Below are 57,671 nucleotides of genomic sequence, written 5' to 3'. Positions count from 1 at the left end.
GGAGCAAGCACCAGACAATTTTGATTAAATTTCAATGTGAACATTGGCACTGAGCTTAATTAACCTTTTTTAATATATTCTTAATTGGCAAGCTAGATGTTGAAAAGATTAATGTTTTAAACGTGAGAGTTATGATGCAGACTATCTAATGGGCTGATTTTGGTGTGAGTGAGTGGTTTATAGCTGAGGCGATCGCAAACTAAGCCCATGTTAGCGTTAGAAATCTGTCTAAATTAACCATTTTCGTTGTCTGTGTGAGGTTGGGGAAATGGGAAGAAAGCTATATCTATTCCTCCCGTGTCTCCCTCGTTTTTTAATATTCACTGTTTTCCATAGCAGTTTTAGATTTTGCCTTTGCTTTGTTGGCACTGCGTTTGAGGGCAGAAAGCCGTGCTTCGTATCTAGAACGTTGGCGCTTACTGGGAGTTATATCAATTAAGGTTTTCAAGGCGCTTCCTAAACTTTTGTAGGCGTTAGGAAGACTGTAACCAAAACGAGTTGCTAAGGCGATCGCTTTTTCGTCTGCTTCTACTAATTCTCTTAACTGCTTTTCCCCGTTATTTTTTTGATAAAGTCGCCAACCAGAAACTCCGCACAGCGCTAAGGCAAGAAATAGCAGTAATACATCCTGTACCCACAATTCACCAACAGCACCACCCAAACCAATCGCTAAGGCTGCCATTTCCCAACCATCTTTGGGAATAGTATCATTTTGAATGCGAGCAACTTCGTGCCAGAACAGCAAATTACGCTGATCCATCGCTAGCGAATCCCATTTCACCAAGTCTATTTGAATTTCTACCTGGTCTTTACCTATTTCTTCAGAGCGGATCAGGGGTGGATTTACCTCTGTTGTACCTTCAACCATGACCCAGCTCTGCAATTCTGGCGGTAATAAGCCTTTTAACCGCCGGAGTTCACTCATTTCTGCTTTAGCAGAGGAGGTAGCATACGATGTCATATTTATCCAGCCCTAGTAAAACTTTCAGTATATCGAGGGTAACACTTTGGAGTATAGCTATTTCACTAAACATTTAAACTCATTCACTAGGAAAACTTCCTCGTTTTTTACGAGCTTCCATAGCCTTTTCTAGTAGTTCTAGCAATCCCGGAGCCTGCTCTTGGATACTTAGTAAGATTCTCTCACCTAGTTCTACGTTTCCCGGATCTTGACCTGTTTCCATCACGGCTTGCAAGCGAGGCAATGCCACATTATCAACTAACTGAACCAGCCCACTCAAACAACGATTGAATTGTTTCTCTGTAAGAGTCGAGTCTTCTAAAGGAAACTCTATGATGGCACGAATTTCGCCGTCGGAAGGGTCATATTCCCATTGCAGCATTTTGGTTTCCCAAGAAATTGCCAGCATTGTCTGAAGGATTGCTGCTTTGTGAGGATGATCTTGCACTCCTGCCAAGACTTGGGGCGCAAATAATCGAAAAAATTTTCCCTCCTCATCAAGCTGAACTACAATCAAAAAATCTTCTATACTTTCACTTTCTACACCTGTAATAATCCGGTCTTCTTCTTCATCCAAACGGTAGTCCCAACCGAGATTATCCAAGTAATGAGCAATCTGTTCCAGATTTGCAGCCATAAAGCCTCATCATAAAAAAACTGGAGCGGCTATTTCCAGACCTAGTTTAACCTGCTACGGGTACTTTATTAGGTTGATTTAGATACTTCTCCTTACCGAGCAATGTGCAATGGACTATTGCTGCTGTTGAAGCTAACTATAGGTTCAATACTTATTCTGTTAAGAATAATTCACAAAATCTGCTCTTTTGTAGTTAACTTTAATTTTAGATATTGCTTTTTTAAGAGCACATAAACTTATTAAATATAAAAATAACATAGTATATGAATCTATTCAAATACTTTTATTTATAAGTAAGTCAAAGTAAATAAACTAAAAACAAAGAACCCCGACTTTTTAGATAAGTCAGGGTTCTTATTGGACATATTTTAGGTTATGTTAATTAGTAATTTTTGAGTATCAATGATATTTATGGATAAAAAAACTTTAATTTTAGCGATCGCACCCTTAATTTTGAGCCTGACTGCTTGTACTCCAGAGGTAGCAAACACAGGAGATACAGGGGCAAAACAAGCTACTCAAAGCCGTTTGGATACGATTAAAAGTCGCGGACAGTTGATTTGTGGTGTTAGCGGTGAACTACCAGGATTTAGCTTTGTGGGAACTGATGGTAAATACTCTGGATTAGATGTAGATGTATGTCGTGCCATAGCATCTGCTTTATTTGATAACCCAGATGCAGTAGAGTACCGCAATCTTAATGCTAAAGAACGATTTACAGCCGTACAAACCGCAGAAGTAGATGTTCTCAGCCGTAACACTACATATACGCTCAGTCGGGATACCTCAGTGGGTTTGGAGTTTGCACCGATAATCTTTTATGATGGTCAAGGTATCATGGTTCGCAAAAGTAGCGGCAGCAAGACTTTAGCAGATCTCAAAGACAAAGCAATCTGCACTCAAACTGGTACTACCAACGAGCAGAACTTGGCAGATCAAATGCGAAAACGGGGCATACCTTACAAACCTCTTGTCTTTGAAGATGTGAATACAGCATATGCCACTTATGCCCAAGGACGTTGTGACGCTGTTACCTCTGATAAATCCCAATTAATTTCCCGGCGCAGTATTTTACCCAACCCAGAAGATAATGTAATTCTTGATGAAAATTTATCTAGCGAGCCATTTGCTCCAGCTGTCGCCGATGGAGACAGTAAGTGGGCTAATACTGTTAAATGGGTAGTTTATTCCCTAATTAAAGCCGAAGAATTGGGTATTAATTCTCAAAATGTTGCAAAGTTTGCTAATAGTAACGATCCAGAAATTCGACGTTTTTTAGGAACTGAAGGTAACCTTGGGCAAGGAATGGGTTTGCCAAATGACTTTGCTGTCAGAATTATTAAGCACGTAGGCAACTACGGTGAAATTTATGATCGCAATTTGGGAGCAAAGACAAAGCTAAATTTTCCTCGTGGTCAAAATCAACTCTGGACAAAGGGTGGACTTTTGTTTTCTCCTCCTTTTAGATAATCAGTTATAGCTCATGCATAATTTCAAATCTCCCTTGTGGCGCGATCGGCGTTACTGGCAAATTATTGTTCAATTAATAGCTGCATTTTTAGTAGCATTTGTCGTAGCTATACTGTGGATAAATCTCAATCGCAATTTGCAGCAATTGGGAATTAAATTTGGATTTGATTTTCTCAAGCAACAAGCTTCATTTGATATTAGTGAAACGCCCATTTCTTACAATCCATCTGATACTTATAGTCGCGCCTTATGGGTAGGCTTAATTAACTCTTTACGAGTGGCGATCGCAGGGATTATTTTCACTACGATTGTTGGTATATTCGCAGGAATATCACGGCTGTCTGACAATTGGTTATTACGAAATATTGCTGGAGTTTATGTAGAGATTTTTCGGAATACGCCTCTACTTTTACAATTATTATTTTGGTACTTTGCTGTTTTTCTAAGTTTACCTAAGATAGAAAACCAAATTTCTGTTTTGAATTTAGTTTCTATCAGTCAAAGTGGTGTGCAATTCCCGTGGTTTAGGCTCTCTTCAGAATTTTTTGCTTTGCTAATGGGATTAACTTTTTATACAGGTGCGTTTGTTGCTGAAATTGTTCGAGGCGGTATCCAATCTGTACCAAAGGGACAATGGGAAGCAGCCCGTTCCTTGGGTTTAAAGCCTGGTTTGGTGATGCGACTGGTGATTTTTCCTCAGGCTTTGCGGGTGATCGTGCCACCACTGACAAGTCAATATCTGAATTTAACTAAAAACTCTAGTTTGGCGATCGCGGTTGGTTATCCTGATGTATATTTTGTTGCTTCTACTACTTTTAACCAAACGGGGAGAGCGGTAGAAGCTATGTTGTTGATTATGCTTACTTATCTGACATTGAGTTTAACAATTTCTCTTGGAATGAACTTTTTTAATAGGATGGTGACGATAAAAGAAAGATAAGAATATGTAAAAGGGAACAGGGAACGGGGAATAGGGGAACAAGGAGACAAGGGGAGAACAACTAATGACAAATGACTATTGACCAATGACTAACTTTTAGAATATGAATTGGCTGCATAAAAATTTGTTTAATACTTGGTACAACAGCATATTAACTGTTGTTTGTTTGTTTTTACTGTTCTGGATAGGTTGGGGTGTTTTGAGTTGGGCAATTACTCAAGCACAATGGGAAGTAATTTGGGTAAATTTGCGTTTATTTTTTGTTGGTCGTTTCCCCTCAACATTATACTGGCGAGTTTGGATTGTGCTGACAATAGCTTCCATATTATTAGCTCTGACTTGGGGAGTTTTCTTTAGCAAACAAAGTGTGAATAGTCTGAGAATTAACCTTGCTGGTTTGATTCTCTGCGGAGTCTTGTTTTTTTTGCCTTTAGATTTAAATATCCGTCTTTGGTTACAGTTAATTGTTATTTTAATATTTACAGGCTTTTGGCTGGGGAGAAGATGGAGTAGTGCGATCGCGCCTTGGCTTTCACTTGCATGGTTGCTATCTTTCCCTGTGATATTTTGGTTAATTGGTGGTGGATTTGGTTTAAGACCAGTACCAACAAGTTTATGGAACGGTTTGCTGCTTACTCTTCTGATGGCAGCAGTTAGTATTGTGCTTTCCTTTCCTATTGGCGTGCTGCTAGCTTTAGGACGTACTAGCAACCTGCCTATAGTACGTTGGCTATGTATTTTGTACATTGAAATTATTCGGGGGCTGCCACTCATCGGGATTTTATTCTTTGCTCAGGTGATGTTTCCCTTATTTCTGCCAGGAGGAATTCGTTTGGATCGGGTTTTGCGTGCCATTGCTGGATTGGTTTTTTTTAGTGCTGCTTATATGGCAGAAAACGTGCGCGGCGGACTCCAGGCTATTCCTCGCGGACAAGTTGAAGCTGCCAAAGCCCTTGGATTCAATGCTTCCTTGGTTATGCTATTAATTGTCCTACCTCAAGCCTTGCGTGTTGCAATTCCGGCAATTGTTGGTCAATTTATCGGGTTATTTAAAGACACTTCACTTTTATCTTTGGTGGGATTAGTAGAACTTACAGGAATTGCCCGTTCTATTTTGGCACAGCCACAATTTCTTGGTCGTTATGCAGAAGTTTATCTATTTATTGGCTTAATTTACTGGCTATTTTGTTATGCTATGTCGCTGGCTGCTCGGCGATTAGAGAAGCAGTTAGTAAATGAAAAATAGAAAATTAGGAGTTAATTTTTGTGTCAGAACAAACACCAATAATTATTGCTGATAATGTTCACAAATGGTATGGTAAATTTCATGCTCTGCGAGGTGTAAGTCTAACAGTAAATCGTGGAGAAGTAGTAGTCTTGATGGGGCCTTCTGGTTCAGGTAAATCAACCTTCATCCGCACATTTAATGCTTTAGAAGATTACCAAAAAGGCAAAATTGAAATAGATGGCATTATCCTCAGCCATGATTTACGAAATATTGAAGCAATTCGCCGAGAAGTAGGAATGGTATTTCAACAATTCAATTTGTTTCCTCATTTAACGGTGATTCAAAATATTACTTTGGCACCAATTTGGGTGCGTCATTTACCGAAGGTAAAAGCCGAAGAATTGGCAATGCAATTACTAGAGCGAGTAGGCATTTTAGAACAGGCACATAAATACCCAGGACAGTTGTCTGGAGGACAGCAGCAGAGAGTAGCGATCGCTCGTGCTTTAGCTATGCAACCTAAAATTATGCTCTTTGATGAACCAACCTCTGCCTTAGATCCAGAAATGGTGCGAGAAGTTTTAGAGGTGATGCGAAGTCTTGCCCGTGATGGCATGACTATGGTAGTTGTTACCCACGAAGTTGGATTTGCTCGTGAAGTAGCTGATCGAGTAATTCTGATGGATAACGGCAATCTAGTGGAATCAGCTACTCCAGATAGCTTTTTTACTAACCCCCAAGAAGAACGTACCCGCCAATTTTTATCACAAATTCTTTAGCTAATTAGAAATTACACGTAGATTATAATACCTGCAATTCTAGTTAGATACTTTTCTATCTAAAAGGTGATGCAAAATTAACATAATCACTTTTTAAAATAAAATAATTTACTCAATATTTAATATGCCCGATTATTCCACCATTACAGCAGAAATAATTCAGCAAGCGAAAACTATAGAGGATGTTCTTCCAATCAAAAATGAAGCTTGCCGCTCAAAATTCTTTTTTCACCCTCATCCTACTCCAAAAGTTTGTTTATTTTTTCACGGATTTACTGCTGGCCCTTACCAATTTGAACCACTGGGAAAAGCTCTTTTTGAATCAGGTTACAATGTTTTGATTCCTTTACAGCCTGGTCATGGAATAGCGGGGAATTGGAATGGTGATAACCCTCCTCCTTTGCCTACAGAACAACAAGTATATCAAGAGTTTGCATCCTCCTGGCTGCAAATAGCACGAAATTTAGGAGAGCAGGTAATCATTGGTGGATTATCGACAGGTGGAAACTTAGCAGCTTGGTTAGCACTAGAAGATCCTCCAGAAATAGAGAAAGCCATACTGTTTGCTCCCTATGTGAGTGGTAATAATCCAATCGTTAATTTTCTCGTAGAAATACTTCCTTTTTATTACGAATGGTTGAATAAAGATAATCCTGGAAATTTTGGTTATCACGGTTTTCGTATTCCAGCACTGCGATTATTTTTAGATATGGGTCAAGAAGTACTGGAACGAGTAGAAAAAGAGAGCGCAGTACCAATGTTTGTCATTTCTAGTGAAAGTGACCCTACAATTGACCATAAAGAACTACGAGCTTTATTTTTAGCTTTAATCAAGCATCAGCATCAATCTTGGTATTTTAACTTCGAGAAAGTTTTTGACATTCCCCACACTATGATGACGAAAGCTGAAGGTAATAAATATCAAGACTTATTGATTACCATAGCTAAAGCTTATATTGAAAGTAATGTTACTTGGAATGAATTACTAAACATTGGTTATCAAATCTTGCAAGGAAAAACTTTTGAGTCTGCCGTATCACAATTTAATCTATGTAATAAAGTTTCTCCAGACATGGCAGTTTTACTAGCTGTTATGGAGAAGCAAATAATTATTGAGGCTAGCGAATAAAAAAGATACAAATAATAAAAAATAAAAGAACCCTGCCCTTGCAAAGAGGGCTAGGGAACTATTTACAGCTTCAAAAACAACTAATTAGTACTTTGTGGCGATGAATAAATACCTTCGACAATTAGCACCGGTCTTGTTTTATATTCGTTCTCTAACTGTCCTCGTAACTGTTGATTCCAGGCAAATTTATAATCTCTCTCCAATTCGCTAGCTATAAATGGACGGAGTGTACCAGTAGCAACAATCCTTTCGCCTTCTTTAATAGGAACTTTATCCTTGACTTGCTCTGTAACTAAAACTAACAATGGATTATCGCCAAGGAGTGTTTTGTCTTCAAGGACAAATGCATTAGGACTGTAAATTCTTTCTACCTCGGCAGGTACGGCAATAACCTTGTTGTAATAAGCTTGGGGATTTTCACCGATTTCTCCTGGTATTGGTGCTAGTGCAATTGACCGTGCAATAATCGTAGGTCTACCTTCATACTCTCGATAGGAATCTTGACCTAAATCTAAGCCATACTTTTGTCTAATTGCATTGGGATCAAACTTAGTAACTGTACCTGTTACTTGCAATCTTGCAGACTCAACTTCAGGAACTTGAACAGGTTGACCAGTATTATTTACAACTACAATTCTTTCACCACTAAAAACTTGCTCGTCAGTAATTGTAAATACTCTATCATCCACTCTATTAATTGGTTGGCTTCTGACAGTTACGAGTTGACCCATGAGGGCTTCTGTTCTCTCACTAACTCCAGGTGCAGTTTCTGCCACAGGTTCAGAAGTATTAGGAGCTTCTGCTGCTGGGGATTGAGGAGTAGTCGCTTGTTGTTGATTGTTAGCACATGCAGGAAGGACTATCGCCGCTAACGCAATAGCTAAAGCACCTATGCGATTATTCCAACCTCCTTTTTGATATTTATTTAGAGTTTTCATTTTTCCTCCTTATTCTTAAGCTTAATTGGGACAACTTCATAACTACTACTCTTTTTCATATTGATTAGAAATTACCTAAAAGATATTAGTAGTTACTTTTGACCCTATTATTTTTTACTTGAAAAAATATTAACGATACTAATCTAGTCTAAAAATTTGAATAGGCTTAACCTTCTATCTAAAGAAGGAAAGCCAAAGATAGATTATTTTTTTCTGAAAATTTTAATTGTTAGTCAATCCATGATTTTGAAAAATTTAAGCTGTAAATTACAGATCCCCAACTTTTAATAAGAAGTCGGGGATCTTATGTTCCGCAAATGATTTAAGACTGCTGTATTCTGCCTTATTTTCACTGAAAATATCTGTATCAAAAAAAATACTGAATACCGTAAAATTATCATTAGACTTATGTTTATCCTGTTGCTAAAATTTGTTCATTTATCACTGTAATATAAAGCACTTACATAATTAGTCAATATCAACAGTGTTTTTTTCAGAAGCATTAATATATCTGCTGTTACACAGTAGCCGAGATTATAAAAGATGTTAATTAATAACTTAGATGAAAAGCCCAGTTTAGAAAACAAGTTTAAAAAAAAAGCCGATCGCTTCTTTGTTTTCTTGGAAATCTTTGAGTGTGAAGGAGGAATTCAATCCTACATAAAAGATATTTTTCGTGCCTATCTAGGTTTCACTGAAGCCTGTCATGGTCATGTATTTTTGCTACGAGATAGCTCCTGCTGCTCAAATATTTACGATTGTGAGCGTTTACAGTTTCATTACTTTAAAAGCCATTCTCCTCAAATCGGCAGAGTCAAAATGACAGCAGCTTTGCTAAAATATCTACTGCAACAACGCCCTCAACACGTTTTTTGTGGTCATATAAAATTAGCAGTATTGGTACAAACTCTTTGTCAGCCCTTAGGAATTCCCTACACTGTTCTAACTTATGGTAAAGAAGTGTGGGAAGTGCTTCCACCTCAGCAGCAACGTGCTCTTGCCAGTGCAACGAGGATTTTGACAATTAGTCGTTATAGTCGCGATCGCCTTTGTAGTGCAAATAGTATCGATCCCAACAAGATACACCTGCTTCCTTGTGCCATTGACGAAAATAAATTTACTCCAGGTATCAAACAGCCAGAATTAATCGATAAATATGATTTGACGGGGGCAAAGGTATTAATGACCGTAGCACGACTGTGGTCAGGAGATATCTACAAAGGTGTAGATGTGACGATTAGAGCTTTACCGCAAATATCTCAGGCTTTTCCAGAAGTAAAATACTTGGTAATTGGCCGTGGCGACGATCACCCCAGATTAGCCCAACTAGCAAAAGATTTAGGTGTAGCAGAACGTGTAGTATTTGCTGGCTTCATCCCTATAGAAGAACTAGTAACACACTATCGCCTTGCTGATGCCTACATTATGCCTTCTCAAGAAGGGTTTGGCATTGTTTATTTAGAGGCAATGGCTTGTGGTGTACCTGTACTTGCTGGTGATGCCGATGGTTCAGCTGAACCGTTGCAAGATGGGAAATTGGGATGGCGAGTACCGCACCGCGATCCTGATGCTGTAGCAAAGGCTTGCATCGAAATACTTAAAGGACAAGATCGGCGTTGTGATGGACAGTGGTTGCGAGAAGAGGCGATCGCTTCTTTTGGTATGGAGGCTTTTGAGGAGCGATTACGAGAAGAATTGTTGTTCGTTGAACCTACACCGCCATCCTGTTGTTAAAATCTGCTTCAGAATATGCGTCATGCCTGAGATGAGTGATACAAAAGGTATCATTAACTTCTGTTTGCTGATTTTGGGTGCGATCGCAAATCAGTTAACAGATCACTGACAACTGATAACTGAATTACTGCCACCACCCGCACCAAAGCCCCACAATTTCTTACACTGGATCTGCAAGACACTCACCAACGCCTAACGAAGATGAAAGCATCTGCAAAATTCGACTTTGAGGACGAGAAGTTTAACGCACCCCCTTCTCAAATCATCCCTTGGTGTCAGATGATTAATCCTCGGTATGGCAACAATGGCATACAAAATTACGGTTTGGCAATTAAACTAGATAATGCTCATGCCGTGGGCTTTCAGCCAGATGACAATTGGCAGCAGGTAGAACACGAATTTAGTTCCGGACTAGAAACGGTATATATAACTACTACTCCCCGCATTGTGATCGTCAGAAGGGGGCCTTTGTCTGTAAAAGATAGGGAAACTGGTATTAAGCTCGGTACACTTAGAGATAATTACGATGCTTTTTTAGCAGATAAGCTTAAATTTAAAACTTTTACACGTTACTTAATTTTTCTAGTCGCAGAAAATAAAAAGTTTTTACATGAATTACCTTTGCAATTAACCCTGAACGGTGCAGCAGGAGCAAGTTTTAGCAAAGCTTATTGCGAATATCAACAAGGTAGAGTTGCAGGAGGATTCGTCGCCGAACTAGAAAGGGCATATTCTGGATATCGCAAACAACCCTTAACGCCAAAAGGACAGTTATTTCATGCCCACGGAATTTTTTGTCCCATGATTGATTGCGAAGAAAGAGGCATTGAACCAAATACGGTTCTGGTTGCTTCAACTGTAGACTATAAACATCCTACGAGTGGGACGTTAACACAGTATTTGATTGCTTCCGATTCTCCGGAGTCAGAAATCATTATCAAGACTTTTGAAGAACATAAAGAGTTTGGTCGGGATACTGTAAAAACAGAAACATCGAAGATGGTAGCGGCAGGTGTTTCTAGTTCCTATATTTACCCAGATGAAGATGATTTTGGTTATCCGCCTTACTAAGCGATTAGACGTTGAAATTCATCAATGTTACATTTGATGAATTCTTTATCTATATAGTACACACGTACTATATAGTGATTGAGGGAAACTTACTTGCATATCTGCGAGGAAAAAGGCAATGACAGAGTTTCGTACAATCACTCCACACTTGACGGTTCGTGAGGCCAAAGCGGCAATAGAGTTTTATAAAGCAGCCTTTGGTGCGATTGAGAAATACATTATGCCTTCTCCAGAAGATGACAAAATCATGCATGCCGAGTTAGAGATTGGCAACTCAGAAATTTATTTAAATGATGAATTTCCAAATTGTGGTTCCCAGTCGCCGATCGCCTTAAATGGTTCGCCCATTACAATTCATTTGCAAGTTGATGATGCAGATACTTGGTTTGCTCGTGCCGTGAGTGCGGGAGCAACGGTAATAATGCCTTTGGAGGATATGTTTTGGGGCGATCGCTATGGCAAGCTAGTTGATCCCTTTGGTCATCATTGGTCAATTGCCAGTCACATTGAAGAAGTGCCACCAGAAGAAATCATGCAACGGGCAACAGTCCAACTGTCTAGTTGATGCCTGAGGATTGCAGTTTGACGCTAGTTGAATAATAAAGTAAAATGGCAGATTGTCTGTCTAATTCCTGCTCGGATCAGGTAGACATACTAAAAAAGCTGGCAACAGCTATTTATTAAAGACGCGCTCTCGCGTTTGTCAACAAGAAAGAGCCAGCTACCTGTACGGCAACTTTTAAGGACAATTAAATGACCTACGCAATTATTGAAACTGGCGGCAAACAATTACGAGTTGAAGCAGGCCGCTTTTATGATATCGAACTGCTTCATAGCCCACCAGATGAAAAAGTTACTATAGAATCAGTGCTGTTAGTACAGCATGATGGCGAAACCACCATTGGACAGCCGTTAGTGGCAGGGGCGAAAGTAGAAGGGACAGTGATGCGCCATCTTCGCGATCGCAAAGTCCTAGTGTACAAAATGAAACCGAAAAAGAAAACTCGCAAAAAGCGGGGACATCGGCAAGAAATCACCAGGTTAATGATTAACTCTATTAGTGTGAATGGTTCTGTACTTGCCTCGGAAGAAACAGCAGCCACAACTACTAGCGAGTCAACAGAAGAACCTGCCCAAACAGCTGCCGAATAATCAAGATGGTAGGGGCGGGTTTTAACAACAATACCTCTGAATAGGCGAAATATCTTCTGTATAGTAGTTAGTGGTTCGTTGGTTACTACTAACTACTAATGTACAGAGGCGAGGAACATCACGCCTCTATCTACTAACCACTGTAAGGGCGGGTTTAAAAGAGAAATTATCGGTTTAACTGAAAAATAATCAGTGAAACCCGCACGGCAGTCGCTACAACCGGGGGAACCCGACGCCAGGTGCTACAACGCGCTTAACCCGCAAGGGCGCACTGGCTCCGCAAGGGCGCACTGGCTCCGCAACGCACTGCCTCCCCTACTAACTACTAACTATTCACATGAATGTAAAAAGAGGAAATTATGGCTCATAAGAAAGGAACAGGTAGTACACGCAACGGTCGTGATTCTAATGCTCAACGATTGGGTGTGAAGCGTTACGGTGGGCAAGTTGTCCGCGCGGGCAATATTCTAGTTAGACAACGGGGTACTAAATTTCACCCTGGCAACAACGTCGGTATTGGTAGCGATGACACTTTGTTCGCTTTAGTTGACGGTGTAGTAACTTTTGAACGCAAGGGCAAAACCCGTAAAAAAGTTAGCGTTTATCCAGTTGCTGCTGAAGTTGCTGCTTCTTAAAATACCAGAATCTTCAGTAGGGTAGGCATTACTGCCGCCCTGCTTGATGATTTAGCTATAGATATTGTATTGGAACATTATTCTTTCTACAAAAGCACCAATCGCTAGACCTATTAGAGAAAAAATACTTATAATACAAAAGGCTTGTACTTCTCTAAATCCTGCTGTCTGAAAATCTATTCTCACCAACATTAAAGCCGCAAGAATCACCAAAATATCAAGAAACAGTCGAAAACGAGCAAAAACTAGAAAGAACAGGAAAGCCGCTAATACGGTAACACTAAAGGATCTAAGATTTGATGTAAATAAGTTAGTAGAATAGTCTGCTATTCTTGCCAATGGACTAGTTAAGCTTGCCACTAAAAATAAGATAGCGATGGCAACCAGCACCCATATAAAATATGGAGGATTTGCAGCCGATAACACCCAGCCAAGGGAAATAAAGGTAAGCAGCAGTAGTATCAGGGAAAGCAAGGGAAGTTTTTTCAATAGTGACATGAGTTATTTTCCCGGTACTGGTTTAAGCTATGATGCCACAATTTAATAATTGCTGAATTGCAAAGCCTTGAGAGTTACTAGTGTTCGACTTTCTCTTAGCATCTATGGTAGTGGTCTTTTTGGTTATGCAAGCTGCAACTAAAAGATTAGGAATTTAATAGAGAATTTCGGTAAAACAACTTAAATATTTTCTTAAACATTTGTAAACTGTTAGCAGTTATGTAGCCGCGTGTCACATCTTGTTAGGGAAATATGATGAAACAAATTGTTATAGCTGAACGCGTGTGCCTGATTGGTCATATTGTGTCAATGGTGTTTGGGCTGGTAGGAATATTACTGGTCGTTCCTCATCCTGAAATCATTATGGACTTATCCGAGGTAGGACAAACCGCCATGCAATGGAGTATGGCTGGGGGTGGTGTAGTCTACATGATTTTGGGAACGGCAGCTGTTGCTTTGTATGCTTATAGGACATTAGGGTTACGTTTGTGGCTGGCTTTTATGCTGCCCTCAGTATTTATTTCTTTAACTAGTGAACTATTAGGAACTAGTACTGGATTTCCTTTTGGTCACTACACTTACTTAAGTGGCTTGGGCTATAAGATAGCAGGCTTAGTACCATTTACTATTCCCTTGTCGTGGTTTTATTTGGGATGTGCTTCTTACTTGTTGGCGCGTGCTGGTTTGGAAGTAGATAAAAAACCTAGCTTGCTACGTCATGCAGGTGCTGTGGCTTTGGGTGCATTGTTGCTAACCTCTTGGGATTTCGTACTTGATCCGGCCATGAGCCAAACTGCTTTACCATTTTGGTATTGGCATCAACCGGGAGCTTTCTTTGGAATGCCCTACCAAAACTTTGTTGGGTGGTTAGGTACTGGTTGTGTGTTTATGACGGTGGCTGCACTGTTGTGGAGAAATACACCGATTCAATTACAGGGATGGCAACTCAATCTACCGTTGATTGTTTACTTAAGCAACTTTGGTTTTGCTACTGTCATGAGCTTGGCTGCTGGATTTTCCATCCCCGTATTACTTGGCTTGCTACTTGGGACGACTCCTGCCGTGCTACTTTGGTGGAAAGCTCAAAGCTCATCTACAGCAACATCTTTGGAATCAACAACCAAAGAAATGCAAGCAGCTCAGGTAAGAGTTGCTCTCAAATAAACCAAAATACCTACTAGACGCGATCAAGATTCAATTAATCGCGTCTTTAATATTTAGTATCTAGTCCGCGTCGGTGACGCAAGTTTTTTACAACCGCAATTGCCCAGATGCATAGCGGTTTTCGTTAGAAATCCTTCAGCATTTTTACAAGTGATCGGTTGGTTGACAATAGTAAGCGCCTTTTCGCTCTTTTTATTACTCATACAAGTTCCGGCAACAGCCATTTTACTGTCGCGCCTCTTTAAAGGGCCTTTGCGCCATCCTCCCATTACATCTCAACACCCGACACCAGAACTTTTGGGTAGTGTCAGTGTAGTTATTCCTACTTTGAACGAAGCTTTGCGGATTAGTCCCCTTTTAACTGGTTTAAGTCGGCAAAGCTATGAAGTTCGGGAAATTATTGTTGTAGACAGTAACTCCCAAGATGGCACCACTGACTTGGTAAAAGCCGCACAAAAACAAGATCCCCGCTTTCGTTTAATGACTGACGATCCCCTGCCAGCTGATTGGGTAGGGCGTCCTTGGGCATTACACAATGGCTTTTTGCACAGTTCAGAGGCAAGTGAATGGTTTCTGGGTATGGATGCCGATACTCAGCCATCACCCGGCTTAGTAGCAGCTTTAGTCAAGACAGCAGTAGCTGAAGGATATGATCTTGTTTCTCTTTCACCTCAGTTTATTCTCAAGTATCCAGGAGAGTGTTGGCTTCAACCAGCATTGTTAATGACGCTACTTTATCGTTTTAATCCCACTGGTATTAATACTGAAGAAGCAGAGCGAGTGATGGCTAATGGACAATGCTTTTTCTGTCGTCGTTCTGTTCTAGTTAATGTCAATGGTTATACCAGCGCTAAAAGTTCTTTTTGTGATGATGTTACCTTGGCACGCCACATAGCCGCTTCTGGTTTTAAAGTGGGCTTTTTAGATGGGGCAAAAGTTTTGAAAGTACGAATGTATGAAGGTGCAAAGGAAACTTGGACAGAATGGGGACGAAGCCTCGACTTGAAAGACGCTTCCTCCCGTTCCCTATTGTGGGGTGATTTGTGGCTACTTTCAGCAGTTCAAGGTTTACCTGTGCTCATTTTACTCAGCTTTTTGTTCTTTTATCTCTCTATTGGACAGGCACAAGGCACAGCCCCTACTCTCCTCATGCCAGGTGCGACAACGGAGGGAACCTCCGCAATGCACTGGCTCCTCTCCCCTTCTCCCCTTTTATTACTACTAGGGCTGAATTTATTTCTGCTGTTAATTCGCTTTGCCATGCTTTTTGCGATCGCACCCAGCTACGATCGCACACTCGCTAAAGGTGGCTGGCTATTTTGGCTTTCTCCTTTGGCAGATCCGTTAGCAGTGCTACGCATCTTTTTGTCTGCATTTCGCAAACCCCGACAATGGCGAGGAAGAGAGTACAGCTAAGGGGATAGGGGACAAGGAGTTGAGGGAGGTGAGGAAGGCGAGGAAGTCATGAGAGTAAATTCTTCCCTATCTTCCCTATCTTCCCTATCTCTTCCCCTCTCCCACTGTGCTTTTGTTCTACTCATCTGCATCATTAATGCGATCGCCGCGTTCTAATTCCCAAAGAATTTGATTGCCTTCTCGGCGTACCCGCGAGACAATCCAGTTACGCCAGCGCCATTGATCGCCACGACTGGTAACAGCGCTAGCATGAACATCCATTAGATCTGCTAGTTCGGAACTGGTAATTAGGTAACCTTTTTCAGAGATTTCGTCGGCAATTCTTAGAGTTTCAACCAAGTTACGGAGTTGCACCACCCTGATTTCACGTGGTAATTCCTCGTTATTGGGAGCAGCTGAATTATGAGAAGTTTCGATCATGTTTGTATTGAGTGCAAGAGAACTGATATCTTGTGTATTTTGGTTCATTATCATTGATTCGTCACTAGAATCAGATAAACTTGCTACCGCAACTTCTTTTTTTTGTATCCGTGAAAGTGCGTCAAAGGAAATAGATTCGGAAATTTGTTTAAGTAAGGGAGTTTTACCACAGGCAAAGGCACGAGCGATCGCATCGCAGCGTTCGTTACCTTCGTTACCTGCATGCCCCCGAACGTGTTGCCATTTTACTTGGCGAGTGTTGAGTTGATCGAGAATTTCTAGCAAATCTTGATTGAGAACAGGCTTACCGTCTGCCTTTTTCCAGCCTTTTCTTTTCCAGGTTTTTACCCATTTAGTAACGCAGTTGATTAGATACTCGCTATCAGTGTAAAGAGTGATGGGTTGGCTTTGTCCAGATGTTTTGAGAAATTCTAAAGCCGCGATCGCAGCTTGCATTTCCATTCTGTTATTGGTGGTTTGCTTGGCTGCATCGCCTATTTCATGAACAGAGCCATCACCGAAGTAAACAACAATACCCCAACCGCCTGGCCCTGGATTACCAGTGCAAGCGCCATCAGTGTATATACTTTCGATTGTAGGAACTGAAGACATAGTTAACTTATTTAACCGCAAAAGCACAATTTATGCCAATTAAAAGTAAATTAGCAACAAAATATACGAAAGATAACTAAGGTTAGCATAATTGCAATAGTACCTATGTCTAAATTTACAAGAAGCGGAGAACAACCAACAACTAACTACTATTTGCCTTATTTACAATAATCAATTACTTGTTCAATAAATCTTTGCCAAATCTCATTAGGAGTCCAAATTTGGTGTAAATCTTTCTTTGCTTCGTCATCACTTATACCTTCATGTAGACGACGATAAAGATAAATAAAAGCCGAAACTCTTTTGTTAGCAGCACAGTGAACAAATACTCTTTTATTGGCATTTGTTTCCATAACTCTAAAAAATTCTTTTACACTCTCAAAGTTAGGTTTGTCCCAAACTACAGGAATATGAACATATTTCATGCCTTGAGATTCTACAATTTCTTTTTCATCAGGTAAAGCATTAGGGGATTCTGGTAGTGCTAAATTCACAACTAATTGATATCCTGCTTCTTGAATGAATGCAAATTCTTCTTTTGTTGGTTGTCCGGAAGTGGCGATATACTCAGATATTTGCAAAAAGTTGTAGATATTTTCCATACAATTATAAGGCATTTTTTTGTGGGAGCAACTCATTAATTTTTATACAAAAAATCGTGTTGTTAATGCGATTAAGACTTTCAGGGATAACAATAAAATCTATAATTGACAATTATTTGATGCATCTGGAAAAATCGCACCCAATTCAATACCCGTAATGGAAGATATGATCCTGGACAATGAGAAGGATGTCATATAAATCCCCAAGGTTGTCTTGCAAGCAATTTATTAACGGCTAAGTTTTTGCCTAGATTAGGGTATAACGTCCCCTAATCACATTACTGACAATTTCTACACAAATGAAGATTAAATCAAGCCAATTGAGCTAAACTTTGAAAATCAAATTTTTTTAACATTTCTACAAATTTGAAAACCGCAGGAACATGGAGAGCATTAGATAAAACGGCAACGCCTATAACTCTTTCTAACGGTACTGGCAGATTGTGTACCTGCACGCCTGGGGGAATTGGTATAGCTGCTAAACGAGGAAGAATAGCAGCTGTAAGTCCCTGATTAACCATGCTGACAATAGTGGAGTCTTCTTGAATGTCACTAGCGGTATTCAAAAAGGGTGCTAATTTTTTGATATGGTTGTGTAGAAGTTTTCCGCAGGGTAGGCTAACAAGCATGATTGGTGAATAAACAGCTAGATCTGCCCAAGTAATTTGTGGATTCTTGATGTTGGCATTGGGTGGTAATAAAGCTACATATTCATCCCGTATAATTTCCCATGCTTCAAATTCATCGCTTGTAGGTAGATAGGTAATACCAATATCAGCACGTCCTTCACGCAAAGACTGTTCAACATCCACGTAAGAAGGCCGTTCTATGATAGTTACAGCAATTTCTGAGAATTGATGGTTAAATTTAGCGATCGCTGTTGGTAGTAAATGGGTAGCAACACTGCGAAAAGAAGCAATTCGCACATAACCACCATGTAAACCTCTATGCAGATTTGCTTCTTGGTGGATCATCTCCAGATTGTCTATGGCTTGACGAGCATAAAATAAAATCCGTTCTCCTGCTGGTGTCAATATCGCACCATAACGTCCTCTAGCGAATAAAGGTACACCTAGTTCTTCTTCTAAGGTAGCAATAGCATGACTTATCGCTGGTTGGGAAAGTTGTAATTCACTAGCCGCCTCACTAAAGTTACCATACTCTGCCACTGCAACTAAGGCTCGAATCTGGGAGAGTTTCATGAGCAATTTCTATATAGGTACTAACTTGGTTTTCCCAGACAAGATTGTATCAACTCTTTTTGCTATCCATAAACAGCATTTATAGAAAATATACAAGCCATGATTTGATTGTTAATTGAGGTATTGTTACAGTTTTGATTATTGATGAAATTCCAGCATAATTCTATGAGAAATAATGAAATGTGCATACAAACAGAAGACACAAAATTGCAACTAAATTCTGGCTATGACAGTACCTCATTTTTATGGAGATTTATGAGTAATTTTTGGCAAAAAATAGTAAATCTCTTACAAAAACATCAAGAATTACAAGTTTATCAAAAGAATGATCACAAAGGTAATACTTATTGGCAAGCATACGATCCCTTAACTGGAAAATCTTTCACTTCAGGTTCAGAATCTGATGTACGTGCTTGGATAGAACAGCTTTATAGGTAATTAAAAATGTCAGAATTAACCCTTGTAATTGGCAATAAAAATTATTCTTCATGGTCGCTGCGTCCTTGGTTAGTAATGAAGCAATTCGGATTAGAATTTCAGGAAATTTGCATTCCTCTCTATACGCCAGAATCTGCCTCGAAAATTAGCCAATACTGTCCTTCAGGAAAAGTACCTGTTCTATTACACGGCTCTTTGAAAATATGGGATTCACTAGCTATTTGCGAATACTTAGCTGAAGAATTTCCGCATCTATATTGGTGGCCAAAAGATAAATTTAAAAGAGCGATCGCCCGTTCTATTTCTGCCGAAATGCACTCAGGTTTTCAGAATTTACGTCAAAATATGCCAATGAACTGCCGTGCTAAACTTCCTGGTAAAGGTATGGCAATAGGTGTGCAAAAAGATATTAACCGTATTACTCATATCTGGCGAGAGTGCCGTCAAAATTTTGGTACTGGCGGTGATATGTTGTTTGGTAAATTTACAGTTGCTGATGCGATGTTTGCTCCTGTTGTTTTAAGATTTGTCATCTACGATGTGCAATTAGATGATATTGCAAGAAAATATGTAGAAAGTATTTTGGCTTTGCCAGCATTGCAGGAGTGGATTAAGGCTGCTGAAAGTGAGCAAGAAGTGATTGCAGCTTATGAGTTTTAGAAGAATTTGTGTTGCTGATTTTTTATGATTTACTTTCATCACTATGAAATTGATGATGGCGGCACATTAAGCGAAGTTCACCGACATCAGTAGTGAAACCCTAGCGCTCGTAAAATGGAACCATCTCTGGTAAACAGTAAAGAGCAAACTGCTCAATAGGGCGTAACTGAGGATAATTGACAATGATATCCATTTCTGTGGGTAGGCTTAACAATTACATCATAAATAGTCGCCCTATAGACAAAATCTGTGATCTATTACTTAAAATTTAATGAAAAGAATTGAAGTTGAGCAAAGAACTATTTTACTTGGTTTAGCAGGCAGTCATGGCTATGGCTTAAATCGTCCAGATTCAGACTACGACTATCGAGGAGTATTTATCGCACCTAAAAGATTTTACTTGGGATTTGATAATATTGAGCAAAAGGATAGTGGTTGGGATGAGCCAGGAATATTTTCTTTTTTAGATGGAAATAAAGATACAGTTATTTACGAATTAAGGAAACTTCTCCAACTTTTAGCTGGAGCAAATCCTAATGTTTTAGAATTACTGTGGTTAAATCAATATCCTGTATTAACATTAGTAGGACAGTATTTAATTAAAAATAAAAATTTATTCTTGAGTAAGAAAGTCAAACATACTTACTCTGGTTATGCCTTTGCCCAAATAAAAAAAATGGAAACTCATCGGAAGTGGTTGTTAAATCCACCGCAAAAGAAACCAATTCCGTCTGATTTTGGTATAGAAGATGAACCACCATTAAGTAAAGAAGAGTTAAATGCTTTTTTGGAATATCTTTATAATTTAATTAGAGGCAAAATTGAGTTTTTAGAAGAAGCAGAACAATTATATAAATTATTGATAGCAGATATTGATTTCAAAGCTGTATTGAAACAATATACTTTGCCTGATGAAACTTTAGAATATACTCAAAATTTAACCCATAGCCGTAAAGATTTTATTCGTCTGCTTCAGAAAAGTCAAAGCTATCAAATTGCTTTACGAGAATGGAAAGCTTATTTGTCGTGGCAAGAAAATAGAAATCCTGCTAGAGCAGAAATGGAAAGAAAATCTGGTTTTGATCTCAAACACGGGATGCACTGCATTAGACTACTACGCAGTGGGCTAGAAATCTTACAAACAGGAGAATTAATTGTAGACAGAAGAATAGCTGGTGATGTTGATGATTTAAAAGCAATTCTTAAGGGTGATTATTCTTATGAGCAGGTGATGAAAATGGCAGAGGATTTGATGGCTGAAATGGAAAAAGTATATGAAGAATCAACTCTATCTCCAAAACCCGATTTGGGGCGAATTAATGAACTGTGTATAGAGTTGGTAGAAATGCAAGGGTGGAAGGGGATAGGGTATGAAGAAAACTGTAACCTGTAACCTTTAAAGTACATCAACAAAACCATAAATACTGACGATCAGCAATAGTATGGCTGTAAGTTGGGTAATGCGTGTTTGAGGAGAAGGAGCGATCGCTTCCCTGACTAAGATAGAAATTGATGCACCAACCACAAAACTCAAGCCCAATACCATATAAGGTTCTTGTGCTGGTAGAACAGTAGAGATTGCCAGCATGACAATTGCTAGCGTCAACATTAACAGTTCTACAAACCGGGGTGGGTTGTATTGGCTAGATAAAATTAGGGTAGTTAACCAAAAGCGCCAACTTCTCATAACAAGTCCACCAATTTAGTAGTTAGTAGTTGGTAGATGGTAGTTAGTAGTAGCGGGTTTGTTATAGATATTTCGTCATTTTAGAAGATTATTGTTTAAACCCGCTTGTACAGTAGTTACTGGTTAGTAGTGGATTGTTTGTTAAAAACAATGATTCATTAATTATTAGCCATTAGCCACTGATAACTACCAAATTAACGAACACCAGTTTTAATTTGACTTGTACCATTAGTTTCGACAGAGTTTTCTGGTAATTCTACACCAAATACACGTGCGAAAGCTTTTTCTACCTTATAACCAGAATCGATTGACTCTAAGGGATCTTTGCGCAATCTGTGACGCAAACACAGAGTGATGACGCGGCGAATATCATCAACTGTAACTTCGGTGCGCCCTTCAAAGGCTGTTAAAGCTTTGGCAGCACGATTGCTAACAATGTCACCCCGCAAACCATCTACATCTAATTCAGAACAAACTTCGGAAATCTTCACCCGCAAGTCATAGTCAATATTAACCGAGGGCAAAAGTTCTTGGGCATTGATAATGCGTTGTTGCAGTTCCTCTTGCTGTGATTTGTATTTTTCTAGAAATTCTGGGGGATTTTGGTCAAATTCTGCCCTTTGTTCGACAATTTGCACTCGCAAAGTAGGTTCTTTGACTGTATGGATTTCCGCGTGCATTCCAAAGCGATCGAGTAACTGTGGACGAAGTTCGCCTTCTTCTGGGTTACCGGAGCCGACGAGCACGAAGCGTGCTGGGTGACGGATGGAAATACCTTCTCGCTCTACTGTGTTCCAACCACTAGCGGCAGAGTCTAACAGTACATCTACCAAGTGATCATCAAGTAGGTTAACTTCATCCACATAAAGAATACCCCGATTTGCTTTAGCCAAAAGTCCCGGTTCAAAGGCTTTCACACCTTCAGATAAAGCTTTTTCAATATCAATAGTGCCGCAAACCCTATCTTCTGTAGCACCCAATGGTAAATCAACCATTTGAACTTTTTTCTGAACAACGGGAATATCCTCTCCGTTTTCTAATTTTTGACGGATTTCATCGCCCATCAAATCGGGATCGCTGGGGTGGCTGTTGAAGGGATCGTTAGCAACTACAGGGATTTCTGGCAATAAGTCAGCCAATGCCCGGATGGTTGTAGATTTACCAGTACCGCGATCGCCCATAATCATAACACCACCAATTTTAGGGTCAATCACGTTCAATATTAGAGCCAGTTTCATTTCTGACTGGCCGACAATTGCCGTAAAAGGAAATACCACGCGACGCGCAGCAGCGGTAGCAACAGCAGTAGGACTCACTAAATTACCTTTATCTATATTCTTCTTATTACAGTTTCTTATTGTGCCATAGGTCGGGTGTAGGGAGTAGAAACTAAAGAAGGTGAGACTGGGGCAGAGAAACTCAAAATATTAAGGATTTGATTTGACTTCTGAAGTAAATTTATGTACATGATACTCACATACCTCTAATATCTCACTGTTAAATCCCAGTTCTTGGTTAAATTTTTGTTCTATAGCTTCTAGTTCAGCTAGTGAAATAGCTTTCCAATGCTCGCGGCTTTCCCAGTGAATTACCAAAATTACCTCTGTAGAATCTTTGGGGTTAAGCCAAACTTGCTTGCCAAGAAAGCCAGGATAATTACTTAGTGCTGCTGTCCAAATTTCTGCATCTTTTTGAATGTATTCTTCTCGTTGTGCAGATGGTACTTTAATTTTGAGTATTTCTATACAGTGTTGTAAATCTGTATCTTTCGCCATTTTTTAGTTTTTTCTTCTATCCTGAAAAAGGATATCACGAACCTCAGCAAGTGTAAGTGCTTACCCTAGTTTGATTCCAGATACTTGCTGTACTAAGTGTAGTGCGATCGCTTAAGATTTATAGTTTATTTTTTGCTAGCATGATAACCGTGTCATCATGCTAGCTATGATAGTATCGTTTAAGGACAAAGCAACTGAAGACATTTTTGATGGTAATGACTCAAAGGAAGCTCGAAAACGTTGTCCTATAAACTGTTGGGAAGTTGCCTAGAGAAAATTAGATTAACTCAATGCAGCGTTCTCGTTAGATGATGTGAAAGTTCCCCAGGTAATAGGTTAGAAGCTTTAAAAAGCGATCGCAAGGGTCAGCATAGTATTTGGATTAACGATCAATATCGGATTTGCTTTACATGGACACCCGAAGGAGCATCAGAAGTTGAAATAGTAGACTACCATTAGGAGATTACCAACAGATGAGAGTTCCAAAAAATAGGCCTCCCTCACATCCTGGCGAAATATTACTCAAAGATTTCCTAGAGCCAATGGGAATATCACAGCGAGAACTTGCAGATGCAATTCACGTTCCTTATCAGCGAATTAATGAGGTTGTAAATCAAAAGCGGGGTATTACGCCTAGTACAGCACTACGGTTAGCAAAATTTTTTGGGAATAGTTCAGAGTTTTGGTTAAACCTCCAACAGAACTGGGAACTTTACCGTGTTCTGAAGGAAGAAGAAGCGGAATTAAAAACTATTGTACAGTTCAATAATTCTGAAACAACGGCTTGAAGTAGGGTCATGAAAGGCGATCGCCTACTCACGGTACAACGTTAACAGAACCGAATTGACGGAAGTGATGATCAAATCCAAAAGCCTGAGTTAACTTAAGTTTTTGAATCACAGCCTGGCTGGAACAGTCCGTAAAACTCCAGTTTTTATCAGAAAATTGGTAAGAACAATTACTTCAACACGAGTACCTTCCTCTAGCAATATGGGTTCCGTGAGTCGAAGTACCCCTTGTTCATTAAATTGCTTGGATAGTGATTGTCATTGCCTGTTTCCTCTTAATCACTCTTCTAGAATACAAGAGCTACTTACTGCGATACTTTTACTGTACCAATGCGTAATGAAAAAGTGACCAAGTACCACTATTTGCTAATTTCAATAGCATCTAGATGATTAACCAGTTGCAACCAAAGTCAACACGGTAATCTCTGGACGTGAACCAAATCGCAGATGCAATCCAGTCATTCCAATGCCCTTGTTAGTATACAGAAGCATATTTCTAACTAAATAGCATCCTGAGTAATACTTATGTGCCAAGTTGGGAAGGATAAGTGGCTTAAGGAAAGGCAGGCGAACTTGCCCGGCGTGAGAGTGTCCAGATAGTTGCAAATCAAACCTACCTGTGACAGCACTCCTATCAGCAAAGTCTGGTTCATGTGCCAATAGAATCGCCGCCCCATTGCTAGGTAATTGCTTCAGTACCAAATCCAAGCGCTCTTTACCCAGGCATACATCTTCTACCCCAGCAATATGCAACATGGCATTGCCCTGGCGTAGGGTATAAACAGCATTATGAAGTGTGGTTATACCAGTTTGTTTTAGGGCTTGGTTAATAGCTTGTGGATCTGCTTCATAGTCATGATTTCCGAATATTGCTACTGTTTTATCGCTAGGTGTAAGTTGTGCCAAAGCAGCCTTGAGATTGGGAATAAATGCTTGGGAATTACGGCTGACTAAGTCTCCTGTAATCACCACTAAATCTGGTTTTTGTTGGTTAACGAGGCGAAAAATTCGATTTAAACGCTTTGAAGTAGTCCATTTGTCTGTGTGAATATCACTAATTTGTACAATTCGATAACCATTAAATTCCGATGCTAGGTGTGGTAAATTTAAATGCAAGGAATTAATTTCAAGCCAGTTTGGTTCAATTAAGCAAGCATACAACAAAGCACAAAAGCCCAACAAAAAAGAGACTCTGACAAATCTAAAGGCTAATTTGCGGGCTTTTCTTAGCCGTTGACTTTTTCTCAAAGCCCAATCTCCGTTCCTTGTGATTGCGAGATTCTCGTTTGAATGTTTATATCTATTGAACTGGCTCTCATTGTAGCGATCGCCAGCTAAATAAATAATTGAAGATTTTCGATGAAAAGTCTGTTCTTTGAGGACAAATGAGTGGTAATTGGGAAGAAGAGGACATCAAGACGCGGGGACATGGGGACACAAAGAGAAAGAGAATCTTAATTCGCGTTCTTGCTTGCCTCTAGCCCCTAGCCTTTAGTCCCTAATCCCTACCTGATCTAGTTACAATAAAAATTTGCAGCATTCTGCATCTAAATTTATGAAACTTCCTATTGTTGCTATTATTGGTCGCCCAAATGTAGGTAAATCTACTTTTGTAAATCGCCTTGCTGGAGAGCAATCTGCGATTGTTCACGATGAACCAGGTGTGACGCGCGATCGCACTTATTTACCTTCCTTTTGGCGCGATCGCGAGTTTATGGTTGTGGATACTGGTGGTTTAGTATTTAATGATGACACCGAGTTTTTACCACTGATTCGCCAACAGGCGATGGCTGCGCTAAAAGAAGCCAGTGCTGCTATTTTTGTTGTAGATGGAATTACAGGGCCAACAGTAGCTGATGAAGAAATTGCGGAATGGTTGCGTCAACAACCTGTACCCGTGCTGTTGGCTGTCAATAAATGTGAATCTCCAGAACAAGGTTTAATTCAAGCTGCTGAATTTTGGAATTTGGGATTAAGTGAACCTTATCCTATTTCAGCCATTCATGGGAGTGGTACGGGTGATTTACTTGATGTATTAATTACGTATTTACCACTAACAACAGAAATTCCGGAAGTCGATGAAATTAACGTGGCAATTGTAGGACGCCCAAATGTCGGTAAATCTAGCTTATTGAATGCCTTAGTTGGGGAACAAAGAGCAATTGTCAGTCCAATTTCTGGTACTACGCGTGATGCTATTGATACCATAATTGAACACAATGAACAAACTTACCGTTTGATTGATACAGCAGGAATTCGCAAGAAGAAAAACGTTGAATACGGCACTGAATTCTTTAGTATCAACCGTGCCTTTAAAGCAATTCGCCGTGCTGATGTGGTTTTGTTGGTGATAGATGCCCTTGATGGTGTTACAGAGCAAGATCAAAAATTAGCTAGCAGGATTATCGAAGAAGGTAGAGCCTGTGTTCTTGTCGTCAACAAATGGGATGCAGTAGAAAAAGATTCTTACACGATTTACGATTACGAAAAACACCTGCAAGAACGGTTGCATTTTAGTGAATGGGCAGAAACCATATTTGTCAGCGCTTTGACTGGACAAAGGGTAGAAAAGATTTTGGAGTTAGTAACTAAATCTGCTGAAGAACACAAGCGTAGGGTAAGTACCTCAGTAATTAACGAAGTTTTGGAAGAAGCTGTTCGCTGGCATTCTCCGCCAGTTAGTCGTAGTGGAAAACAAGGCAAAGTTTATTATGGTACACAAGTAAGCACCCAACCACCGACGATCGCATTGTTTGTGAATGATGCTAAACGCTTTAACGACAATTACCGCCGCTACATTGAGCGACAATTCCGCCAACAATTAGGATTCAAGGGTACCCCTATTCGTTTTTTCTGGCGGAGTAAAAAAGCTCGTGATGTAGAAAGTGCTAATGTCAACAGAGCTACACGAGTGTAATAAAGTAAAAGGTCAAAAGTAAAAAAGGAGAAAGAAGAAATTTTTGCCTTTTGTCTTTTGCCTTTCGTCTTTTAACTTTTGCCTTATTATATGGATTTACTGCGATCGCTACCACTTGGTCTTTACTTAGAACAACCGCAAACTTGGTTACATAAACTCGATCCGCGAGTTAAGTTTATCTGGTTAATGAGCTTTTTGACAACCTACGTTTTTGCCAATAATTTGTGGCGTCTATTACTGGTGTTAGTTTTGATTTTCATCACTTTCATCGCCAGAATCCCCAGACGAGTTTGGCGGCAACAGATGGGCTGGTTGTTAATGTTATGCTTTTTTGTGTTTGCGATCGCTGCTATTAGTCCAGATGGACTTGGTATAAAATATCAACCACGTCTGCCAGCTAACGAATCTGTCGTAACTGAAAAATCACAACCCACAACTTCTACTGTTGAACCTTCACTGGCAAATCGTCAATCAAACTACAGTTATGTACTGTTTGAGCAGGGAGCCATAAAAGTTACTCGCCGTTCTTTAGATTTGGCAACTAGTTTCAGTACGATATTATTTACAGTCATTTACAGCACTAATTTGTATCTGCTGACAACTGCGCCAGAGGGAATTACAGCCGCGATAGAAAGCTTAATGCAACCCCTGCGCCGCCTCAAGTTACCTGTAACAGAGATTACATTAACATTAACTTTGTCTTTGCGGTTTATACCTCTAGTGTTAGAAGAAGTGCAGAATTTATTTCGTTCTGTAATGACAAGAGCAATTAACTGGAAAAAACTAGGATTCAAAGGAGCAGTAAAAGTTTGGATGCTGGTAGCACAGAGATTACTAGAAAATCTGCTACTGCGAGCAGAACAAATGGCTAATGCAATGATGGTACGGGGTTTCACTAGCCCAAATGAACATCGAGTTCAGTGGCACGAATTAAGATTAAGAAGATTAGACTGGCTTGCGATCGCCATTTTAATTCTATTTTGGGGAGCACGGTTAGCAATAGGTACCAAAGTTTAATAGTTAACTTACTTTTAACTACTGAATCAGATAGCTGTGCCAAACAGGTTTAGTGTCTTTATCCTCCTTTTGTGGGAGCAATAACCGCCAAGTTTTGCCCTCTTGCTGAAGTTGCAAGTAAACATCAAATGGTTTTTGCGGTTGTTTGAGTTGTCGTTTTGGTAGCTTAAAGATGAGGTCATAAGTTCCACTCACATGGTAAGTTATTAGATTTTGAATTGTCTGGGGTTGTTTTTTAGCAATTGCTAGGTGATGAATTTCAAATCCCTTAAAATCTAGATCTAGTTGTTGGTTTAGTTGCTGTTGAGTTTTTTCCAACTGGAGAGCGATCGCTTTTTCTACTAACTGACTAGTTGGTGCAAGTACGCTGGTAGTACACGCAGTTAATAACCCCAGCAAACTCATGATGATAATTAGCCGTACCATCACTGTTACTCCTTTATAAAAGCCCAAAATATATTGAATTCTAGTGTAGATGCTTGCGAATATAACCTTATTGTCTCACTTTCACAAGCGAATAATCTAGAATTATTAGTGGATAAGATTTTTAATAGAAAACTTAATTTTAGCCATTCTCATGGAAAATAAACACTCAAACTTTTGTTCTACCTGGAGTTAAAAAATTGGCTCTTATTTTTATTTTCCGAGAGTGATTGAAGAAGGATAAATATTGAAATCAGATACTTGCTGAAAAGCCCAAAAAACACAGACTTTGAGCTTGCAACTCATCCTGATTTGAAATTTCATAAAATATTTTTCCTAAAATTAAGAGAATAGCACAACACCTTGAAAATTATGATATAAATTTTTAATCTACCTTAAGATATATTTTAAAAATTAGTGAAAGCCAATATGTTGTTATTAACCTACTATTGCTAGAAGCATATGTAGGCTTCAATTTTTTAGATGGAATTTAGACCATTTGCTGGTCTGGAATAAGCCCATAATGGGTATTAAGTAGAATAGTTCCTCGCATAAATAAATCAAATTTACCTTTAAAAATAGTGGTTGGTTAATTGTATCCTACTAGCCACTAATTTTCTAGGCAACTTAGAGTGATGATATTCGATTGTATACCAAACGTTTTACTCACGGTTTTTACCTGTTGTGTAAATCGTTTGTGACTGGAAAGTATTTTTTGAGTTTGTTGTTTGCCAAAAATTTTTCTCTTTTATAAAGGCATGAATGTAAGATGCCTTTTGCACAACCTATTTAAGATTACTGTAGTTTACGACTACTAAGCACGCGAGAGGTAATATGACAACAGTAAATAATTTTCCAAACCTATGGTTAAAAATTAGGCGTAGATTTTTCCATTATTTAAATTTTGCTATTAAAAAACCTGACTGGATTATCATGTTTTGCTTTAGTCGTATTCATTTTATACGTAAACTTGTAAGAATTGTATGTAAAGAAAAAATACTCATAAAATATGAAGTTAATTCTATTTTTAAAGATATTGAAGTCAACCAAGTTGTTGATACACTAAAAAAAGATGGTATATATTTGGGTATTAACCTTCCTGAATATGTCTTACAAGAAGTAATAGAATGTTCTAAAGACATAACTTATTTTGGTGATGGTAATCCACAATTTTGTTTTTCCATAAATGACAAAAAAAATGAAGAAAAAAGACTAGGTAAAACCTTCATCACTGGTTACAATTTTGATATTTCTTCACTTTGTCCATCGGTTAAAAATCTGGAAAATGATCCAAAATTATGGGCAATTGCGACTAAATATTTCGAGAAAAAATCTGCAAACGTAATAAGTAGAATTTGGTGGACATTTGTTCAAGAAGAAGAAGTAGAAGAACGTGCAAAAGGATTTTTTCACTTTCATTATGATTTGGAAGACTATTGGTGTCTAAAATTTATGTTTTACTTAACAGATGTTGATATATATAGTGGTTCCCATGTCTGTGTCAAAAGTAGTCACAATAAAAAACAACTTAGGCATCAGTTTTCTTTGCTTAGAGAAACAGATGACAGCGACATCATAAATTATTATGGTTCAGAAAATGTGCTCAATATTTGCAAACAAGCGGGGTTTGGATTTGTAGAAGATCCATTTTGTTTCCATAAGGGAACTATTCCAGTTCGGAGAGATAGATTAATCTTAGAAGTAAAATTTACTCTCAATAATTATGAATGAAACTAACACTAGATCACGAAGAGTGATGATGCAGTAAAAAAGGATGCGTCTCAACACCTCTAAATTTTTTACTACCACACCATTTGAGTATAAAATTTTTTGTATTGTAGATTGTGTCTATGAGTCATTGTTATGTAAACTTTTTTAAATTGTAAAATCTAAAAAAAATAGTGATTTTATACCAAGTTTTTGCAAAGCAACTATAAATTTCTGGCAAAGATTACGAAGTACTGTTGGACAAATGACCGTAATAATACTTAAAATACATCAGCTATGTTTCATACGCCAAAAAAGTCAATTACATGAACAATATTGTTCAACAGGTACGTAACAGAATATTAAGAAAAGTACATCAAATATCATTCTTGCAAAATCAATCTGAGCAGGTTTATTTGTCTGCATTGGAAAAGCACAGTGCTTACTTGCCTGCTATTTCAACTGAAGATTTGATTTTAGTTGAGACTATAAAACGTGAAGGAGTAGCGATCGCTTCACTAGAGTCATTGTCTGTTCCCAGTACAGACAAAATGTTACAGGCAACAAAAAGTCTAATACCCAAAATACCCAAAACTACCTCCGGAAGCAAAAATGAATATGTAGTTCATGCGACTTGCGAGCAAATGCTAAAGCATCCAGAAATTTTTCTCTGGGGGCTAGAACAGCGTTTGGTAAATATAGTTGAACATTATCTTGGTCTACCGGCAGCGTATCATGGCCCATATTTTCGCAGAGATTTGGCTAATCAAGTTGAGCGAAAATCTAGGTTATGGCATATAGACACAGAAGATAGAAAAATTCTCAAAATAATCGTTTACCTGAATGATGTTAGTGAGGATTGCGGCCCGTTTCAATATATCCCACAATATCTAACTGATATAGTTGCTAGCTCTTTGAAATACCAATATGGATACATTGGCGAGAAAAGAATGCAAAGAGCTTTGTCATCATCGTATTGGAAATCATGTACCGGAAGTGCAGGAACAGTAGTTTTTGCCGCCACCGCTAGCGTTTTTCATAGAGGAAAGATACCTCAATCATCTGATCGATTTACAGTATTTTTTGATTACACTTCTCGACAACCAAAATATCCATTTTATTGTCATCCTTCCCTACCTCGGCATAATTTAATGTCACTTGCCTCACAGTTCTCAGAGCAACAAAAGCAATGTATATTTTGGGTATAAAAAGCTTGAAAGTACGCTAGATAGAGTACGGTGCCAATAGATATCAGCCAGAGCACTACATTTTGCTTCCTTTACCATAAAAACTTCGTTAGGAATAAAGATGGGTGTATTCATCCATCAATTCACGGCACAGCCAACAACCCTCATACTCTTAATTTGATCCCAACTCACTGAACAACTTTGCCAAAACCACGTTAGAAAACAAAAACCCATCTGGATCGCTCAATCGCAGTCTTCTTTGTGCTACTTCCACCCAACCTTTCTCAAAAAATGGCTGGCAGTATTTCTTAATTTCCTCCACTCTCTCCACTCCGAACTGTTTTTCTAGCACCTCCAAACTCACACCTTCTGCTAAACGCAACCCTAACATTAGGGTTTCTAATAAAATTTCATCTGGTGATGTGACTTCACAATCAATTAAACACCCATCTTCTACCCACTGATAATATTCTTTTGTTTTGCGGGGGCGAGTGAAGCGTTTTTCCTCTACATAACTTGCTGCACCCATGCCAAAACCGTAATAAGGACGATTTTCCCAGTAGACTCGATTGTGCCGACATTGATGTCCCCTTTTGGCATAGTTTGAAATTTCGTAATGCTCATATCCAGCACTAGTTAAAATTTGCTGTGCCATTTGGTACATTTTTACTGTCATTTCATCTGTTGGTAGGGGAGTGGCACCAGGTTTATAATAACGACCGAAGGCGGTTCCTGGTTCAATAGTCAGATCATATATAGATATATGTGTTGGTACTATGGCAACTGCTTTTTCTAATGACTCTTGCCACCCCTCTAAAGTCTGATGCGGCAATCCTGATATTAGATCTATGCTGAATTCAGGAATTTCGCAGGCGTGAATTAAATCAACAGCTGTGAAAATATCGGCAAGGTTGTGCGATCGCCCACACGCTTGAAGTAAGTTTGCATCAAAAGCTTGTACACCTAAACTGACGCGGTTAATCCCTGCATTAGATAAGCCCTGAAGATGTGCTAGATCGAACGTACCTGGATCTACTTCCATTGAAATTTCTGCTCCAGGAGAAATACCAAACTTTTGTTCTAATACTGCTAATATCTTTTGCACCTGTTGTACAGACAGAAGTGAAGGAGTGCCACCGCCAAAGAAAATAGTTTTTAATGGTTGACTCCAACCAGAGAAAATGTTTATTTCTTGACATAACACTTCTACATATTTGGACATCGTGCCAGAGCTTTCACCTCGCAGGCGATCGCCAATCACAGAAACAGGAAAATCACAGTAAAAACATCGTCGTCTACAAAAGGGAATATGTATATAAGCAGAACTGGGAACATTTATAAAATTATCTCTTTGAGCCATTTTGAGTAACAATTAAATTATTATTCTAAGAATTACAAAAAATGAATATTAGTGCGTTAGTAACATTTTTTTATCATTTTCTAACGAAAAGATGAGAATAATAAAGCATAAAACTATTTAGTTATAATGATTGCAGATGTTGTTTACCATAACCTATACTATGACCGCAATTATTCTCAAATCTATTTAAAGTGAGGAGCTAAATAAATCCTTATCCGCTAATACCAGTTGCAGGAAAAACAAAACTATGCTTGATGCAATTATCATATTCTCATTCATCCTGGCAGCGGCAGGGATAGGGTTCTATAGTACCGATTTACTACCCGATGGGGCAATGGATCGGGTTACGAACCTAGAAGCTCTGCGTTTTGTTGTTGCCGTTTTTGCTGCCATTATTGGAGGCGCAATCGGATTAAGATTTCAGACTGAGTATCGTCGTCTGGAGGCGCAAGTTCGAGACTTGCCATTTGAAGTCATTTTAACTCGTGCTATTGGTTTAGTCATCGGGTTACTGATGGCTAATCTGATGTTAGCACCTCTATTTTTACTGCCAATTCCCACTGACTTTAGTTTTATTAAACCATTAGTAGCGGTTGTTGGTAGCATAGTGCTGGCATACACGGGTATGAACTTAGCAGATACTCACGGACGTGGGTTGTTGCGTTTAATTAATCCCAACACCGTAGAAAGTATGGTGGTGGAAGGAACGCTAAAACCAGCCAGCACCAAAGTTTTAGACACTAGCTGTATTATAGACGGTCGAATCGAAACCCTACTTGAAACTGGCTTTTTGGAAGGACAAATTATTGTACCGCAATTTGTCTTGCAAGAATTGCAACAAGTAGCAGATGCGAGCAAAGATCAAAAGCGGGTGCGGGGAAGACGGGGGCTGGAAATTCTCAACCGCATCAAAACAGCTTATCCCGATCGCATATTGATCAATACGGTTGACTACGAAGATATTGCGACAGTTGATGCAAAGCTAGTCCGGTTTGCCCAGGAAATTAATGGCACACTGCTCACGAATGACTACAACTTATCAAAAGTTGCCAGCGTTCAAAAAGTACCTGTTTTAAATGTCAACGATTTAGTAAATGCTGTACGTCCTACTTACTTACCGGGCGATAATCTTGACTTAAAGATTCTAAAAGAAGGAAAAGAACCAAGTCAAGGAATTGGCTATTTAGATGATGGCACAATGGTTGTTGTTGAGGAAGGCAGTAGTTACGTTGGCGGAGAAGTACGAGTAGTAGTCACGAGTGCCTTACAGACATCCGCAGGACGAATGATATTTGCTAAACCCCAAGCTTCGGCTTTGGCATGAAAGGAAATGTCACGTTTGAGTTTAATCGATGCTTTTTAACCGATGCAAGTTAACTGCATCGGTTCTTTTGTATTAAGTTTAAATATTAGTTTGATAAGAAAAAGTTAGTTAGCATTTAAATATGCATATTGAATACTATATGTCAAGTTTGTTGTTAATCCTAGCCATAAGACAACAATAATGGTATAAACAGGCCTAGTCTTGAAATGTCAAATTTCCTTATCAAAAATTAATTAAAAATAACTTAAGAATGGGAGCTAAAGCGATTAATTTTGTGGTTTTGACTGTAATTACTACTATTTTAGTGGGGATCGTCGGTCATCAAAGTACAACAGTAATAGCACTGCCGCCACCAGAAGAAACACCAGAAGAAATCTTGCGAACAGAAATTATTACAGCAGCGCGATCGCCTATCGATGGCAAACTCCTAACAGCCGCAGAATACGCACAATTGCAAGCACAGCTGCAAGAAGCACCACCACCAAAACTGTCTACCAAGATTCGGGACAATATTTTTTTGCTGAACCTGCGTAAAATACTACTTCAGCTTTTTCCTTTTTTGGATATTTAATTTACAAGGAAGTTAGTGTCTTGGTGAGATCAACACATAAGTTTAGATACTTTTGTGATTCAATCACACAATCAAGCCATGAAAAGTGTCTTTACTTCTATCTCCTGCCACCCCAGGTGACACCAGTTGCTACAACACGCTTAACCCGCGAACACACTGGCTCCTCTGCCTTATTTTCAAGACAAAAGCTAGAAAAATAACCATAAATACTAATTTCTCTGCCACTACCACCGTTCATCACTCTCCCACTCTCATAATCTGCCATTCCCCCCCAGGTTTGATGACAATCGCGACAAAATTTGCAAATAAATGTAAACAATACTATATAGAACTTAAAAAAGCAGATTTATTCAGCACTTTATTCAATCAACTTAGGTAGCTCCATGTCTATGACTACGATCGCCCCTGAACAGGTTAACCGTATTGTTTGGAATCAGCATCACGATCCTTTTGAAGTATTAGGTTCCCATCTCATAGAAGAAAATGGCAAAAATGTCTGGGCTGTGCGAGCGTACCTACCCAATGCCAGTTCAGCGTGGGTGGTTCTTCCTGAACAAAGGAAAGAGTATGCGATGCAAACTGTGCATCATCCCCACTTTTTTGAATGCACAATTGAAACCAAAGAATTAGCAAACTACCAGTTAAAAATCAAAGAAGGAGAACATGAGCGAGTCATTTACGATCCTTATGCCTTTCGTTCTCCTCGCTTAACCGATTTTGATTTACACTTGTTTGCTGAAGGCAATCATCATCGAATTTACGAGAAATTAGGAGCGCATCCCACAGAAGTAGATGGTGTCAAAGGCGTGTATTTTGCCGTCTGGGCGCCAAATGCCCGTAACGTCTCAATTATAGGAGATTTTAACAATTGGGACGGACGCAAACACCAAATGCGTAAAGGTATCACTGGAGTTTGGGAATTATTTGTTCCTGAACTTGGGGTAGGAGAACATTACAAATACGAAATAAAAAACATAGAAGGGCATATTTACGAAAAATCCGATCCCTACGGTTTCCAACAAGAACCCCGCCCCAAAACAGCATCGATTGTTAGTGACTTGGATTCCTATACGTGGAACGATCAAGACTGGATGGAGGTGCGGCGTCACACCGAGCCCCTCACCCAACCAATTTCAGTATATGAAGTACATATCGGTTCTTGGTTACACGCCTCTAGTGCAGAGCCTGCCAAACTTCCCAATGGTGAAACCGAACCTGTAGTTCCTGTTTCGGAACTCAAACCCGGCGCACGTTTCCTCACCTATCGGGAATTAGCAGACAAGTTGATCCCTTATGTCAAAGATTTGGGATACACCCACGTTGAACTATTACCAATTGCTGAACATCCCTTTGATGGTTCTTGGGGTTATCAAGTCACAGGCTACTATGCCCCTACTTCTCGTTATGGAACCCCTGAGGATTTTATGTACTTTGTTGACCAATGCCACAAAAATGGGATTGGAGTAATTGTAGACTGGGTTCCGGGTCACTTTCCCAAAGATGGTCATGGTTTAGCGTTCTTTGATGGCACTCACTTGTACGAACACGCCGATCCTCGTAAAGGCGAACATAAAGAATGGGGTACTTTAGTATTTAACTACTCGCGCAACGAAGTTCGCAATTTCCTCGTTGCCAATGCCTTATTCTGGTTTGACAAATATCACATTGACGGCATTCGGGTTGACGCAGTTGCTTCCATGCTTTACCTCGATTATTGCCGCAAAGAAGGAGAATGGGTTACCAATCAATACGGCGGCAGAGAGAATTTAGAAGCAGCAGAGTTCTTACGTCAAGTCAATCACATTATCTTTAGTTATTTTCCTGGAATTGTTTCGATTGCCGAAGAATCGACTTCTTGGCCAATGGTATCTTGGCCGACTTATACTGGAGGATTGGGTTTTAACTTGAAATGGAACATGGGCTGGATGCACGATATGCTGGATTATTTCAGCATGGATCCTTGGTTCCGCCAGTTCCACCAGAACAATATCACCTTTAGTATGTGGTATAACCACAGCGAAAACTTCATGCTGGCACTCTCTCACGATGAAATTGTGCATGGCAAGAGCAATATCATCGGTAAAATGCCGGGAGATAGGTGGCAAAAGTTTGCTAACGTGCGTTGTTTGTTTACCTATATGTTTGCTCACCCAGGCAAAAAAACCATGTTCATGAGCATGGAATTTGGGCAGTGGAGCGAGTGGAATGTTTGGGGCGACTTAGAGTGGCACTTGTTACAGTATGAGCCACACCAACAACTCAAAGTATTTTTTAAGGAGTTGAACCATCTCTATCGTACTGAACCAGCATTGTATACCTTAGATTTTGCACGGGAAGGATTTGAGTGGATTGATTGTAGTGACAACCGCCATAGCGTCGTGTCATTTGTTCGCACAGCCAAAGACTCTGATGATTTTGTGATCGTCATTTGTAACTTTACACCCCAGCCTCATTCCCACTACCGGATCGGTGTACCAGAACCTGGATTTTATACCGAGTTGTTCAACAGTGATGCGCGTCAGTACGGTGGCAGCAACATGGGTAATTTAGGCGGCAAATGGACTGATAATTGGTCTATGCACAACCGTCCTCATTCACTAGATTTGTGTTTGCCACCGTTGGGAGTGTTGATTTTGAAGTTGGATAGGAAGAAGACAGCCGAAGTGATGGAATCTTAATTAAGAGGGTGGGCATAGTCCCACCTTGGATTTTATCGGCAATATCACCCAAACCCTGGAAAAGTTGGACTATAAGAACTAAGCCCGCCTGCGCGGGCTAAATAATGAGCATCTCCATCAAAAGGGCGATCGCATTTACAGAGATAGCATCAGTTATCTTAATAAAATATTACTCAAAAAACCTTTCAGAAGGGGCTATTTCACTCCATTTATACCCCATATAACTAGTCAGCCCAGCTAAAGAAGGGTTCCATTTTCGGCGCAAACAGATGTACAAAGAAGCACCAGCCTCTAAATCTGTCGCTGTCTCTATTCCCTCGGCTCTAAACTTTTCTATAGCGTGATAATACCGTTTTTGCCATACCTGCTCTAACGAGTCATCAATATTTGCCCGATGCTCTGACACAAAAAAGCTAGACAATTCAACCAACAGTTGTTGACTCCCACCCCACAATTCTGCTGTCGCTGTGGAATTTACTAATGAACGATACTTTTTAGTGTTCAATGCACTTTTCATCAAAGTAGCTGTATCCATTGCCAACAGTAGTATGCGTGGCAAGGCATAGTAAGTCTGACGAAAACGGAAAAATAATAATGCTGGGTAAGAGTGCTGCGATTCAAGTAAATTAATTAAATCCCTTGCAATATTGGAAATATCCTGCTGTACACCACTGAGTTCACCACTAGCTCCCAGTCTTGCTAGTATTTCCGCCGCATCTGCTGTACCAGCAGAACGGTGGTGTAAGCTCAAAGCAAAAGTGTTACGTCTAATGAGTGCGCTGTAAATCGATAGTAGATAGGTAATTGTCAATGTAAAAGTTGAGAAGCCAAGTGCTGCTTCTAAGATCATCAGCAGTCGTTGAAAGTTTGTTTCTGGTGTCAAATCACCTGTACCAAGCGTTGTCAGCGAAAAGCCACTGTAGTAAAGTGCGGCGGTAAAACCAGTGTCAGTCCACTCACGAGTAGATTTAATCGCTGAACCCAAATCAGGCCAGACGATTAGAGCAAAACCACAGATCAGCAAGCATACCCATACTACCACTGTTGCAATTATCAATACAGGGCCACTGTGGGAGAGTACTTTCTTGTCTTTGCAAGGAAAAAGACGTGCCACTAATCGGAATAGCCACCAAATTCCTTTCCCTAATCGCAAACTGAGTAAACTGCTGCCAAGACGAGGAAATAATACTGTCAGGTAAATGTCTACAAGCGAGATGATGACAAGCCCTGCACCGATGATTTGCACTAACAATTTCATTTAAATTTGCTGCTCTGATTAACGATCGCATTACAAATGTTAATCAAAAATCTTTTGAGAAAATCGGGTGGAGTAGCAAATCAGTCTTGAGATAGGTAAACCAGTAAATAAAAATTTATTTTTATAGCGATCGCCAGCTTCAGACAGACTATTTGTGTGGTGTGCTGTGTTATTGCTATTCCTGTAAAGTAGGAGTCAAAGAAGATTAAAAAGCAGCTATGTACGTGCTAATTGGTGGCGCAGGCTTAGTAGGCTTAAGTTTAGCGCAGAAACTAGTAGAATTGGGGCATACTGTTGCCGTCATTGATGTTAACCCTAATGCTTGCCGCTACGCCCGCGAACAAGTGGGAGCAATGGCTTTTGAGGGAAGTGCAGTTAGTACAGAAGTATTGTTAGAAGCTGGGATTCGTAAAGCCAATGCCTTGGCAGCTGTGCTCAGAAGCGATGCTTTGAACTTAGCAATGGTAACTCTTGCCAAACACTATGGTGTTCCGCATATTTTGACTCGGATGCGCCACTCCGATTTTGCTGAACCTCTACGTTTAGCAGGTGCCAACCATATCATTAGTACTGTAGATTTAGCAGTAACAACAATGGTGAATGCGATTGAGTATCCGCAAATAGAATCAATCATGCATTTTGAGCAAGGGCAAATTGAAGTGTTGAAACTATCCATTCCCAATAATTGCTATGTTGTTGGGCGTCGCCTTGCCGAAATTGCTCAGGATTCTCGTTTTCCTACTGGTTCTCTAATTATTGGCTATCAACCCCATCCCCACGAAGATTTAACAATTCCTAACGGGAGTACAGTACTTGAACCAGATTCCACCGTGCTGATTGTGACAAAACCAGGCTCATTACATCAAGTAATTGATTTTATTGAAGGCTGCAAATAAGTTTAATGAAGTTGAACCCACATTTTTATTTAGCCATTGCTTTTATTTTTCTTGTATCTTGTACATCATCAGAGATGTCGTCAAAGTCACAACCTGCTCTTACTCAGGCAAAATCATCTCATCAAGTGGTGACTTTAGATAAAAATTTTAAGATAGCGATGGGTCAAACCATTTATGTCCCTGTCTATTCTTATATTTATCATGACGAGCAGCAAAGAATTTTAAACTTAGCAGCTACACTTAGTATTCGTAATACAGATTTGAATCAACCCATCGTTATTACTTCTGTACGTTACTATGACTCAGATGGGAAATTAGTCAAGCAGTATTTAGAGCAACCCATTCAACTTAATGCGCTAGCTTCTAGTGATTTTTTTATCAGTAGAAATGATAATAGTGGGGGCTTAGGAGCTAATTTTATTGTGGAGTGGGTAGCCCAAACCGAGATTTCTGAGCCGATAGTGGAAGCAGTTATGATTGCTACTGAATTCCAACAAGGAGTTTCTTTTATTAGTCCTGGTAAGGTAATAAAAAGTCAAAAAAATTGAAATTTTAGCTTCAAATTAAAGATTTTCAAAACTTATTTCCCTGTTAAGACTTCCCTGTCTCCTGTCCCCTTTTATTAATCATCTTCTAATTTCAGCAATAGTTCATCAATTTTTTTAAGCCGCCCATGCACAATTTCTTCTGAGAGGATTCGCTTACGTATTGCCTCGCTTAGTGCTGCTTTTTCTGCCAATAGTAAACGACGACGAATCGCATCAAGTTTTTTATATTCTCCACTTTTAGGATCAAACTCATCCGGACGACGATTGTAGAATTCTCTTAATGCTTTTTCTGCGGTTGCAATTTGTACTTGGTAACTTGAGCGCATCTCTTCATAAACAGCTTTTGGCAACACCCCTGATTTCAAAAGACTCTCTAATTCATCCTGGGCTGCTTTGGCTGTGATTAATTGGGCTTGCAATTCTTCAACCTGCTGCTGTGCCTCTGAAAATTGAGATAATTTTAAGCGTTTTACCAACCAAGGCAAGCTTAACCCCTGCCCTACTAATGACACCAGTACACTGCCAAAAACTAAAGTGATGAGAAATTCTCGCCCTGGCAGTGTGGTGGGTAAACTTAACGCCAGAGCCATTGAGAGTGAACCTTTGATGTTGCCTAAAAAGAGTAAATGTTGCCAACGCAGTGGAATTGGACGATCAAACCAACGAACCGTAGCTAACAGCGGATAAACTGTAAGAACTCGTCCGACTTGATAAGCCAAAACTGTAAGTAGAATAGCAGGCAAAGCCCTCCACAGCGTTAGCAAATCTATCTCTACACCAATCAACAGAAAAATAAAGGTATTGGCAGTAAAACTTGCGTATTCCCAGAAACTTAGTAAAGTGATGCGACTAGAAGCGGGAGTATTGCGAGAAAGCCCAAAATTCCCAAAAATTAATCCAGCCACAACAACAGCCACAGCACCTGATACACCTAGAAATTGCCCAGCCTGAAAAGTGCCTAATGCAACTGCAACAGTTAGTAAGAGACTGCTAAGGGGATCGTCTAAGCGGGCAAATATAGGTATGCTCAAGTAGCCCAAGACTAATCCAACAAGACAGCCTCCTAGAGCAATAAATAGCAGTTGTTGGATTCCCTCTAATAATGTGAACGAACCTGTTGAATATACCTGCAAAATTAGGTTAAATGAAACTAAGGCAGCAGCATCATTGAAGAGAGTTTCTCCTTCAACAATAGTGGAAAGCCGCGAGGGTACTGGTATCTCCTTAAAAACGGCAATCATTGAAACCGTATCAGTGTTTGCGAGAATGACTCCTACAAGTAGAGCAGGTATCCAAAAAAGCCCTAGCCCAAATTTCAACACAACAGCAATAATAGCACCGGACAACACAGCCCCAGGAGCAGCTAGAAGGGCAATTGGTTTAAACGTACTGCGTAAGCGGCTAATATCTGTATTAATGCCAGCATCAAATATTAAAATTGGCAGAAACAGATTCAAAACCAAGGAAGGCTCTAAACCAATAGGACGAGACAATAGTTCAGTGATCGGCAAACCTGCCAACACTAATCCTGTAACGTAGGGAACGCGAAGCCGCCTTGTTAGTAAGGCAACGCCTGTAGCTAGGAGCAGGAGAATAATTGAAACAGTGACTAAAGAAGCAACATCCACTTTAATTTTGGAAAGTCGTTTGAACTACTTTGATAAACGTTGCCAAAAATGTAGTACAAATGTCAAAAATTTGTCTGTAAATACACAATAGAGTCTAGGAATATACCGCACACTCATACTATTTCACGAAAAGGCTGATATGGATGTACCCCACCGCCTACGGCACCTCCCCTTACTAAGGGGAGGTTGGGAGGGGTTGAATATGAATTACTCAAAAAGTGAAATGGTATCATGCATAGGCGATCGCCTGGATCTCTCAACTTAACACTTGCACATATCTCGACTTCGCCTCCATGCATTAACATAACGAGTTGATGCATTAACATAACGAGTCGATGCATTAACATAACGAGTCGATGCATTAACATAACGAGTCGATGCATTAACATAACGAGCCGATGCATTAACATAACGAGTCGATGCATTAACAATGTATCCCAATACAATCGCATTGCAAGCCTGTGCATTAAGTAAGTAATTAAAACACAAATCCCCGATTTTTCTAAAAAGTCGGGGATTTTACGTTCACTTCACTTGTTCTACCAACATTGCAGCAGGCAACAAGAAAGCAAAATTAAGTTTTCCCCTGTGCTGGGGACGATAATTTAGGAACTTAGAGTTTAAACAGTGCTTACTTATACCTTTACTAACGTTGGAAATGATTAAGTAGGTTCCTCTGAAACTTTAACAACTAGTTTGCCCTTCTTATTACCTTCGAACAGTTTTAGGATAGCTGATGGTGCATTTTCTAAACCATCAACCACTTCAACAGAGTATTTAATTTTACCTTGGTTGAGCCATTGTCCTATATCAGTTATGGCTTCAGATATTCGAGAAAAATAATCGAGAATAATAAACCCTTGTACACGAGCGCGCTTCATCAAAATCTGGCTGTAATTATACGGCCCTGGCACAGGCTCGGTTGCATTGTAAGTTGAGATTAACCCGCATAGAGGAATACGTGCATACAAATTAATCTTCATTAACACGGCATCAAGGATAGAACCGCCAACATTATCAAAATACACATCAATGCCATCCGGACATGATTGAGCGATCGCACTTTCCAAATCAGCAGTTTTATAGTTAATAGCTGCATCAAAGCCAAGTTCTTGTGTCAGCCACTGGCATTTTTCATCACTACCAGTGATCCCAACTACACGACAACCCTTGATTTTGGCAATTTGTCCGGCAATAGAACCAACTGCTCCTGCGGCTGCGGAAACAACCACAGTTTCACCTTCTTGAGGCTGCCCTATATCTAAAAGTCCAAAATAAGCTGTCCAACCAGTAGCTCCGAGTGGCCCAAGCAATGCAGAGAGCGGATAAGATAGGGGGCGAGGGATTCGCGTCAGGGAAGGGATATTGTTTTGTGCAACAATTGTGTAATCTTGCCAGCCGAGCATACCGGAAACTAAATCCCCTGGTTGAAAATTAGGATTTTTAGATTCTTCTACCACACCAGCAACAATACCACGCATAACTTGCCCAATTTCAACTGGAGGCATATACTGCGGCATATCGCTCATCCAGATGCGATTAGTTGGATCTAGTGAAAGGTATATAGTGCGTACCAACACCTCACCATCAGCAAGGTTAGGAATAGGTTCTTCTCGGTACTCAAAATCACTTTCCTTAATATCGCCAACAGGACGAGATACTAAGCGAAACTGTCTATTTATTCGTGTTTCCATTGGTTTCGTCTTTGTAGTTAAGTTTGCTTTGATACAATAAATTTAAAGTTTTTCTGTACGTAATCTAGATGGAACTTCCTGCCAAAATAGTGGAATTGCGACCAAACCAGTAATTAACTGAATGCCGCCAAAAATCGCAAGAGACACTCCAAATCCAAAGTGCAGTAGTTCTCCAAATATGAGGCTGCCAAAGCCAAATCCAGTAAACAGGGTAAACACCTTGAGTCCCATAGTTTGACCTAAATTATTGCCATCCCCCAAATCGGTGACAATACCCACAAATAAAGGTTGGGTAAGGTCGTACCCCAAAGACAAAACGAGAACTGCAATAGTTGTTACATAAGGAGGAATCTCAAAAATCATAACAATTCCAGCCAGGGCTGCCATCACTAGTCCTGACGGAATTAGCCAACGACGTCCCCAACGATCCACGGCTTTACCAATCAGAGAACTCAGTAATAATCCAGGAATGCCATAGCCCAGAATAGTCAAACCAATACTCAATGCATCCATGTTGTAACGTTGCGACAAGTACAGCCCTAGCCATGTATATACGCCAGAGTGGTAGATGCCGTTCCACAAAACATAGGCATAAGTTCTTTGTCCTCGAAAACTGGTTAGTATCTGGCTGTATCCCCTAAATATCTCACGAATACTCGGTAGCCTTTCTACCATGGGTGTATCAAATAGAGCACCGTAAAGATGCAGCCGCCAAAGTACCAAAGCAGCAAGAACAGCCGTACCAAGAAACAGCGATCGCCAACCCACAAACGGTTCCAGAATAGCACCACCCGCAGAACCTGCCGCCATTCCCCCTTCCATTGCTGCAAACACTAATCCTAGCTTGCTGCCTCGCTGATCGAACGGGAACAAATCGCCAATCAAGGCAAAGGTGAGTGGAATGACTCCACTGGCTCCAACTCCAGTCAAAAGACGCCAAGTCGCCATTTGAGAAGCTGTCTGAGCCGTTGCAGTTAACGCGGTGCAAATGACAAAAATGAAGAGCGAGATGCGAATTACAGACCATCGTCCAAATCGATCTGACAGCACACCGTAGAATAATGCCATCAGCGCGTAAGATAACATATAGGCTGGAACAATAAATCCGATTTCCTGAACCGGAACATTAAACACTTCAGCCAAACGCGGAATCAGGGGCGCGATCATGTATCCCTGAAGAAAAATTAGACCGGCAGCAATTGAAAGTAAGGCAAACAAGTTTCTATGCTGCTTGAGGCGAATAGTGCGATCGGCTGCTTCCGCATGAGGTAGATGCTCAAAATGTTCTTTGCGCTTTGGCATGGATTTTGGATCTCCCAACTCAATTCCCACTTTACAAGTCTGGATGCTCAAAACTTAGCAATTAGGCATCAAAAGCCAACGCTAAAAATCAGCAGAGCAATCACTTGAGAAAAGTCAAAGTTTGATGACAATTATATTAACATTGATTGCTTTCGTAACAAACTTGTTACAGAAGGGAATCTGGAATATCAGTGTAAATAACCTGCAAAGGGGATTTGGAATTAGTGACTGGAGATTAGGAACAAGCAGCGGTTTTTCTATAACTCTGCTTCCAATTAGCTGCTTGGTTTCATAAAATATCTGTCTTAAAGACAAAATTGTAATAAATATTTCAGCAGTCAGTAAATTTTATTGGCTAACTGCACACTTATTCTTTAACAAATTGCTCTACAGCAAGTTCTGCTCTTTGCTTTTGCAGTTTAGATTCTACTTCTAGTTCTTTACCTAAAAAGTAGTTAAGGAAAGTTCGGATCACAGCAATCAGTGCCAACTTAACCAATTCTTCTAAGGTTGGAGCAATTGTAGTGGCTAAGATATCAGCCCCAAGCTGGAATTCTAATGCCAGAGCTAACCAGATGCCAAAGCGTAGTCTCAAGAGATTGAATGGGAAGGGATGATTGTGGCGACGGCGACTCAGAACGATCACAATTTGTATTGTTTTTAGCAATCCCACTACCACACAAATTACGGAGATAGTTTCTAAACAAAATTGAACTAGTGTTGCAACTTTGTCCAAATTATTTTCCAGAGGTTTAAACCATTCCATTCATCGTTTCCTCTGATCCAAAGGTTTCAAGCTAACGTCGTTTCAATAGGTTAAAAGGTGTGGAGCCACATCTATAGTTTTGGCTTTTGATTACAGCTTGGGCAATTTGTACTTTGTGATAGCACAGCCTCTACAAATGCGTTATCACTGTGAATCTTTGAGCAGATAACTATTTTTGCAGGATGATATGAGAATACTTAATATTTAAAATTACAATCAAAAGATAAAAAATTTGTAAGAAGCGATCGCTGTTTCTATGATTGGTTCTGTTGACGTTCCCTCAGTTTGAGCAAGATTTCGGCGTGCATTTCGCGAGTAATAGGATAGAAATATGTCAACAATAGTCCACCAATCAAGAAAATAGCAGGTAAAGGCGCAGTAGCGATGCGGATAGCAAATAATGCTGATTCTGGTTGCGTAGGTAGTGTACTTTGCCCTGGAGTTGCCTCTATAAAACCAGATGCTTCTAGTGCTATTCCGACTACAAACAGTCCAAATGCTAAACCAAACTTTTGCAGCAACACCATAAAGCCATAAAAAATTCCTTCACGGCGTTGCCCAGTTTGAAGTTCATCTAATTCAATCACATCTGGCATCATTGACCAAGGAACAAGATAAGCAGTGGAAACTCCAAAACCAGCCATCACTGCCAAAGTATACATCAAAGCAATTTGACCTGGTTGTAAAAAAAATAGTCCTGCTTGGGCTAGCATCCACAAACTCATGCCCATAAAATATACAGCTTTTTTTCCTACCCGTTGACTAAGAGCGCTCCAGACAAATAGCATCAACAAAGCAGTACCTTGCACTGCAATCAATACTGTAGGAACATCTGATTCTCTAAGGCGCATATAGTTAACTGCAAAATAAGGAATAATACTTGCGGTTACCTGTACTGCTAACCAGGAGAATAAATAAATACCGATGATGAACAAAAAAGGTCGATTGCTAAAGACAATTTTGAACTGTTCTTGATAAGGAATAGATGCGGATTCCTCAGTTTGAGTGCGTTTTGCTTCAAAAGCCAAAATGCGATCGCGCACACCCCAAACGCACCAATACAATGCCAAGACAGAAATTACCCCACAAATTGCCGCTAATACAATATACTGTTGCTCTCGACTGGGAATTTGCTCAAAAATAATTTTTGCCAAAATTAATGACAAAATACTGCCACCAATGGAAAAAGCAAAGCGAAAGCTATTGAGGCTAGTGCGTTCATCATAGTTTTGAGTGAGTTCGGGAGTCATTGCCGTATAAGGCAAATTGACAACAGTATAAAAAACCTGAGATATTACTCCAATCGCCACATAATACCAAAACAACCACCAAACGTTTGCGCTCTCATTAGCACTAAATCGGGGTACAATCCACTGCAAAAAGAAGAAAATTCCAAACGGAATCGCTCCATAAAACAGCCAAGGTAGACGGCGTCCCCAACGAGATTTTGTTTTGTCAGTTAACACCCCTACAATCGGGTCATTCACTGCATCCCAAATCTTTCCTATCATTAAAATACTGCCAGCCAACCCAGCCGGAATTCCAGCTACATTTGTAAAGAAAATCATCAGAAAAAATATAGCAATATTGGCAGTAATCGCCGGGCCTAAATCACCTGCACCATAAGCTAGTTTTGTTTTTAAATCTAGTTTGTCACCATCGGTAATTTGTTGCGGATCACCTAAAGGGGCAGAATTGCTCATATTGCCTCGCGCTCATATTAAAATAAAAAGCTTGGTTGCCATCCAGTATTAGCTATAAATATTTTCCTATGCTAGACCTTTACATTTCTTGGTCAGATTACCACCATAAGATTGAACTACTAGCAGCGCAAATATATAAATCCGGTTGGAAATTTAACCAAATAGTTTGTCTTGCTAGAGGAGGGTTGCGAGTAGGAGATATTCTTTCCCGTATTTACAAGCAGCCACTAGCAATATTAGCAACATCATCTTACAGTGGGTCTAGTAAGCAAGAAAGAGGGAAACTAATCTTCTCAGAGCATATGACAATGACTACCCAAAAGTTGGGTTCACGTATTCTGTTAGTAGATGACTTGGTAGACTCTGGAGTAACGCTCAAAGAGACTATACCTTGGCTTCAAAATTATTCTGATTTTCCCATCGAGGAAATTCGCACGGCTGTAATTTGGTATAAAGCTTGTTCAGTAATAACACCTGATTACTACGTCGATTATTTACCAGACAATCCTTGGATTCATCAACCCTTTGAACCTTACGAATTAATAAATCCAGCCGAACTTGTAGAAAAAGCGAGTCAACTATGCTAGTGGAGATGTAGCACTTTACTCATGGTTGTAGTGTGAGGACTGTATGCTTAATACTAAGTAAAAATAAGGTTTGAGCGAAGTTAGGCAGTGCCTACCCTACAAAATTGTTAATTTCCTACCAACGGATACGCCGTACCTACGGAAACCCTTCGGGTACGCCAGTTCACGCCACGTGACGCCAGGTGCTTCCCGTAGGGTGGCGACTTCGGAGGGTTCCCCGGAGCTTTCGGAGTCTCCGGCTCCGCTCCGTTGTAGGAACTGTCGGTTGGAAACCCGCCAAGAGTGCTGCTTCACCGCACTGTCTCACCGCTCCGCGTCTACCCGCGTCTACTGCCTACTGCCCTCTGCTTTATTTTTAAAACAACCATAGCCACAAGGGCAGAGTCACTAATAACACCATAGTTCCCACAGCTAAGGCAGTTACTGCTAGGTTGCGATCGAGATTAAAAGTCTCGGCAATGATGAGCGTAGCGAAAGCTGGAGGCATTGCCATTTGTAAAACTATTACTCGTGCTGCTGCTCCTGTTATACCAAAAAGTGGTAAAGTGCTAGCCAAAATTAAAGGAACTAACAGCATCTTTATTCCTAAGCCAAATCCTGCTTGTGGTAGGCTGTGCCAAGAATTAAGTTTGCTTAAACGCATTCCAATTAACAACAACGATAATGCTACAGCAGTCCAGGCTAATGTCTCCAAACATAGCCCAATACTAGCAGGAATTGTTACTTGTCTTAACAACAAGCCAAAGCCAAAACTCCATAAAGCCGGATTGATTAAAATTGCCTTCAGAATTTGTCGAGCGTTGTAGACACCACTGCTGAAACGTGCTGCTAATGCCACACCTAAACCATAGGCACCCAACGTTGTACCCAAAAGATCATAGAATAAAGCCCAGGCAAAGTATTGGGTATCAACCACTGTTAAAATTACTGGATAGCCTAAATAGCCGGTGTTACCTACCATTGCCGCAAGAATAATGCTAGCTTGAGTTGCTTGCTGGGGAATTGTTTTTACAAAAAGGGCTTGCCATTTCACCCCAATCCAAGCTAAAAATGCCCCTAGTAAAATAGCTAAATGAGCAATCAGAGGTGCAATCCAAATCTGTCCCGATAAGTCAGCTTTTTGTAAAAAAGTTACGATACTTAACGGTACTCCTACCCAGAATAGGAACTGACCTAAATGGGTGGGAATAGTGGCAGGTAGTCTGAGTCCCAGCAAGAATCCTACCGATACTAAGCCGACTAGTTTGACGTATAGTTCTAAGAGGTTTGTCAAAAGTACACCCTGAACTAATTATGTAAAATGATACTAACTAGCTTTATTCCCCTCCAGTTTACAATCTGTTATAAATCTTTTGACAAAGCAGGAGTTAACCATTGAATAACGCTGAGTTTTCTGGAAAACCGCGAAACTCATCGCCTGCCTCTGAAGAAGAGATTCCGGTAGCTTTACGCGAAACTCCAGAAGCAGAATCCAAGATGGGTTTTCGCCTTTTGGTTTTAGCAATTGGGGGATTAGTGGGAGTTATCCTGCTGGCTGTAATTAGTGGTTTTTTCTTTGCCTTGACTGCACCGAAAAAAGATTCTCTATCCTCCACAAATTTAACTCCTGCTAGCCCGCAGTCTGAAAATTCTTCTCCTAACCAAGTATTAGGGCATTTGGCATACCCCCAAGCACCTGAGTCAGATCTTGTGCCGATCGCCGCCAATGGACGAATCAGGATGCGAAAAGCCGCCGCCCAAAAATTTCAAGAGATGGTAGCAGTAGCGCAAAGTCAGGGTGTAAATTTAGTAGCAATTTCAGGTTTTCGTTCTATCAAAGAACAGGAACAGTTATTTTTTAACATTGGTGCTCAACGCAATCAAACACCAGCACAAAGAGCTGCTTTAAGTGCTCCTCCCGGACATAGCGAGCATCATACAGGTTATGCAGTAGATATTGGGGATGGTGCAACACCAGCAACTAATCTAGTTCCCAGTTTTGAAAATACTAGAGCTTTTCAGTGGCTACAAGCAAATGCTGCTCGTTTCGGCTTTGAAATGTCCTTTCCCAAAGATAACGCGCAGGGTGTGAGTTATGAACCTTGGCATTGGCGTTTTGTAGGCGATCGCGACAGCTTGGAAACTTTCTATAAAGCCAAAAATATTAAGCCTCAGCAAAATCCGTAGTTAGTAAAAGGCAGATGGCAGAAGGGAAGAGGAGTAAGAGTATCAAACAGGGAAAATATAAGGGAAAAATGCACCCTCACTCCCTCATACTCTTTCTCATTCCCCATTACCCTTTTAGCTTATGCAGTTTAGCCAAGACTACTAGTGACTAATTTTTCTCTGTTTAGGTAAATAATCAGGGCAGTCAATTGCTTCTGGATTGAGAACTTTAGTAGGATGTACCGCACATTGGAGATAGCGGTTGTTTTTAAAAAACTTACATTTATTACAGGGAATTTGGTGATTATGCTTAACGGTAAAAATGCGATCAATTACAGCCTTTCTTAAATTGGGATGCCAAAAAACTGTCACCAAAGCAATAAAAATAAAACTCAAGTAAGCTAATAACATCCCTCCTACTGGTATGTTTGATTGATTTACAAATGTTGTATCACTAGGGGCTTGGTTGGAGGGTTGCTCGATGAAAACTTCTTGCTGCTGCATTTTAACTTCAAACATTACTTACGTATCTGCACACCCTGGATAAAATTGCCATTTTGTTATAATTTTCCCTGGACAAGCAGTTTTATTCAGCGTCAACGAGGAAAATGTCCTACTTGTACTTGATCTGTAGAAAACCAATTTAAAAGTATCTTTTTTAAATATTTAAAAATATTTAGTCAAAGTCACTTAAAGACAAGCAATACTAAATCGAAACAGGGCTAATATAAATAACTAACTCTTCAGTAATGACCAAATTATCTATCTGAAGTTGTGTTTACAATTTAAAAACTATATCTTTTGGATAGATGCAATAAAAATCAAAAATCGCGGAGGTTTTATCTACCGCGATGATACAAAATCAATCTCTAACTATTCTTAATTTTTTAACTTTGCCTGTTTACTAGAGTGGTGCTAGCTTGATCAACTGGCATCAGGATGACTTCATTAATATTCACGTGTATTGGTCGAGTTACACAGAAAAATACAACATCAGCCACATCATCAGCAGTTAGAGGAGTTAATCCTTGGTAAACTTTCGTGGCACGTTGTGTATCGCCATGAAAGCGTACTTCGCTAAATTCCGTTTCTACCATACCAGGATCAACAGAAGTTACCCTAATAGGCGTTCCCAACAAATCTTGTTTTAAACCTTCAGAGATGGCTTTGACTGCTGCTTTCGTGCCACAGTAGACATTTCCACCTGGATAAGTTTGATGACCGGCTATCGAACCAATGTTTACCACATGGCCGCGATCGCGCTCAACCATACCAGGAACAATGTAGCGGGTAAGATAAAGCAAACCCTTGATATTGGTATCAATCATTTCTTCCCAATCTTGGAAACTGCCTTCATGGAGTTTGTCTAAACCCCGACTTAAACCTGCATTATTGATGAGAATATCAATATCAGACCAAGCGGAAGGCAGGTTAGAAATAGCAGATTCTACAGCCCTAACGTCACGTACATCTAACTGTAACAAGTGTATCTGTACAGACGCGTCATGGCACGTCTGTACAAGTGCATCTGCCAAATTTTGCAAACGTTCCCAACGTCGCGCCGCTAAAATTAATTTTGCACCAGCACCAGCAAAGATTTTTGCACAAGCAGCACCAATTCCACTGCTGGCACCAGTAATGAAAATAATTTTGTTTTGCACAGAAAGCATTGTTAGTCAAGAGTCAATAGTTAATAACTACTTATTCACTACTTGCATACGCTGAGTAATCATTGTCATACCATCTCCACGCATGATTACCGCAGAAACCCATTGACTGCCAGGTTTAGCAGGTGCGTTGCCAACTTTAAAAAGTCCACCAGTTGTAAGTAATTCTAAATTTACAGGTGTAGGGTTGAGATATTTGGTTGCTTGAATGGGTTCTTCCAAAGCTGCACCTAAAAGATAATCATCTCCTAAGGGTTCTTGGACGATCGCATCAAAATTATACTTTTGACCAACTTTTACCTGTTGTGGCAATTTGATATCAACTTGAGGCGGCTTGGCACCAGAGGTAATTTGGGTACGCTCTGACAATATGTCTTGACGAATAACTTTTCCGCCTGCAATGCGTTGACGCGATGTGATGGTAGTTGACAGAGCTAAATTATCATTGTTAGCGGCAGGTAAGCCAGTAATTTTGGTAACGGTGTCAGCGACAATCAGGTTACCTTGAGGTTGCCAAGATTGCAGTTGGGTGGTGTATTTCAGCTTGGGATATCTCTTCCAAAACCCAGTTAAAGCTTGTTCCATCGTTTGGCGATTTAAGCCATCGCCATGCACGAAATTGGGGCTATAGAACTGCATTACTGCTTTGACATCACCCCGACTGGCTGCTGCATCGATTTGCGTCAATAGATTTTTTAGTTGAGCAGGAGCATTGCTGGGTGGATTGGCAGCTTGAGCAGATTTCCAACTTGTTGTCAAACCAAATGCGAGCATTAACAAAATTAGCCAACGAGAAGACGAAAAGCGTGATTGGCGTTTCAATAGCAAGGCGATTAGTTTACTCATAGGTGATTAGTTAGCTTTGTTTACAAAAAATATTCCCTGTTCTCAAGTAAAACGCATACAGTAGAAACCGTAGTAAATTAATTTCTAAAAGAGCCTACAAGAAAATAGGGAAATTGCTTTATCTTAGTTAAGCTAAGGGCTGACATGGTAATAGGTAGATGGCAAAAGCACCAATACGATTATTAATAGCTGCAAGCGGAACTGGTGGGCATTTATTTCCAGCGATCGCACTGGCACAGCAGTTGCCAGATTATCAAATTGAATGGCTGGGCGTCCCCAACCGCCTGGAAACTCAACTAGTTCCCCAACAGTATAAATTGAATGTTATTTCTGTTGAAGGGTTTCAAAAAGGTTTAGGAATTTCATCACTGTTGACTTTAGGTAAACTGATCGGTTCGGTTCTCCAAGTCAGGAAAATATTAAAACAAGGTAAATTTCAGGGAGTATTCACCACGGGAGGTTATATTGCTGGGCCTAGTGTAATTGCAGCGCGATCGCTGGGTATACCAGTAATTCTTCACGAATCGAATGCTTTACCAGGAAAGGTAACACGCTTTTTTGGCCCTTGGTGTAGCGCAGTGGCAGTGGGGTTTGAAGTTGCAGCTAAGTATTTACCGCGTGCCAAAACTATCTATACAAGTACTCCAGTACGTTCTCAATTTTTAGAACCAGGTATTGAAGCAACGTTAGATTTACCTATTCCTGAGAATGTGCCTTTAATTATTGTCTTTGGTGGCAGCCAAGGTGCAGTCGGTATTAATAAATTAGTGCGCCAGTGTGCAGCAGCTTGGTTTGATGCTGGTGCTTGGGTTGTGCATTTAACTGGTGACAACGATCCCGAAGCGGATAGTTTGCAGCATCCGCAGTATATTTCTTTGCCATTCTACAACAATATGGCGGCGTTGCTGCGACGAGCAAATTTAGCCATTAGTCGTTCTGGTGCTGGCAGTTTAACAGAATTGGCAGTGTGCGGTACACCTGCGATTTTGATTCCTTACCCCTTTGCTGCTGAAGACCATCAAACCTATAATGCCAAGGTCTTTACTTCAGTTGATGCGGCATTGATGTTTCAGCAATCAGAGTTAACTGCCGAGGTATTGCAAACAGAAGTTTTGCGGTTGTTGAAGTCACCAGATGAGTTAAAGGCAATGGGGGAAAAAGTAAAGGCGATCGCTATTCCTGATAGCGCCGAAAAATTAGCACAGTTGGTGCGTGAGGTAGTTGAGAGGTAAAGTTATATTACAAACTAAAATTCAGAACTCTCGATCACAAGCAAACAACTATGCTGATGACTAGTACTGTCAAAAAATTGGTAACTTACCCATTCATGGCTGTTTCGCTCATGGGATTAGTCAATTATTCAGCCATTGCTCAGACTCATAAACCTCAAGTTTCGAGAGTTCTATCTTCCTCTACAATTTCCCAACCTACTCAAGTAATTGATGAGAAAATTGCCTTGAATTTGGTATGGAAATTGCCACAAGTGCAACGCAAAGCAAAAACTATTGAACGGCTTTCTAAAGGAACAATACGTGTCGCCGCAGCCGTCGATAGCCATCCTACTCCAGAGGAACCTTATTACACAGTGCAAGTATTTGAAAATCATGTAGACTACACAGACACAATTTACTGGTTTCGTGTCTTGAGTCCAAGTGGTGATATCCAAGTTCTAGATATATTGCAGGGCGAATATATCTCCTTGGAAAAGTGGAAACCTAATTAAATCACAACACTCCTTTGATAACTGAAGTAAATGTCTGAAAAAAAGCCTATAAGCCCGTGGAAATATAAACCCTGGTGGTGTCAACCTTGGTCAATCTTGCTCACGGGTTTGACGATAATTAGTGGTAGCTGGATATTATTTAGAATCATTTGGTTCACAATTCTTGTCTCCATTCCTGTACTCACATGGATGGGTTTTTTCTTATTAATCTGGCCGCAATTAATAATTCGCAGTGGTCTTTTGGAGTCCTATCAATTATCAGAAAATGAGCCAGAAACTAGAACACCAAGCTAATCATCAAGTAATAAACTTTGAAGCCAGCACTATCAGGTAGGTTATATTCAGTCAAAAATTGTTGATAAGCTGATTCTTCCTGAATTAAGGTTTTAATATATTCTGTTTTGGGCAGGGTTCCTCTTCGCACTCCTACATATTCCAAATAGCTGGTAAATTCCCATTCTTCAGGTTGCTGTACCAGTCTTGCTTTTACCGGATTCAGATGAATATAATGTGAGATGTTGATCAGAATGATCGATTTGTTGAAGATGAATACTTTGAAACCGCCCCTAAAATAATATCCCAGAACGATTAAAACGCTTATTAATTGCCTTCGTGTAGGAAAGTGAAAGGGATTTCATTGCATCAGGCAAGGTTTCATCTCTTAAATAGACCAAAAAATGACAATGATTGGGCATTAAACAGTAAGCAACAATATCTATTGCGTTGGCAATTAAATGTTCTTTTACCAAGCGAAGAAAATAAATATAAATTTCACGCTCAAAGAAAATTATTTGATGATTATTACCCCGATTGTAAATATGGTAAAAGTTCCCAATTTCTAGGGAAATCTTTCTTCGTGGCATAAGCAAAAATATAAGATATTGCCTTTAGTATTACCTTTTTGAAGTCTGAGCATATCAGATCCCCAACTTTTGAGAAAAGTCGGGGATCTAAACCTCTAATCCGCGTTAGCCCCTAATCGAACAACAACTTTATTCATCAGTAGAATTTTAAACATACATTATGGGCAAACTAACCTAGTGGTCAAACTTTACGAGCGCTAGGGAGAAATAAAGATTATGAAGTTGAAGCTCAATTACAAGGATATGCCACTTCTACCCTACATCCAACGTAAAGAACTACCAGCAAAACCAGGTATTTATTATATAGGTAGTAGTGCTTCTCCAGTTATGTATGTTGGTCTTTCACGCAATTTGAAAAGCCGTCATATAAACCATCACCGTCAAGGACAGTTTGAGAGTATTGAAAATCCTATGATACGCTACCGCGTTGTAACAGAGGATTTATTAGCTACAATCTCAGATTTAACAGGTTCTCTTAAAAAGTTGGAGAAGCAAGCTATTAATGAATACAAGCCAGTTCTTAATAATACACCTGTACCAAATCAACCAAAAATTATAACAGAACATGGCCCAACTTATATTCAAATTCATAAAGTTAGAGAAGCAGGCTATTGTTCACATTTTGATGCACAAGATGGAGATGAATTAACAATTAATACAAGTAGATTACCCCTATTAACTAAAGCTATCGAAGAACAGCGTCCTATTTTCTTGATAGCCTCTGGCTCTTACCAAGATTATGCAATGACAGGTTATCCTCACCTTTCTGAGCTATTTCCATACAAACAAGAAAGAATTTATCTTCTCATAAGTTGCTTCATACCTTATGGATATGAAGATTCTAATTGCTTTGGTTACGATTATGTTGTTTATGGGGGAACTTCTAAAATATTTATCAACCCTTATAATATTCTCAACAAAATACCAGGATTTGAGGAGTTTAAGAGAAGCTATCTAAAATTAGGATTTACCAATTGTGAATGTTCTTCTTTTACCAAAGATCTACTACGTCTAGGTAATATCAATTTACTTTCGCCACATAAATTTTCCTGACTTTACTACATTCTGTAAGAAGTATTTTCCAGATAGTGAACACAAAGATCCCCGACATCTTGAAGATGTCAGGGATCTCAGCTTCTCTTCAAAATTTGGGAATCAAAAAAACGAAAATCATCCCATTGGATAACCGAGTGTAGGAAGCGATCGCACTCTTATCAGCCGATTCCATAGCAAGATTAGGTTCATATATTCTTATCCTCGATATTTTAATTTGGTATAGAGTTACATCAATACTTTGCCATTGAAAATTGAGATACAAGCTACAAGAAACAGATGCAGAAATAAGCGAAAATACTTATTGGTAGCAACTTTCACTTCTGCTTCACACTTAAGTAACCAATACTTAGCCAACAGGCAGTTACCATGTTGGTAGCGTGCGTATTCGCAACAATATTGATTGTGCGGATTTTTAGGTTTGCTCTTGAAAAAAACCTCACACCATGAATACTATTACAATCGCCTGGATTGGACTACCATTTTTTTTTGGATTCCTCATTTATCTGTTTCCAAAACTTGCCAAATACCTAGCACTGGGAATAAGTCTAGTTTCTACTGGATATGCGTTACAGCTACTTTTCAACCAGTCATCACTAACACTAACATTACTAGATAGTTTTGGTGTCACATTAGTCATCGATCAGTTGAGCGGCTACTTTATATTGACAAATGCGCTAGTAACGGCTGCTGTCATTCTCTATTGTTGGCACACCGATAAGACGGCTTTCTTTTATATGCAGACTGCCATTTTACATGGTAGCGTTAATGCCGCTTTTGTCTGTGCAGATTTCATCAGCTTATATGTGGCGCTAGAGGTGATTAGTATTGCCGCATTTCTGTTGATTGCCTATCCTAGAACTGATCGCTCCATTTGGGTTGCCTTACGTTATCTGTTTATCAGTAACACGGCAATGCTATTTTATTTGGTAGGTGCAGTGTTGGTCTACCAAGTGAACCATTCTTTTGCGTTTGCAGGTTTGCACAAAGCACCGACTGAAGCGATTGCTCTCATCTTTTTGGGACTCTTGACAAAAGGCGGAATTTTTGTATCAGGATTATGGTTACCATTGACCCATTCTGAATCAGATACGCCAGTGTCAGCTTTACTATCGGGAATCGTGGTTAAAACTGGCGTTTTTCCCTTGGTGCGCTGTGCTTTGATTGTGGAAGAGATTGATCCTATCGTTAGGATATTTGCAGTTGGGACAGTGTATTTGGGAGTAATCTATGCTGTCTTGGAAAAAGATACCAAGCGGACACTAGCCTTGAGTACAGTTTCACAACTAGGCTGGATTCTGGCTGCACCAATCGCGGGAGGTTTTTATGCGTTGGCGCATGGATTGGCAAAATCGGCACTGTTCATGATCGCGGGAAACTTACCCAGCCGAGACTTCAAGGAATTGCGAAATACACCAATCAATACTGCACTCTGGGTTGCCCTGGTTATAGCTAGCCTCTCAATTTCCGGCTTTCCCATATTGATTGGCTTTGGAGCGAAGATGTTAACACTGAAGAATGTACTATCCTGGCAAGCGATCGCCATGAATGTTGGGGCGGTAGGTACAGCAGTAGTGTATGCCAAATTCATATTTCTGCCGCATGGGGGGAGAGAAATAGTACGTTCCGGTTTCTGGCAACCGATAATACTATTAATTGCTGCGCTGATTGTCACAAGTGGGTTATATTACCAGGCATATACGATGGCAAACATCACAAAAGCAGTCGCAATCATTGGTGTTGGTTGGTTAGCGTATTTTTTAATTTTTCAACGCTCATTACTTAGTCTGCCACGTATGCTTGAACAGTTTGAGCATCTCATCGGTTTTATGAGTCTGATGTTGATTTTGCTGTTCTGGATGGTATTTACAT

Annotated in this window: 58 protein-coding genes and 1 pseudogene (1 of these 59 only partly in view); 33 read left to right on the top strand and 26 right to left on the bottom strand. The window is 39.9% G+C overall.

The features are described from left to right. Nucleotides 1-313 precede the first annotated feature (313 nt). Together QUB80_RS00580 and QUB80_RS00575 are read right to left on the bottom strand one after the other, a co-directional pair. Complete coding sequence (locus QUB80_RS00580) at nt 314-961, bottom strand: DUF3318 domain-containing protein (protein ID WP_289787558.1); 648 nt, start codon at nt 959-961, stop codon at nt 314-316. A gap of 79 nt (nt 962-1,040) precedes the next feature. Then, nucleotides 1,041-1,598 (bottom strand): type III secretion system chaperone family protein, encoded by a 558-nt coding sequence (locus QUB80_RS00575; RefSeq protein ID WP_289787557.1) that lies wholly within the window; start codon nt 1,596-1,598, stop codon nt 1,041-1,043. A gap of 411 nt (nt 1,599-2,009) precedes the next feature. Between QUB80_RS00575 and QUB80_RS00570 the strand changes: the two genes are divergently transcribed. The 5 genes from QUB80_RS00570 to QUB80_RS00550 all read left to right on the top strand — a co-directional run bounded on the left by QUB80_RS00570 (nt 2,010) and on the right by QUB80_RS00550 (nt 7,144). After that, nucleotides 2,010-3,068, top strand: coding sequence for an amino acid ABC transporter substrate-binding protein (locus QUB80_RS00570; protein WP_289787556.1), 1,059 nt, complete (start codon nt 2,010-2,012; stop codon nt 3,066-3,068). 13 nt (nt 3,069-3,081) lie between these two features. Beyond that, nucleotides 3,082-4,008, top strand: a complete 927-nt coding sequence (locus QUB80_RS00565) for an amino acid ABC transporter permease (protein WP_289787555.1) — start codon at nt 3,082-3,084, stop codon at nt 4,006-4,008. Between the two features lie 103 nt (nt 4,009-4,111). Next, a complete protein-coding gene (locus QUB80_RS00560; RefSeq protein ID WP_289787554.1) occupies nt 4,112-5,254 on the top strand; it encodes an amino acid ABC transporter permease in 1,143 nt (380 codons plus the stop codon). A 20-nt stretch (nt 5,255-5,274) separates the two neighbouring features. Next, nucleotides 5,275-6,015 carry an amino acid ABC transporter ATP-binding protein gene (locus QUB80_RS00555; RefSeq protein ID WP_289787553.1) on the top strand — a complete coding sequence of 247 codons (741 nt, stop codon included), beginning with the start codon at nt 5,275-5,277 and terminating at the stop codon, nt 6,013-6,015. Between the two features lie 124 nt (nt 6,016-6,139). Then, nucleotides 6,140-7,144 carry an alpha/beta hydrolase gene (locus QUB80_RS00550; RefSeq protein WP_289787552.1) on the top strand — a complete coding sequence of 335 codons (1,005 nt, stop codon included), beginning with the start codon at nt 6,140-6,142 and terminating at the stop codon, nt 7,142-7,144. Between the two features lie 80 nt (nt 7,145-7,224). On the opposite strand, the gene QUB80_RS00545 is transcribed toward QUB80_RS00550, so the two are convergent. Then, nucleotides 7,225-8,082 carry a hypothetical protein gene (locus tag QUB80_RS00545; protein WP_289787551.1) on the bottom strand — a complete coding sequence of 286 codons (858 nt, stop codon included), beginning with the start codon at nt 8,080-8,082 and terminating at the stop codon, nt 7,225-7,227. Between the two features lie 543 nt (nt 8,083-8,625). Here QUB80_RS00545 and QUB80_RS00540 point away from each other — a divergent pair. From QUB80_RS00540 to rpmA, 5 genes are all read left to right on the top strand, one after another. Next, complete coding sequence (locus QUB80_RS00540; protein WP_289787550.1) at nt 8,626-9,816, top strand: glycosyltransferase; 1,191 nt, start codon at nt 8,626-8,628, stop codon at nt 9,814-9,816. A 201-nt stretch (nt 9,817-10,017) separates the two neighbouring features. Continuing rightward, entirely contained in the window at nt 10,018-10,887 is an 870-nt protein-coding gene (locus QUB80_RS00535) for a DUF5895 domain-containing protein (RefSeq protein WP_289787549.1), read from the top strand. 118 nt (nt 10,888-11,005) lie between these two features. Further along, on the top strand, nt 11,006-11,452 hold the full coding sequence (locus tag QUB80_RS00530) for a VOC family protein (protein ID WP_289787548.1): 447 nt from the start codon (nt 11,006-11,008) through the stop codon (nt 11,450-11,452). A 188-nt stretch (nt 11,453-11,640) separates the two neighbouring features. Next, nucleotides 11,641-12,039 carry a 50S ribosomal protein L21 gene (gene rplU / locus QUB80_RS00525; protein ID WP_289787547.1) on the top strand — a complete coding sequence of 133 codons (399 nt, stop codon included), beginning with the start codon at nt 11,641-11,643 and terminating at the stop codon, nt 12,037-12,039. A gap of 359 nt (nt 12,040-12,398) precedes the next feature. Further along, nucleotides 12,399-12,674 carry a 50S ribosomal protein L27 gene (gene rpmA / locus QUB80_RS00520; protein WP_016873504.1) on the top strand — a complete coding sequence of 92 codons (276 nt, stop codon included), beginning with the start codon at nt 12,399-12,401 and terminating at the stop codon, nt 12,672-12,674. 51 nt (nt 12,675-12,725) lie between these two features. On the opposite strand, the gene QUB80_RS00515 is transcribed toward rpmA, so the two are convergent. Then, a complete protein-coding gene (locus QUB80_RS00515; protein WP_289787546.1) occupies nt 12,726-13,172 on the bottom strand; it encodes a hypothetical protein in 447 nt (148 codons plus the stop codon). Nucleotides 13,173-13,427: 255 nt separating this feature from the next. Between QUB80_RS00515 and cruF the strand changes: the two genes are divergently transcribed. Then, a complete protein-coding gene (gene cruF, locus QUB80_RS00510; protein WP_289788109.1) occupies nt 13,428-14,336 on the top strand; it encodes a gamma-carotene 1'-hydroxylase CruF in 909 nt (302 codons plus the stop codon). 150 nt (nt 14,337-14,486) lie between these two features. Then, nucleotides 14,487-15,752 (top strand): 2'-O-glycosyltransferase CruG, encoded by a 1,266-nt coding sequence (gene cruG, locus QUB80_RS00505; RefSeq protein ID WP_289788108.1) that lies wholly within the window; start codon nt 14,487-14,489, stop codon nt 15,750-15,752. 117 nt (nt 15,753-15,869) lie between these two features. On the opposite strand, the gene rnhA is transcribed toward cruG, so the two are convergent. The 3 genes from rnhA to QUB80_RS00490 form a co-directional block, all read right to left on the bottom strand. Beyond that, nucleotides 15,870-16,784: a ribonuclease HI gene (rnhA, locus tag QUB80_RS00500; RefSeq protein WP_289787545.1), complete on the bottom strand. Its 915-nt coding sequence runs from the start codon at nt 16,782-16,784 to the stop codon at nt 15,870-15,872. Between the two features lie 158 nt (nt 16,785-16,942). Then, nucleotides 16,943-17,401: a protein tyrosine phosphatase family protein gene (locus tag QUB80_RS00495; protein ID WP_289787544.1), complete on the bottom strand. Its 459-nt coding sequence runs from the start codon at nt 17,399-17,401 to the stop codon at nt 16,943-16,945. Between the two features lie 296 nt (nt 17,402-17,697). Beyond that, nucleotides 17,698-18,588 carry a LysR family transcriptional regulator gene (locus tag QUB80_RS00490; protein WP_289787543.1) on the bottom strand — a complete coding sequence of 297 codons (891 nt, stop codon included), beginning with the start codon at nt 18,586-18,588 and terminating at the stop codon, nt 17,698-17,700. Between the two features lie 165 nt (nt 18,589-18,753). Between QUB80_RS00490 and QUB80_RS00485 the strand changes: the two genes are divergently transcribed. The 3 genes from QUB80_RS00485 (at nt 18,754) to QUB80_RS00475 (ending at nt 21,079) form a co-directional block, all read left to right on the top strand. Then, complete coding sequence (locus tag QUB80_RS00485) at nt 18,754-19,026, top strand: hypothetical protein (protein WP_289787542.1); 273 nt, start codon at nt 18,754-18,756, stop codon at nt 19,024-19,026. Between the two features lie 6 nt (nt 19,027-19,032). Continuing rightward, nucleotides 19,033-19,686: a glutathione S-transferase family protein gene (locus tag QUB80_RS00480; RefSeq protein WP_289787541.1), complete on the top strand. Its 654-nt coding sequence runs from the start codon at nt 19,033-19,035 to the stop codon at nt 19,684-19,686. A 271-nt stretch (nt 19,687-19,957) separates the two neighbouring features. Further along, a complete protein-coding gene (locus tag QUB80_RS00475) occupies nt 19,958-21,079 on the top strand; it encodes a nucleotidyltransferase domain-containing protein (RefSeq protein WP_289787540.1) in 1,122 nt (373 codons plus the stop codon). 3 nt (nt 21,080-21,082) lie between these two features. On the opposite strand, the gene QUB80_RS00470 is transcribed toward QUB80_RS00475, so the two are convergent. The 3 genes from QUB80_RS00470 to QUB80_RS00460 form a co-directional block, all read right to left on the bottom strand. Continuing rightward, the gene (locus QUB80_RS00470) at nt 21,083-21,373 is read right to left on the bottom strand and encodes a hypothetical protein (protein ID WP_289787539.1); all 291 of its coding nucleotides are present in this window, start codon (nt 21,371-21,373) and stop codon (nt 21,083-21,085) included. A gap of 194 nt (nt 21,374-21,567) precedes the next feature. Next, a complete protein-coding gene (gene bchI, locus QUB80_RS00465) occupies nt 21,568-22,689 on the bottom strand; it encodes a magnesium chelatase ATPase subunit I (RefSeq protein WP_289787538.1) in 1,122 nt (373 codons plus the stop codon). A 111-nt stretch (nt 22,690-22,800) separates the two neighbouring features. Next, nucleotides 22,801-23,148, bottom strand: a complete 348-nt coding sequence (locus tag QUB80_RS00460; RefSeq protein ID WP_289787537.1) for a TIGR03792 family protein — start codon at nt 23,146-23,148, stop codon at nt 22,801-22,803. A gap of 375 nt (nt 23,149-23,523) precedes the next feature. Here QUB80_RS00460 and QUB80_RS00455 point away from each other — a divergent pair, with 375 nt between their 5' ends. After that, complete coding sequence (locus QUB80_RS00455; RefSeq protein WP_289788107.1) at nt 23,524-23,607, top strand: hypothetical protein; 84 nt, start codon at nt 23,524-23,526, stop codon at nt 23,605-23,607. 14 nt (nt 23,608-23,621) lie between these two features. After that, a complete protein-coding gene (locus QUB80_RS00450; RefSeq protein WP_289787536.1) occupies nt 23,622-23,936 on the top strand; it encodes a HigA family addiction module antitoxin in 315 nt (104 codons plus the stop codon). Between the two features lie 390 nt (nt 23,937-24,326). Here the strand turns inward: QUB80_RS00450 and QUB80_RS00445 are convergent, their stop codons facing one another. Then, nucleotides 24,327-25,184, bottom strand: a complete 858-nt coding sequence (locus tag QUB80_RS00445) for a metallophosphoesterase (protein ID WP_289787535.1) — start codon at nt 25,182-25,184, stop codon at nt 24,327-24,329. Between the two features lie 307 nt (nt 25,185-25,491). Between QUB80_RS00445 and der the strand changes: the two genes are divergently transcribed. Next, nucleotides 25,492-26,853, top strand: a complete 1,362-nt coding sequence (gene der / locus QUB80_RS00440) for a ribosome biogenesis GTPase Der (RefSeq protein ID WP_289787534.1) — start codon at nt 25,492-25,494, stop codon at nt 26,851-26,853. 90 nt (nt 26,854-26,943) lie between these two features. Further along, entirely contained in the window at nt 26,944-27,870 is a 927-nt protein-coding gene (locus tag QUB80_RS00435; RefSeq protein ID WP_289788106.1) for an energy-coupling factor transporter transmembrane component T family protein, read from the top strand. Nucleotides 27,871-27,888: 18 nt separating this feature from the next. On the opposite strand, the gene QUB80_RS00430 is transcribed toward QUB80_RS00435, so the two are convergent. Further along, nucleotides 27,889-28,296 (bottom strand): hypothetical protein, encoded by a 408-nt coding sequence (locus QUB80_RS00430; RefSeq protein WP_289787533.1) that lies wholly within the window; start codon nt 28,294-28,296, stop codon nt 27,889-27,891. 831 nt (nt 28,297-29,127) lie between these two features. Between QUB80_RS00430 and QUB80_RS00425 the strand changes: the two genes are divergently transcribed. Both QUB80_RS00425 and QUB80_RS00420 read left to right on the top strand, forming a co-directional pair. Beyond that, nucleotides 29,128-30,024 carry a hypothetical protein gene (locus QUB80_RS00425; RefSeq protein ID WP_289787532.1) on the top strand — a complete coding sequence of 299 codons (897 nt, stop codon included), beginning with the start codon at nt 29,128-29,130 and terminating at the stop codon, nt 30,022-30,024. Nucleotides 30,025-30,326: 302 nt separating this feature from the next. Beyond that, entirely contained in the window at nt 30,327-31,208 is an 882-nt protein-coding gene (locus QUB80_RS00420) for a phytanoyl-CoA dioxygenase family protein (RefSeq protein WP_289787531.1), read from the top strand. 151 nt (nt 31,209-31,359) lie between these two features. Here the strand turns inward: QUB80_RS00420 and hemW are convergent, their stop codons facing one another. Further along, nucleotides 31,360-32,547: a radical SAM family heme chaperone HemW gene (hemW, locus tag QUB80_RS00415; RefSeq protein WP_289787530.1), complete on the bottom strand. Its 1,188-nt coding sequence runs from the start codon at nt 32,545-32,547 to the stop codon at nt 31,360-31,362. A 247-nt stretch (nt 32,548-32,794) separates the two neighbouring features. Here hemW and QUB80_RS00410 point away from each other — a divergent pair, with 247 nt between their 5' ends. Then, nucleotides 32,795-33,871 (top strand): PIN/TRAM domain-containing protein, encoded by a 1,077-nt coding sequence (locus QUB80_RS00410; protein WP_289787529.1) that lies wholly within the window; start codon nt 32,795-32,797, stop codon nt 33,869-33,871. Nucleotides 33,872-34,121: 250 nt separating this feature from the next. Beyond that, the gene (locus tag QUB80_RS00405; RefSeq protein ID WP_289787528.1) at nt 34,122-34,442 is read left to right on the top strand and encodes a hypothetical protein; all 321 of its coding nucleotides are present in this window, start codon (nt 34,122-34,124) and stop codon (nt 34,440-34,442) included. Between the two features lie 97 nt (nt 34,443-34,539). Here QUB80_RS00405 and QUB80_RS00400 read toward each other — a convergent pair whose 3' ends face one another. Beyond that, nucleotides 34,540-34,707, bottom strand: a complete 168-nt coding sequence (locus tag QUB80_RS00400; RefSeq protein WP_289787527.1) for a hypothetical protein — start codon at nt 34,705-34,707, stop codon at nt 34,540-34,542. Nucleotides 34,708-34,831: 124 nt separating this feature from the next. Between QUB80_RS00400 and glgB the strand changes: the two genes are divergently transcribed. Beyond that, on the top strand, nt 34,832-37,120 hold the full coding sequence (gene glgB, locus QUB80_RS00395) for a 1,4-alpha-glucan branching enzyme (RefSeq protein WP_289788105.1): 2,289 nt from the start codon (nt 34,832-34,834) through the stop codon (nt 37,118-37,120). A gap of 169 nt (nt 37,121-37,289) precedes the next feature. Here glgB and QUB80_RS00390 read toward each other — a convergent pair whose 3' ends face one another. Then, nucleotides 37,290-38,378: a potassium channel family protein gene (locus QUB80_RS00390; protein ID WP_289787526.1), complete on the bottom strand. Its 1,089-nt coding sequence runs from the start codon at nt 38,376-38,378 to the stop codon at nt 37,290-37,292. Nucleotides 38,379-38,596: 218 nt separating this feature from the next. Here QUB80_RS00390 and QUB80_RS00385 point away from each other — a divergent pair, with 218 nt between their 5' ends. After that, nucleotides 38,597-39,274: a potassium channel family protein gene (locus QUB80_RS00385; protein ID WP_289787525.1), complete on the top strand. Its 678-nt coding sequence runs from the start codon at nt 38,597-38,599 to the stop codon at nt 39,272-39,274. Between the two features lie 5 nt (nt 39,275-39,279). Continuing rightward, complete coding sequence (locus tag QUB80_RS00380) at nt 39,280-39,822, top strand: DUF3124 domain-containing protein (protein WP_289787524.1); 543 nt, start codon at nt 39,280-39,282, stop codon at nt 39,820-39,822. A gap of 74 nt (nt 39,823-39,896) precedes the next feature. Here QUB80_RS00380 and QUB80_RS00375 read toward each other — a convergent pair whose 3' ends face one another. From QUB80_RS00375 to QUB80_RS00350, 6 genes are all read right to left on the bottom strand, one after another. Beyond that, nucleotides 39,897-41,450, bottom strand: coding sequence for a cation:proton antiporter (locus tag QUB80_RS00375; protein ID WP_289787523.1), 1,554 nt, complete (start codon nt 41,448-41,450; stop codon nt 39,897-39,899). A 261-nt stretch (nt 41,451-41,711) separates the two neighbouring features. Further along, nucleotides 41,712-41,891, bottom strand: a complete 180-nt coding sequence (locus tag QUB80_RS00370; protein ID WP_289787522.1) for a hypothetical protein — start codon at nt 41,889-41,891, stop codon at nt 41,712-41,714. A gap of 221 nt (nt 41,892-42,112) precedes the next feature. Further along, a complete protein-coding gene (locus QUB80_RS00365) occupies nt 42,113-43,144 on the bottom strand; it encodes an NADP-dependent oxidoreductase (RefSeq protein WP_289787521.1) in 1,032 nt (343 codons plus the stop codon). 42 nt (nt 43,145-43,186) lie between these two features. After that, the gene (locus QUB80_RS00360) at nt 43,187-44,446 is read right to left on the bottom strand and encodes an MFS transporter (RefSeq protein WP_289787520.1); all 1,260 of its coding nucleotides are present in this window, start codon (nt 44,444-44,446) and stop codon (nt 43,187-43,189) included. A 367-nt stretch (nt 44,447-44,813) separates the two neighbouring features. Then, nucleotides 44,814-45,212 carry a DUF1622 domain-containing protein gene (locus tag QUB80_RS00355; RefSeq protein ID WP_289787519.1) on the bottom strand — a complete coding sequence of 133 codons (399 nt, stop codon included), beginning with the start codon at nt 45,210-45,212 and terminating at the stop codon, nt 44,814-44,816. Nucleotides 45,213-45,466: 254 nt separating this feature from the next. Beyond that, nucleotides 45,467-46,915, bottom strand: a complete 1,449-nt coding sequence (locus tag QUB80_RS00350) for an MFS transporter (RefSeq protein ID WP_289787518.1) — start codon at nt 46,913-46,915, stop codon at nt 45,467-45,469. Nucleotides 46,916-46,983: 68 nt separating this feature from the next. On the opposite strand from QUB80_RS00350, the gene QUB80_RS00345 reads away from it, so the two are divergent. After that, entirely contained in the window at nt 46,984-47,502 is a 519-nt protein-coding gene (locus QUB80_RS00345; RefSeq protein WP_289787517.1) for a phosphoribosyltransferase, read from the top strand. A gap of 355 nt (nt 47,503-47,857) precedes the next feature. Here QUB80_RS00345 and QUB80_RS00340 read toward each other — a convergent pair whose 3' ends face one another. Next, on the bottom strand, nt 47,858-48,775 hold the full coding sequence (locus QUB80_RS00340) for an AEC family transporter (RefSeq protein ID WP_289787516.1): 918 nt from the start codon (nt 48,773-48,775) through the stop codon (nt 47,858-47,860). A gap of 101 nt (nt 48,776-48,876) precedes the next feature. Between QUB80_RS00340 and QUB80_RS00335 the strand changes: the two genes are divergently transcribed. Continuing rightward, nucleotides 48,877-49,668, top strand: a complete 792-nt coding sequence (locus tag QUB80_RS00335) for a M15 family metallopeptidase (protein ID WP_289787515.1) — start codon at nt 48,877-48,879, stop codon at nt 49,666-49,668. Nucleotides 49,669-49,809: 141 nt separating this feature from the next. Here the strand turns inward: QUB80_RS00335 and QUB80_RS00330 are convergent, their stop codons facing one another. The 3 genes from QUB80_RS00330 to QUB80_RS00320 all read right to left on the bottom strand — a co-directional run bounded on the left by QUB80_RS00330 (nt 49,810) and on the right by QUB80_RS00320 (nt 52,160). Continuing rightward, nucleotides 49,810-50,166 (bottom strand): hypothetical protein, encoded by a 357-nt coding sequence (locus QUB80_RS00330; RefSeq protein WP_289787514.1) that lies wholly within the window; start codon nt 50,164-50,166, stop codon nt 49,810-49,812. A 368-nt stretch (nt 50,167-50,534) separates the two neighbouring features. Beyond that, nucleotides 50,535-51,317 carry an SDR family oxidoreductase gene (locus tag QUB80_RS00325; RefSeq protein ID WP_289787513.1) on the bottom strand — a complete coding sequence of 261 codons (783 nt, stop codon included), beginning with the start codon at nt 51,315-51,317 and terminating at the stop codon, nt 50,535-50,537. Nucleotides 51,318-51,344: 27 nt separating this feature from the next. Further along, nucleotides 51,345-52,160: a DUF8623 domain-containing protein gene (locus QUB80_RS00320; RefSeq protein WP_289787512.1), complete on the bottom strand. Its 816-nt coding sequence runs from the start codon at nt 52,158-52,160 to the stop codon at nt 51,345-51,347. A gap of 158 nt (nt 52,161-52,318) precedes the next feature. Here QUB80_RS00320 and murG point away from each other — a divergent pair, with 158 nt between their 5' ends. From murG to QUB80_RS00305, 3 genes are read left to right on the top strand one after another with little or no spacing between them, the layout of a single operon-like run. Then, nucleotides 52,319-53,392: an undecaprenyldiphospho-muramoylpentapeptide beta-N-acetylglucosaminyltransferase gene (gene murG / locus QUB80_RS00315; RefSeq protein ID WP_289787511.1), complete on the top strand. Its 1,074-nt coding sequence runs from the start codon at nt 52,319-52,321 to the stop codon at nt 53,390-53,392. Between the two features lie 56 nt (nt 53,393-53,448). After that, nucleotides 53,449-53,883, top strand: a complete 435-nt coding sequence (locus QUB80_RS00310; RefSeq protein WP_289787510.1) for a hypothetical protein — start codon at nt 53,449-53,451, stop codon at nt 53,881-53,883. Nucleotides 53,884-53,913: 30 nt separating this feature from the next. Continuing rightward, nucleotides 53,914-54,177 (top strand): DUF6737 family protein, encoded by a 264-nt coding sequence (locus QUB80_RS00305; RefSeq protein WP_289787509.1) that lies wholly within the window; start codon nt 53,914-53,916, stop codon nt 54,175-54,177. Here the strand turns inward: QUB80_RS00305 and QUB80_RS35145 are convergent. Continuing rightward, a pseudogene (locus tag QUB80_RS35145) lies at nt 54,174-54,746 on the bottom strand (transposase). The gene QUB80_RS00305 and the pseudogene QUB80_RS35145 sit on opposite strands and share 4 nt — an antisense overlap. A gap of 216 nt (nt 54,747-54,962) precedes the next feature. On the opposite strand from QUB80_RS35145, the gene QUB80_RS00290 reads away from it, so the two are divergent. Beyond that, the gene (locus tag QUB80_RS00290) at nt 54,963-55,799 is read left to right on the top strand and encodes a GIY-YIG nuclease family protein (protein ID WP_289787506.1); all 837 of its coding nucleotides are present in this window, start codon (nt 54,963-54,965) and stop codon (nt 55,797-55,799) included. Nucleotides 55,800-56,245: 446 nt separating this feature from the next. Then, nucleotides 56,246-57,671, top strand: the 5' portion of a protein-coding gene (locus QUB80_RS00285; protein ID WP_289787505.1) for a cation:proton antiporter. 2 nt of this gene lie beyond the right edge of the window; 1,426 of the gene's 1,428 nt are visible here — the first part of the coding sequence; it begins with the start codon at nt 56,246-56,248; only part of the stop codon is in view: it crosses the right edge, with 1 base visible at nt 57,671.

Origin of the sequence: Chlorogloeopsis sp. ULAP01 (genome assembly GCF_030381805.1) — a bacterium.
In the GTDB taxonomy this organism is placed as follows: Bacteria; Cyanobacteriota; Cyanobacteriia; order Cyanobacteriales; family Nostocaceae; genus Chlorogloeopsis.
The sequence above is the reverse complement of the archived record's forward strand: the minus strand, read 5'-3'. Positions and strand labels throughout refer to the sequence as shown.

Bases quoted from the DNA above. Each gene is read 5' to 3' on its own strand.
- QUB80_RS00580 (WP_289787558.1), bottom strand. From the start codon at position 961: ATGACATCGTATGCTACCTCCTCTGCTAAAGCAGAAATGAGTGAACTC.
- QUB80_RS00575 (WP_289787557.1), bottom strand. From the start codon at position 1,598: ATGGCTGCAAATCTGGAACAGATTGCTCATTACTTGGATAATCTCGGT.
- QUB80_RS00570 (WP_289787556.1), top strand. From the start codon at position 2,010: ATGGATAAAAAAACTTTAATTTTAGCGATCGCACCCTTAATTTTGAGC.
- QUB80_RS00565 (WP_289787555.1), top strand. From the start codon at position 3,082: ATGCATAATTTCAAATCTCCCTTGTGGCGCGATCGGCGTTACTGGCAA.
- QUB80_RS00560 (WP_289787554.1), top strand. From the start codon at position 4,112: ATGAATTGGCTGCATAAAAATTTGTTTAATACTTGGTACAACAGCATA.
- QUB80_RS00550 (WP_289787552.1), top strand. From the start codon at position 6,140: ATGCCCGATTATTCCACCATTACAGCAGAAATAATTCAGCAAGCGAAA.
- QUB80_RS00545 (WP_289787551.1), bottom strand. From the start codon at position 8,082: ATGAAAACTCTAAATAAATATCAAAAAGGAGGTTGGAATAATCGCATA.
- QUB80_RS00540 (WP_289787550.1), top strand. From the start codon at position 8,626: ATGTTAATTAATAACTTAGATGAAAAGCCCAGTTTAGAAAACAAGTTT.
- QUB80_RS00535 (WP_289787549.1), top strand. From the start codon at position 10,018: ATGAAAGCATCTGCAAAATTCGACTTTGAGGACGAGAAGTTTAACGCA.
- QUB80_RS00530 (WP_289787548.1), top strand. From the start codon at position 11,006: ATGACAGAGTTTCGTACAATCACTCCACACTTGACGGTTCGTGAGGCC.
- rplU (WP_289787547.1), top strand. From the start codon at position 11,641: ATGACCTACGCAATTATTGAAACTGGCGGCAAACAATTACGAGTTGAA.
- rpmA (WP_016873504.1), top strand. From the start codon at position 12,399: ATGGCTCATAAGAAAGGAACAGGTAGTACACGCAACGGTCGTGATTCT.
- QUB80_RS00515 (WP_289787546.1), bottom strand. From the start codon at position 13,172: ATGTCACTATTGAAAAAACTTCCCTTGCTTTCCCTGATACTACTGCTG.
- cruF (WP_289788109.1), top strand. From the start codon at position 13,428: ATGAAACAAATTGTTATAGCTGAACGCGTGTGCCTGATTGGTCATATT.
- rnhA (WP_289787545.1), bottom strand. From the start codon at position 16,784: ATGTCTTCAGTTCCTACAATCGAAAGTATATACACTGATGGCGCTTGC.
- QUB80_RS00495 (WP_289787544.1), bottom strand. From the start codon at position 17,401: ATGCCTTATAATTGTATGGAAAATATCTACAACTTTTTGCAAATATCT.
- QUB80_RS00490 (WP_289787543.1), bottom strand. From the start codon at position 18,588: ATGAAACTCTCCCAGATTCGAGCCTTAGTTGCAGTGGCAGAGTATGGT.
- QUB80_RS00485 (WP_289787542.1), top strand. From the start codon at position 18,754: ATGAGAAATAATGAAATGTGCATACAAACAGAAGACACAAAATTGCAA.
- QUB80_RS00480 (WP_289787541.1), top strand. From the start codon at position 19,033: ATGTCAGAATTAACCCTTGTAATTGGCAATAAAAATTATTCTTCATGG.
- QUB80_RS00475 (WP_289787540.1), top strand. From the start codon at position 19,958: ATGAAAAGAATTGAAGTTGAGCAAAGAACTATTTTACTTGGTTTAGCA.
- QUB80_RS00470 (WP_289787539.1), bottom strand. From the start codon at position 21,373: ATGAGAAGTTGGCGCTTTTGGTTAACTACCCTAATTTTATCTAGCCAA.
- QUB80_RS00460 (WP_289787537.1), bottom strand. From the start codon at position 23,148: ATGGCGAAAGATACAGATTTACAACACTGTATAGAAATACTCAAAATT.
- QUB80_RS00450 (WP_289787536.1), top strand. From the start codon at position 23,622: ATGAGAGTTCCAAAAAATAGGCCTCCCTCACATCCTGGCGAAATATTA.
- der (WP_289787534.1), top strand. From the start codon at position 25,492: ATGAAACTTCCTATTGTTGCTATTATTGGTCGCCCAAATGTAGGTAAA.
- QUB80_RS00435 (WP_289788106.1), top strand. From the start codon at position 26,944: ATGGATTTACTGCGATCGCTACCACTTGGTCTTTACTTAGAACAACCG.
- QUB80_RS00430 (WP_289787533.1), bottom strand. From the start codon at position 28,296: ATGGTACGGCTAATTATCATCATGAGTTTGCTGGGGTTATTAACTGCG.
- QUB80_RS00425 (WP_289787532.1), top strand. From the start codon at position 29,128: ATGACAACAGTAAATAATTTTCCAAACCTATGGTTAAAAATTAGGCGT.
- QUB80_RS00420 (WP_289787531.1), top strand. From the start codon at position 30,327: ATGAACAATATTGTTCAACAGGTACGTAACAGAATATTAAGAAAAGTA.
- hemW (WP_289787530.1), bottom strand. From the start codon at position 32,547: ATGGCTCAAAGAGATAATTTTATAAATGTTCCCAGTTCTGCTTATATA.
- QUB80_RS00410 (WP_289787529.1), top strand. From the start codon at position 32,795: ATGCTTGATGCAATTATCATATTCTCATTCATCCTGGCAGCGGCAGGG.
- QUB80_RS00405 (WP_289787528.1), top strand. From the start codon at position 34,122: ATGGGAGCTAAAGCGATTAATTTTGTGGTTTTGACTGTAATTACTACT.
- QUB80_RS00400 (WP_289787527.1), bottom strand. From the start codon at position 34,707: ATGGCAGATTATGAGAGTGGGAGAGTGATGAACGGTGGTAGTGGCAGA.
- glgB (WP_289788105.1), top strand. From the start codon at position 34,832: ATGACTACGATCGCCCCTGAACAGGTTAACCGTATTGTTTGGAATCAG.
- QUB80_RS00390 (WP_289787526.1), bottom strand. From the start codon at position 38,378: ATGAAATTGTTAGTGCAAATCATCGGTGCAGGGCTTGTCATCATCTCG.
- QUB80_RS00385 (WP_289787525.1), top strand. From the start codon at position 38,597: ATGTACGTGCTAATTGGTGGCGCAGGCTTAGTAGGCTTAAGTTTAGCG.
- QUB80_RS00380 (WP_289787524.1), top strand. From the start codon at position 39,280: ATGAAGTTGAACCCACATTTTTATTTAGCCATTGCTTTTATTTTTCTT.
- QUB80_RS00365 (WP_289787521.1), bottom strand. From the start codon at position 43,144: ATGGAAACACGAATAAATAGACAGTTTCGCTTAGTATCTCGTCCTGTT.
- QUB80_RS00360 (WP_289787520.1), bottom strand. From the start codon at position 44,446: ATGCCAAAGCGCAAAGAACATTTTGAGCATCTACCTCATGCGGAAGCA.
- QUB80_RS00355 (WP_289787519.1), bottom strand. From the start codon at position 45,212: ATGGAATGGTTTAAACCTCTGGAAAATAATTTGGACAAAGTTGCAACA.
- QUB80_RS00350 (WP_289787518.1), bottom strand. From the start codon at position 46,915: ATGAGCAATTCTGCCCCTTTAGGTGATCCGCAACAAATTACCGATGGT.
- QUB80_RS00345 (WP_289787517.1), top strand. From the start codon at position 46,984: ATGCTAGACCTTTACATTTCTTGGTCAGATTACCACCATAAGATTGAA.
- QUB80_RS00330 (WP_289787514.1), bottom strand. From the start codon at position 50,166: ATGTTTGAAGTTAAAATGCAGCAGCAAGAAGTTTTCATCGAGCAACCC.
- QUB80_RS00325 (WP_289787513.1), bottom strand. From the start codon at position 51,317: ATGCTTTCTGTGCAAAACAAAATTATTTTCATTACTGGTGCCAGCAGT.
- QUB80_RS00320 (WP_289787512.1), bottom strand. From the start codon at position 52,160: ATGAGTAAACTAATCGCCTTGCTATTGAAACGCCAATCACGCTTTTCG.
- murG (WP_289787511.1), top strand. From the start codon at position 52,319: ATGGCAAAAGCACCAATACGATTATTAATAGCTGCAAGCGGAACTGGT.
- QUB80_RS00310 (WP_289787510.1), top strand. From the start codon at position 53,449: ATGACTAGTACTGTCAAAAAATTGGTAACTTACCCATTCATGGCTGTT.
- QUB80_RS00305 (WP_289787509.1), top strand. From the start codon at position 53,914: ATGTCTGAAAAAAAGCCTATAAGCCCGTGGAAATATAAACCCTGGTGG.
- QUB80_RS00290 (WP_289787506.1), top strand. From the start codon at position 54,963: ATGAAGTTGAAGCTCAATTACAAGGATATGCCACTTCTACCCTACATC.